The organism is Bacteroidota bacterium, from assembly GCA_020161395.1.
In the GTDB taxonomy this organism is placed as follows: Bacteria; Bacteroidota; Ignavibacteria; order Ignavibacteriales; family Ignavibacteriaceae; genus UTCHB3.
This window is the reverse complement of record JAIUOE010000003.1, coordinates 230,687-288,357: the sequence shown is the minus strand read 5'-3', so window position 1 is coordinate 288,357 and position 57,671 is coordinate 230,687. Positions and strand designations below refer to the sequence as shown.

Genomic DNA, 57,671 nt, shown 5'->3' with positions numbered 1-57,671 from the left:
ATTCCTCCGAGGATCACGAGTGCAGTAAACAACGCCATCACAACACCTGCGATGTGTGGATTGATTCCAAGTGTGTCACTGCTTAGATGGGCTATTGAGTTTGCCTGAACCATGTTTCCGATACCAAATGCTGCAATTGCTGTCAGGGCTGCGAAGATTACTCCGAGCCACTTCATCTTCAAACCTCTCTCGAGAACATACATCGGTCCACCGGCATATCCCGATTCGGTGTGCACACGGTATTTTACAGAAAGAAGCGCTTCTGAATATTTCGTTGCAATTCCAAAAATACCCGTCAACCACATCCAAAGGACAGCTCCGGGACCGCCTGCAACAATGGCAGTGGAAACGCCGACGATATTACCCGTTCCGATGGTGGCTGCAAGAGCTGTAGCAAGGGCACCGAACTGACTGACATCACCAGCAGCTCCTTCATCTTTCTGAAAGGAGATTTTGATCGCCTTAAAGATGTATTTTTGGATAAATCCCGTTCTTACGGTCAGATACAAGTGAGTGCCAAACAGCAAAATGATAAGGGGCCATCCCCAGACGAATCCGGCTGCTGCCTTAACAGAGGATTCAATAGTGTTCAGGATTTCCATAAAACTCCGCGATAAAAGAGGTATAAAGAAGTGATGATTTACAATGCAACAAAATTATAACCTTTTTGTTTAAGGTACAATATTAATTCGTCTAATTTGAAATAAAACTTGTCAGTTCTTTCAGGATGTGTGCCAAAATGCGTCAAAAGCAGAAATCCATTAAGTCCGGAAGGGGATTTACTCTCGAAATTATTAATTGAATTGTAAAGTGAATCGGAGGAATAATAGTAGGAACCGGATGGAATCGTCCAGTCCTGATTCGATTTTGTGCCTGGAGTGAAATTGATAAGTTTCAGTCCCATACCCTCTGTCCAAGCAGCTATCTCCCGATTATACCATTCAAAGGGAGGCAGAAAAAATGGAGCATCATCTTTTGATATGCCAAATTTTGCCATCTCTTTGTAATTGTCGATCACATCTGTATCGAATTGCAGCCGGGTAACGAGAGTGGAATCCCGTTTCTCCCACGAATTGTAGAGAAGATGTTTATCCGAGTGGGCACCGAGATAGTGACCGGAGTTTTTAAGGTCTTTTATGATTTCTGCAAATTCAGGATTTCTATAAAAATCCCCCGTAAAGAAAAAGTTCGCTTTGATGTTGTGTTGCTTTAATGTTTCCGTTATTGTTTTGTATCCATCCGCAAATTCATGGCCTGTGAAAACCAAAGCAATGTTTTCCTTCGTACTGTCCAATCGGGTTAGTGCACCCAGAAAATAAGTCGAATTGAACACGGAACAGGAATAGAACACGGATGAGACGGATTGATCGGATTCCACGGATTTTTCCTTTGCGTTCTCTGCGGTTTCATTTAAATCCTCCTCTGTGCTCTCTGTGTGCTCTGTGGTTCCTTCTAAACCTTTATATAACGACGACAGATAAATCGCAAGACCCGCCGTTCCATCCATTGTAGGTTCATTGGTTGAATAATCGCCCCAGTCATCATGATAGACAGCTCTGCCGGGCTGAAACCTTGCATACTCATCAGGTTCGGCAAGATGGATTCCGATAAGCTTACCGAAAATGGTTGAATAGATTGGTCCATCGACAAGCCCGCCATCAACGGGGTAGTTGTAAACATGAGTGAAAGCGGAATGGGGATCGACGGGGTAGTCGCCCCACTTCGGAAGTCCGACAATCATGCTTGTACCCCAGGGGTTGCATCCGAAAAGCCAGTCCCGAAGTGCTGCCTCCATTTCGAGATATTTTTGGTCTTTAGTGAGCTCATGATACAATTTTGCCTGAGTCATCGCTGCCGAGACGAGATTGTTTGAGCACCAGATATATGGTACACCGATATAGAACGGGTCTATTACCCCGCGGTTATACAGTTTTTCGAGTCCGAGACGGTAGAACTCCGCAAATCGATCTGAAGAATCCGTTTTACTGCCTGCAAGAAGCCAGTGCCCAAGATTGATAAAGGGAAACCACTGGTAATGTGATGCTGTATCCGCACCTATCCACGGGGTTACCTCTTCCATTTTACCAAACCTGATGGCATCATCGAGATAGTTTTTAGATGCAGTTACCGAATACAGCTGTGCTGCTGCCAGTTCCATGTCATCCGTCCAGTTATCTTCCTCATAAAAATAAGGTGCTTTGCAAGGGGCTGTTTGAGAGACTCCCGGATATTTTTTCCCGAACTCATACGCTTCAAGGGCTTTTTTATGAAGTGTGGCTGCAAATTCAGGGTCATACTTTTGCAGCAGTTCAGACCCGAGTGCCATTGTTGAAGCAAATTTTCCTGCAATAGAAGCAACGCCGGTCGATCTGTTTTTGTATTTCATCAGACCTTGAGGTTTGCCTGTCACACGATAGACTGGTCTCTCGAGTCCCTTACCGTAATTCACAGAATCCTCGGTCGGGAGCCGGAACATCTGATGATCGCGGTCGTCCGCTATCTGCTGATACATCTCCTCACCACCTGGGTACATCCTGTTCAACCAGTCGAGGCCCCACTTCGCTTCATCGAGAACATCCGGAATTCCATTCGCTCCCGGGTCTCCGTTTTTATCAAACCGGTCGCCAAACGCCTGCGGATTTCTTTTGTAAGCCAGCATGAGTTGATATGCAGCAGTAGCGGAAGTGGTTACATACTGAAGGTAGTCGGAAGCATCGTGCCAGCCACCCAAAACAGGTATCAGGTATGAGGTATCAGGTATTATATTTGAAGTATGAGGTTTGAGGTTTGAAGTTTGAGGCGAATCAGGGTTGGGTGCATCTTCGGAATAGACGGGGAAGCCATCATGTGTGTGGCAGGAATCTTTTAGATATGGATTGTAGCCGCATCTTTGCTGCCGCATGTAATAGAGCAGGTAATCGGCAGTGGAATTGTAGATCGTGTCAGAAATTCTGAAATTCGGGGATATTGCATCGCCCGTGATGATTCGGTATGTACCTTCTTTAGTCAGTTTTGAAAAATCGAGACGGGCAGTTTCCTTAAAATTTCCGAGGGAGCCAGTCGGTTTTATCGCTTTTGATGTGAAAACGGTTTTCCCTGTGAAGATATCCTCTATTGTGAATTCATTCGGTATAAGTGCATTTTCAGACATCAGTACAGCAACCTTGATCGCATGAGGCTGGTACCCAAGCTGGTTTATCCGGATTGCGGATTGCGGGAAGAGGGGAATGGAGAGAATCAGGGAGACGAGAAGCGATAAATATTTCAGGCGCATTTCAAACCAGAATTAAAGAATCAAAAATACCCCTCAAATATAAGATTTTTCGATGAGCGGGGCATAATTCAGGTACCTGTCCAGCTAAAAATAAAAAAGGCTGCCCGTCTCCGAACAGCCATAGAAAATAATAACTAATAAATCAAAACTAAAAACTAATCAGCTTTTTTCATCAGTTTGAGGAATTCTTCACCGTTTACGAAGCCGGTGAGGCGATAGACCTCTTCACCTTTTTCGTTGAAGATCAGGATGGTTGGAACGCCTTTGATGTTAAAATCTTTTACGAGTTTTTTGACTTTTTCGTCACCCGATTTGGTAAGGTCGGCTTTGAAGGAGACAAAACTTTTACCGGCTTCGACCACTTTGGGATCGACGAAAGTGATAGCATCGAGCTCTTTGCAGGGGATGCACCAGTCGGCATAGAAATCGATGATGATTTTCTTTTGACCTTTGGCTGCGGTGAATGAACTGTCGGTATAGGTCTCAAATTTCAGTTTTGCACCTTCACTTCCCGACGCATTTGCAGGGAACCACCAGACAGCGAGTCCGATGAAAACGACTGAAAGTGCATATTTGAAAATTCTGAATGCCTTCATTTTTTCATCGAGCGGATCGAAGATTGCAAGGTATGGAACCGAGATGATGATATAAACGGGCAACAGGTAACCCGACCACTCTTTTGGAAGGAGAGGAAGTATAAACCAGATCGCCATACCGATCATTATCACGCCGAATATGTGTTTGATGCCTTCCATCCACATTCCTGCTCTCGGAAGGCTTTTAATTTTTCCAGAGAAGAGTGCAAGGATGAAATAGGGGGTACCGAGACCCACCGCAAGGAAGAAGAAAAGGAGGAAACCGGTGAGGACATTTCCGATTTTTGCGACATAGGTTACGAGTCCGAGAACAAATGGTCCAATACATGGTGCGGCTACAATTCCGAGGGTAAGACCCATGAAGAATGCACCGAAAAGTCCCGATTTCGCACCGCCTGCCATGTTCATCAGGGAGTCGGGGAGCTTAAATTCATAAAATCCGAACTGTGAGAGGGCAAGTCCGACAAAAATCAAAGATATTATGACGAGGACATACCACTCCTGCAGGAGCGAGCCGAGAATACCGCCCGTTAGAGCTGTTATCACACCGATGATTGAATATGTAATCGCAATTCCCATCACATAAAGGAAACCCATCAGAGCGAGACGGGAGGTTTTCCCTTCAGCCTGTCCGCCAAAATATCCGATGGTGATCGGTATCAGGGGATAAACACAGGGAGTCAGGTTAAGGGCAAGCCCACCGAGAAACACAAAAAGGAGGGAGAAGAAGAGTCCGCTTTTCTCGAGAGTAGAGGAGACATCATCATCTTTTGATTCATTTACGGTGGCGGAATCCTTAGAGCCATAGGAATCGAGAGCGACAGAATCTTTCCCTTCGAGAGCTTTCAGGCTGTCGATTTTTGCGAGGGAATCTCTTTCAGCCTCAGCTTTTTTAATGGAATCCTTTTTTGCGGCTTCCTCATCGGCTGACTTATCCAGGTATGCCAGGCCTGAAGCGGCAAAAGCTGCAGCGTTGGTCTCGGTAACAACAGATTCCTTTTTCCCGACGCGAATTGTAACCGTGGCAGCCGCTGAGTTTGGGGCGAGACAGGAATGGTCATTACAAGCCTGATATTCCACATTTAATGACAGCTTGTAGTTGCCCGGTTTAAGTTTTTCCGGAATTCTGACTTTTGCAAAGATGTAAAAATTGCCTTCGTAAACAGAAACAGGTTTATCGGAGAACTCAAAGGTGTAGTCTTTGGCTTTCGGGTACACCGTGGCAGTGGTTTTGATTCCTTCGGCGGAAGTAATCGAAAGAACTGTAGCGATCAGATTCGGTTCTTTGGGCTTGTTTGAATTAACATGATAGCCGGCATCGACCGAAGCAGGTACAGCAATCTTTATCTCGTCGCCCGGTCTCACAATATCGCGTGAGAGAAGGGGAGTGCCCAGCGAGAGTTTGTCACCACCTCCGAATTGAGCTGAAGTTGTGAAAGACAATATGGTTGATAAAAAGAGGACAATTGCCGTCAATTTTTTCATTATCTGCTCCATCTTTGAACTATTGGAAATCTTCTTCCGTAACCAAAAGCCTTGTTTGAGACACGGAGAACAGGTGCGCCCTGTTTCCGTTTAAATTCGTTTCTGTCGACGAGGTTCAGCATTTTTACTACAAGTGCCCTGTCGCCGGTGACAGGAGCAATCTCATCCACTTCCTTGTTCTCCTCGAGATACATGCCAAGTATCCTGTCAAGCACGGGATACGGGGGAAGTGAGTCCTGATCGGTCTGGTTCGGTTTCAATTCAGCCGAGGGAACCTTGTCGATTATTTCGCGGGGGATTATCTCCTCATCACGATTTATATACTCACACAATCTGTAAACATCGGTTTTATAAACATCACCAATGACAGCGAGTCCGCCACACATGTCGCCATAAAGCGTCGCATACCCTGTGGCGAGTTCCGATTTGTTACCAGTAGTAACAAGTAAATGGTTAAATTTGTTGCTTATTGCCATCATATAGAGTCCGCGGATACGGGACTGCATATTTTCCTCGGTTACATCTTCGGGACGGTCACCAAAAACAGGGTTCAACATCAGTTTTATTTGTTCAAAAACGGGTTGAATTGGAACCGTATTGTGTGAGATGCCAAGATTATCGATCAGTTTCAAAGAATCGTCAATACTTCCTTTGCTCGAAAATTCCGAGGGCATCATTAAAACAAAGACATTTTCCGCTCCGAGAGCTTTTACCGCGAAGTATGCAACGATTGCCGAATCGATACCACCGCTTAAACCGAGGCAGATCGATTTGAAATTAAGCTTTCTGCAGTAATCTTTAAGTCCAAAAATGAGTGCGTTGTGTACTTCCTCTTCAAATGATGACTCGACCGATTTGATTTCATCATATTCGAGGGAGGTATCATAGATAAAATAATCCTCTTCGAAAGTTTTCCCGAGTTTTACGAGTTCGCCTTTTTCATTGAAACACATGCTCGCGCCGTCGAATATAAGTTCAGTCTGCGCGGCGGCACAGCAGTTGTAAACGAGCTTTACTCTGTCTTTTTTAGCGATGGTTTGCAACATTTTATAACGGGCTTTTCGTTTCCCGAAGGAGTAGGGACTTGCGGAAATATTAATCAGAAGTGTAGCCCCTTTTTCAATTTGCTGTTTAACGGGATCAACTGGGTATAATCTCTTCTTCCAGTAGTCCTCGTCATTCCAGATATCTTCACAGACTGAAAGACCGATGGTCTCACCCTTGAATTCAAAAACCTTCACTTCATCTGCGGCTTCAAAATAGCGAACCTCATCAAATACATCGTAATTCGGTATCAGGGATTTGTTCTGAACAACCTTTATTTCACCATCGAAGCAAAAGAGGGCACTGTTTTCAATGTTCGTGCCGATGTTGTCTTCAAACTCGGTAATTGATCCGAAGACGAGTGCGGTTTTACCGTTGGTCTCAGATGCAATCTCTGCTGCTGCATTTACAACTCTTTTGCGAAATGCTTTTTTTTCGACGAAATCGAGAGGCGGATAACCTGTCAGCGACAATTCGGGGAACACGGCTATATCAGCACCGTCAGTAACAGCCCTTCTGTATCCATCAATAATTTTCCCTTTGTTCCCGTCAATATCTCCAATTACCGGGTTTATCTGGCAAACAGCAATTTTCATTGTCTCAAATTTTTATTAATCAAACCCCAAATATACGGAATAGAGCGTTAGAACTGAGATGCACTTCTTCATGAGCTCCGGTGACGGGTATTCAGTATTAACGATAGCTTAACCTTCGCTTAACATTAGCTTAACATTTGAACCCGTTATTTGGAGCGTCGAAGAAAAAAAATAGAGGAAACAAATGATTCGCACAAATGAGAACAATTTAATGAAGTTTATACTTCTCCTGTTTTTATCAACAACGGCAATTTTTGCCCAAACAGGAAGCATCACCGGAAAAATAAAAGATAAATCGAACGGTGATCTTTTAACGGGTGCAAATGTCGTCGTGGAAGGAACCAGACTTGGTGCAACTGCCGATCTGGACGGTAACTACACAATTGCCAAAGTTCCAGAGGGTATTTATACCATTAAAGTTTCTTTCATCTCTTACAACGCTGTGAAAATTGAAAAAGTGGTTGTAAAAGAGGGACAGACTACGAAAATTGATGTGTCGCTTGAGGCTGCCACTGCAACAATGAAAGAAGTGGTTGTAACCGCAGACGCTCTTCAAAACACAGAAACATCGATGGTAAAGAATTCGAAGAACTCTCTTGAAATTGTCGAAGGCTTCTCCGGTGAAATGATAGGTAAAACGAGCAGTTCAGACGGTGCCGATGTGCTAAAGAAGATGACGGGAGTAACCATTACAGATGGAAAATACGCCTACATTCGCGGAGTTGGTGACAGATATAACAATACAATGCTCAACGGAGCAAACCTGCCCAGCACTGACCCCGAGAAGAAGTCATTTTCATACGATATTTTCCCTGCGAACCTGATTGAGAGCATTGTAACTTCAAAAACCTTTACTCCCGACAAGCCGGCAGACTTTTCCGGCGGTCTGGTACACATCAAGACCATTGAATTCCCCGACAGATTTTTCATAAATCTCAGTCTTTCATCCAGCTACAACACATTCGGAACGGGAAAAGACGCACTAACCTACCAGGGTGGCAGAAGATGGCTTGGGAATGATGACGGTACCAGAGCCCTTCCTTCGTCAGTACCCTCAGGCAGACTGAGCAGTGCAGACCCTGTTGCTTTGCAGACAATCGGTCGATCATTCTCCAACAAATGGGCTACCTCGAACACCTCTCTTCCGATGAATACAGGTTTTAACATCTCTCTCGGAAACAGATTTTCGTTTCTTGAAGACCATCTTTTGGGAGTTATTGCCTCAGTCACATATTCAAACTCGAATGAAGCTGAATCACTCGAAAGAAACAACTATACTTTCTCAGGTCCGAGATTTGAATACAAAGGCAACAACTACAGAAATTCGGTAATGATGGGAGGATTGTTAAATCTCTCCTACAGAATCGGAGCAAACAATAAGGTAAGCTGGAAAAATGTATTCAGCCAGAACTCCGATGACGAAGTGACGAAATACAAAGGTGACTACTACACCAATCCTGATTACAGAGAGCAGACAACCTTAAGATATGTAACCAGAAATCTTCTTTCCACACAGCTTCTTGGTGAACACTACCTCGATGTTTTACAGGGATTGAGAGTAATGTGGAATGCAAATTATGCGATATCAAAAAGAGATGAACCCGACGCAAGAAGATTTGTCTACTCCAGACTTCTTGATGAGACAGACCAGCCGTTAAGATTCCAGATGGATCAGTCGGTTGCAACCAGATATTTTGCCGGACTTACAGACATCAATCGTGGTGCAAATGTCGATTTCAATCTTAAGCCTTTTGAAGATCCGAATCTCCCTTCAATAAAAGCAGGTTTCGCTTTTGACTTCAAAAACCGTGAATTTGGTGCAAGGAGTTTCGGTTACAAAAATGTACCCGGCGGCAATTTCGCAAAAGAGGACAGCATTCTTCAGCTTTCAGTTGATCAGATATTCAAGGATGAAAACATTGTTCCAAATTTCATCCAGATAACAGAGATGACGAAACCGTCTGATTCATATCAGTCGAACCAGACAATTCTGGCATCATACTTTGCACTCGATTTCTCTCTTTTTGAGATAGTAAAACTTATCACCGGCTTCAGATATGAAAAATCGGAACTGGAACTCTCATCGAAAACCCTTACCGGTGAGAATGTGAAGAGCAAACCTGAATATAACGACATTCTTCCAAGTGTCAATCTTACCATTCAGCCAACGGAACAGATGAATGTAAGACTTGCTTATACCAAAACACTGGCAAGACCTGAATTCAGAGAGACTGCACCATTCAGCTATTTTGATTTTCTTGAAAATGAAATTGTACAGGGAAATCCTGATCTGAAACGAACACTCGTAACAAATTATGACCTCAGATTCGAGTATTATCCTGCAAGAGCTGCGGACATGTTTGCAGTCGGACTCTTCTATAAAAATTTCGCTGACCCGATCGAGCAGGTTTTTCTTCCTTCCTCATCATTCGAACCAATCAGAGGATTCAAAAATGCTAAAAGCGCAAACAATTTTGGACTTGAACTCGAAGTGAGAAAATCACTTGATTTCATAAGTCCGACACTTTTTGGTCTGGCTTTCGTAGGAAATGCAACCTGGATCAAGTCAGAGGTTGAATTTGAAACCGGCAATACACAGTCCACATATCAGGAAGCAACAAGACCTATGCAAGGTCAGGCAGAATATGTATTGAATGCCGGTCTGTACTATGACAATTTTGAAGGCGGGTTCTCTGCATCACTGGTTTACAACAAAGTTGGACAGAAAATTTTGAAAGTCGGCTTTGCCGGTCTTGGAGATATCGTTGAGCTTCCGAGAGATCAGGTCGACATTTCGGTTTCTCAAAGAATCATGGAATCACTTACACTTAAGTTTACAGTAAAGAATCTGCTCGCACAGGATTACATAGCAATGCAAAAATCACCATTGGGTGACAGAGCTTCGAGCAGAATAAAAAGAGGAAGCGACATGTCTCTGGGCGTTTCCTGGAAGTTTTGATAAACAATCATCAACAATATAATGAGGCAACATGTCTAAATCATTAACTTTCGTTTTCACACTTTTACTGGCGGTTTCAGCTTTCGCTCAAACGGTTTTGGAAGGTGATATCACAACCACAGTCAATCTGACTTCAAACAACACCTATCTGTTAAGAGGTTTTGTGAGAGTACAGTCGGGTGGTATCCTGAATATTCAAGCCGGAACAAAGATCTACGGTGAGAATTCAACTCAGGGTTCACTGGTTGTGAAACCCGGCGGTAAAATCTATGCGGAAGGAACTGTCAGCCAGCCAATCGTTTTCACTTCCGAGTTTACCAAACCCGGCGCAAGCAGACCTCCAACATACGGCGACTGGGGTGGTGTGATCATTCTCGGAAATGCACCCATAAATGTACCCGGTGGCACCACTTCAATAGAAGGACCCGGAGATTCCTATGGCGGTAACAATCCTGATGACAACAGTGGCGTGCTTAGATATGTAAGAATCGAATACCCCGGTATCGCTTTCTCACTGAATAACGAAATAAATGGTCTCACACTTGGTGGAGTAGGGAGAGGGACTGTACTCGAGTATATTCAGGTTTCCTACAGCGGTGACGACTCCTTTGAATTTTTCGGTGGAACTGTGAACGCAAAATATCTCATTGCTTTCAGAGGATGGGATGACGATTTCGATACCGATTTTGGTTATACCGGAAAACTTCAGTTCCTTTTTGGATTAAGAGACCCTGAAATAGCTGATCAGTCAGGTTCGAACGGGTTTGAATCGGACAACGACGGAACAGGCTCAACAAATCAGCCTCTTACTTCACCCGAATGGTGGAATGTAACCCTGATTGGACCGATTTCAACGACAGGGCAGCAGATAAACAGCCTCTACAGAAGAGGGATGCACCTGCGCAGAAATTCACAGAACAGAATTGCCAATGCGGTAATAGTGGGATGGCCCACAGGAATTCTCCTCGACAGCAAAGGTACTATCAATGGTGCCGCCAACTCTACCATGTATGTAAAAAATTCTGTCATTGCCCAGTGCAACAAGCTTCTCGATACAGCGAGTTCCAATGGTACTTTTAATATTGCAAACTGGTTCAACACAACTATGAGCGGCAGAACATTCTCAGCAGCAGCCGATCTTCAGATGGTGAATCCTTTTAATCTTGCCTCACCAAACGCCACTCTTGTTTCCGGCTCACCACTTCTTACAGGAGGTTTGACTCCTCCAACCGATGCCTTCTTTGATCCAACTGCCACTTTCGTTGGTGCTTTTGGAAGTACAGACTGGACAGCAGGCTGGGCAAACTTTAATCCGTCAGGTGCAACAAGTGTGAAGGAAGACCTTCTTTCAGGCACTCCTGCTGATTTTGAATTGTCGCAGAATTATCCGAATCCATTCAACCCATCCACTAAAATCAGATTTGCCCTTCCTGAAGCCGGCAATGTAAAACTTTCAGTTTACGATGTACTTGGCAGACAGGTAGCTGAGCTGGTAAATGAATTCAGAGCAGCCGGCACTTATGAAGTTGATTGGCAGGCAGACAATCTTTCCAGCGGTGTTTATGTTTACAGACTCGAGTCAGGAACAAAAAACATTAACCGCACAATGAACTTGTTGAAATAGTACCTCTACTCAACATACTTCGACACCGGGGCTCCTTCGCAAGAGGGAGTCTTTTTTTTTTAATGCAGTAATGCAGTAATGCAATAATCCAATAATGCAATAATCCAATAATGCAATAATGCAGTAATGGGCGGATTTTCCAACATCAAACATCAAACATCAAATTTCAAACTTCAAACATCAGACTTCAAACATCAAACATCAAACATCAAACATCAAACATCAAACATCAGACTTCAAACTTCAAACTTCAAACATCAGACTTCGTCTTTCATTTTATTTTTGGTAGTGATCCATGGAACTGAGTGATTAGCCACCGGGAGCCGTGCTTTTCGAGGACACCGGTGTAGCGGATATTGTTGTTTTCGAATACGCCGGCAGAAGTCTGGTATTGCTGGTCGGCAATGATGGCAAACCAGGCGGTGGTTTTTGATTGGGACAGTCTGATTTCTTTACATTTTATGGTAAAATGTGCTGCCTGCATCGTTTTGGCAGCCTGCACGAGGTGTTTGCGTGTTTCGTCCCAACCGAAAAATTCTGATTTGTCGTAGAGTCCGAAGACTACCAGTTCGGGCGATTTGAACCAGAGTGTGTCATGGGAGAGGGTATCTCTTGTTTCGAAGGCTTTGAAAAGTTTGTCGATGGTATTAAAGACATGGAAATTCTCCTGCGGTTGTTTGTTTTCTCTCACACAACCCGGGAGGAAAAGAGACAGAAGAGTGATGGCGAAAAAAATCTTTTTCATAGGAACCGTATTTTTTTTAATATGCAATATAGATTTTTTAATAAAAGGAAGTGAGAAAAAGATGACGCTTAATGAAATTAAAGAGTGGCTCGAGGAAAATAAGGATGAGAGGGGGATAAAATCATGGAGCAAAGCAGGATTAAATGAGATGTCAACCTACGGTATCGGACTGACCAAACTGAAAACCTTTGCGAAAAATATCAAGAAGGATCCCAAGCTGGCGAGGGAGTTGTGGGAGGAGCCCGTCTATGATTGCAGGATTTTATCAGTTCTTACAGATGATCCAAAACTTCTGACACGCGAGAGAGTCGAAGAGCAGATAAAGCATACACAATTCTGGATGATGTCTTACGCGTATGTTTCGAATCTCTTGAAGGACGCTCCATTCAAAAGGGAACTGGTGCTCGAGTGGATCAATGAAAAAGACAATCTGAAGCGCAGGATGGGGTTTGCAATGCTTTCGGGTGTAATAAGTGCCGAAAAACCGGTGAATGTCGGGTTCGCCACTGCCATCATCGACCGGATTGAAATGGAAATAAATTCCGAGGAAAATTTTGTAAAAGACGCAATGAATAATTGTCTTCTCGGTTTAGGTCAGATCAACAAGGAACTGAATGAAAAAGCAGTCGCAGTTGCCAAAAGAATAGGAAAAGTGGTGGTTGATTACGGCGACAACTCATGTGAGGCACCTGACTGCGTGAAACATCTTACTTCCCCAAGATTGCAGGCAAAACTGGGTTAGCCGACTCCATAAAAGTTGTCACCGGAAGCAATTTGTGCTTCAAGCGTCTCTCCGATGATTTGATGTTCAGGCAGCTTAAGTCCGGGGTCGTTCTGAATGATATTTTGGGCGAGGTCTTTGGCTTTTAACATAATTGCAGAATCATTCGCGAGGTCACAGTATTTAAATTCAGGGATACCACTCTGTTTTTTGCCAAAGATATCGCCGGGACCCCGCATTTTCAGATCAATTTCGGACAGCTTAAAACCGTCACTGCTTTCTTCCATTGCCTTTAAGCGGGTAATCGACCTGAGTCTCTCCATCACAGCCTGTGGGAGGTATTCTGCTTTTTGTTTGATTCTTGCTGCAGAGGCTACAATTTCATTTTTAGTAACGAGAATACAGTATGATTGGGAAGCACCTCTCCCGATTCTTCCCCTGAGCTGATGTAGCTGTGAAAGACCAAAACGATGGGCTTCATTAATTACCATCACTGTAGCATTTGGGATATCAACACCCACTTCAATAATTGTCGTGGAGACGAGAATATCGTATTCACCGGCGGCGAACCTGTTCATTATCTCCTCTTTTTCGTTCCATTTCATTCTACCGTGCAGGAGAACGATTTTTAGATCGGGGAGCCAATGCGTGCAGATTTCGGTGAATCCCTGTTCAGCGGCTTTTAAGTCCAGTTTTTCCGATTCCTCAACAAGGGGAAAGACTATAAACGCCTGACGACCCTCCCGCACTCGTGACCTGATAAAATCATAGATTCCGGATAAAGCTGATTCTCCGCGGATGGCTGTTCTAACCGGAATTCTGTTTGCAGGCAACTCATCAATAATGGAGACATCCAGTTCGCCAAAGACTGTCAGAGACAGAGTTCTCGGAATTGGAGTGGCGGTCATAACAAGAACATCGGGAGTTGCTGATTTTCTCATCAGTCTTGCCCTTTGTTCCACACCGAATCTGTGCTGTTCATCTATTACAAGAAAACCAAGATTTTTGAATTCAATGTTTTCCTCGAACAGGGCGTGCGTACCGACAATGATGTCGATTTCACCACCTGCCAAAGCCTCGAGAATTCTCTTTTTTTCTTTTGTTTTTGTGCTTCCGGTCAAAATTTCAATCACAGGGGAAGTGGTGGCTTCGGAGGATTTAATGTTACTCAGAAGTTTTGAAATCGACTTAAAATGTTGCGATGCAAGCACTTCCGTTGGGACCATCAAAGCAGACTGAAAACCTGAATCGACCGCAATCAACATCGAGATGAGGGAAACAACCGTTTTGCCACTTCCCACATCCCCCTGAAGTAGTCTCATCATAGGCTGAGGGGAGAGCATGTCAAGCTTAATTTCGTGCAGTACTTTAAGCTGTGCCTTGGTTAAGGAAAAGGGGAGTGAGTTCAGGAAATCTTTGATAAACGAGGTTCTTGGTTTAAATTCAATACCATTCGATTCCTTTTTATAGCGTTCTTTTTTTGAGAAGGCATTCAACTGATAGTAGAAGAATTCCTCAAATTTCAGACGGTGACGGGCTTTAGTGATAATATCCATCGATTCGGGCAGGTGCAGCGCTTTTATTGTAGACTGTAGCGGCAGCAGCTCGATTTTTTCGAGGATATATTTGGGAAGAGTTTCGTGGACAACGGGGAGGTACCTGTCAAGCGCTCCCTCGATTATTTTTCTGATTCCTGTTTCGCCGAGATTGGCTTCTTTGAAAAACTGATTTACTGAATAAACAGGGATTATTTTTCCCGTGTTGAAGAAGTTTTCACTCTCTTCGTTTGTCAGCTTGTCAAAAGCAGGGTGCATTATCTGGAAATCACCTCTTTTGGAGAGGGATGGTTTCCCTGAGATGGCAAGGGTTTGTCCGGTCTGAAAAGTTTTGGCGAAATACTCAATTCCCTGAAACCAGATGCAATCAAGTTCTGCAGTGTTTTCGATTACCCTCACAGCGAGCACTTTTTTATTGCCGAAGTGCATCACTTTTGATTCCTGCACCTTTCCAATCAGTGTGATTTCGCCCGTATACCCCTTTTTTACATGTTCATAAGCTTTCCCGATTGTCAGGATTGTGGTCCGGTCGATATGTCTGAAAGGGAAGTAGAACAGTATATCCCTTACCGTATTCAAGCCTGCACTCTTGAATGCCTTTGCTCTCGCAGGACCGATCAGAGGTAGGATACTTACGGGTTGGGAGAGCCTGTCCATGTTAAGTTGATATCAGTCTTCTTTTTTTGTTTTCAAACGGACAGCGATTCTGTCGTACTCTGCCTCAATCAGTTCGGGAGAGTATTTTCTTTCCAGTCTTCTGATGGTGAAATGGGCAGTGGCTATCTGCTGATAAAACTCGGTAAAGAGGTAGTTTATCGATGCTCCGCCGGCAGCTCCAATGATGGGTGTCGCCTGACCCACAAATTTAATAAGTACATTCTGACTGAATCTTTCAGTTATCTTCCCAAGAAATTTGCCGAGAATACCCGATGCCAGTTCACCTGCGAAATGGGCTTCCAGTCTGCCTGCTAGCGCCGCAATTTCCCGGGAAAGAAGAATTCTGATTGCATAGTATGAGGAATTCATTGCATCATCAGCCTTGTTTTTTGAACCGAATGCGAAGACCTGAACACAGTTCAAACGGGTCTCGAGGGATGACATATCCTCACCGTTCATTTTAGCAATTTCGGCTATTGAGCGAAGCATCACAGTCGTAGTGAGAGGAAGTTCGATGGCGAGAGCTGTAAAGCCGAAGAGACCGGCGCCACCTCCGAGGACACTCGCAACGAGTTTGTGTATCTTTTTACTGTCGTGTTCGGTATTCGACTCGACATATTCGAGAGTTTTAACGGCGAGGTTGGTACCTTTTAGCAGGGCATCGTTTGTTATATCTGTAATCTTGTTTCTGCTGCCTTCAGGAAGTTTTTCAACCAGTTTTTCAATTGGTGAGCCGATAAAGTTGGAAACCTTGATGAAAAATGAAGGTTTCTCGATTATTTCCACGCATTTTTCGAGTTCGAGAAAATCGTCATAGCTCATTTCTGCCGAAAAAAGTTTTGGATCGTTGCTCATTTAATATCTCCCAGGAAACTAGTTAAAAGTCTTACACCAAAACCGGTCATCCATGTCTTGGAGTAACTTGTTGTGCTGTTGTGAATTGCAGGTGCTGCGATATCAAGGTGCGCCCATGATATATCATCTTTGACAAAATTCTCGAGGAATTTAGCCGCAGTTATTGCACCGCCATATCTTCCACCGGTATTTTTTACATCAGCCACATCACTTTTGTTGTAGCGGTTGTAGTGGTCCCACATCGGCAGTCTCCAGAGGAATTCGGATGTTTCCAAGCCTGAAGTGTAGAGTTTGTCAGCGAGTTCATCATCTTTTGTAAAGAGTCCTGCCGCCACCTCGGCGAGAGCCACGGCACAGGCACCGGTCAGAGTGGCAAGATCGATCAGGATTTCAGGTTTTTGTTCAGAGGCGTAAGTAAGGGCGTCTGCAAGAATTATTCTTCCTTCCGCATCGGTATTATCAACCTCCACAGTCTTTCCAGAGTATGTGGTGACAATGTCTCCGGGTCTGTATGCCGAACCGCTCAACATGTTTTCAGCGAGGGGAATTGCAGCAAAAACCCTAAGAGGCATTCCCATATTGATCACATTAAGCATTGTTCCTGCAACTGCGGCAGCTCCGCCCATATCGGCTTTCATCCAGCCCATGTTTTGAGCCGGCTTTATTGAAATGCCGCCTGAATCGAAAGTTACTCCTTTGCCAACCAGGGCGATGCTTTTTATTGCTTCAGGGTGTTCATATTTTATTATTGCAAGTCTTGGGGGGACTGCACTTCCGCCACCTACAGCCAGAATTCCACCCATCCCCATGGCTTCAAGTTTTTCTGCATCAAAGATTTCGACTGTCGTATGGGGCAGTTTGGAAAAAATTTCGGTTACTTTAAAAGAGAATGTAACGGGATTAATCACACTTGCGGGTTCATTTGCCAGTTCGCGAGCGAGAAAAACGCCCTCCATCACCTGATTTGCAGCTTTGGTGGTTCTTTCTCTCTCATCTAGAGTTCCGCCGATCAGGTTTATTCTAATTTCACCCTCCTTTTTGTCGGAGAGATAACGGTCAAATTTATAGCAACCCAGCCAGACACCTTCGATAAGTGTCTGATAAAGATAGTCGGAAGACTTGAAAATTTTGTCGTATTCAAGGTGACATGGAAGAATTATGTTTACAACCTCAACGGATGATGAGAGTGAAATAAAAAAATCTGCGGTTCTGTCGCGGAACATGTCGGCTGACAGGTCTTTCTTCTTCATTCTCTGAATCGAGAAATTTGTAACTTCGTTGTGACAGTTCAGACGGTGATTTTTCCCGAGAAATGCTTCCCTGTTTAGGGGTGTCAATTTAATCGAATGTTCCTCACAGAATTTATCGAGATTCCCTTCGAGGTTATCATCGTCATTGATAAAGAAGAGTGTTAAGCTTTTTGGTGATACTTCTATTGAATCTGTAAAATTAAAAACCGGTTTAAGCATTCTGACTGACCTCTGTAGTGTTATCCAATATGTAGTTGATTATTTCCTGTTGTTTTTCAGTAAGGTGGTGATTCCTGATTCTGATGCCCGATGCCTGACGGTGACCTCCACCGCCAAAGTGAGCAGCGAGATCTCTGACATTATAATCTCTTTTACCTCTGAGGGAAACCTTAAAACCTTCTCTAAGTTCAATGAACATCGCTCCAAGTTTGACACCCTTTATGGTCATGCAATAATTAATGAAACCCTCGGTATCCGACTCAACTGCTCCGGTTTCGTTGAAATCGGCTTGAGAAAGCGTCATTACCGCGAATCTATTGTCATCACCATAAATCTTCAAAGAATTTAACGCCTTGCCGAGGAGTGCAAATTTGCAAAGGTCATCCTGGCCGTAGATCAGGTCATTTATCTCGATTGGCACTACTCCTTTTTCGAGAAGTGTAGCTGCAATCCTGTGAAGTTCGGGAGTGGTTCTGTCATACTTGAAATTTCCTGTGTCTGTGGCGATTCCCGAGTAGACGGGGACTGAAATCTCATAGTCGAGTTCTGTAATATTTGTTTTTGTAATCAAATCATAGATTATGTGACATGTAGCTGCATAACCGGGGTCATCGAAGATATTGTCAAAAATTTCCTCCGGTTCGAGGTGGTGATCGATACAGATTTTCAATTTTTCTCTTTGGTAGAAAAGGGGAGACATTTTTACTGTCCTGTCTGCTCGATTGAAGTCCAATGCAACAACGACATCACAACACAGGAAATATTCTGAGTGAATCTCAGGAGCAAAATTCTCGATCACACCTTCTTTGTCAAGAAACTCGAGGAAGGGGGGTGTTTTGCTGAAATTTACCACTTTTATCTCTTTCCCCAGTCTCTTGAGAAGAGTATATACTGCCATTTCCGATCCGATTGCATCAGCATCGGGATTAACATGGGTAGTTATCAGGAATGAATTGTTCCCCTTAAGTATTTCAGCTATTTTGTTAAAGTCGATCATTCAATATTTTTCAGTAAGTTATAAAATCAGGTTGTAACAGTTTTGTCAGTCAGAAATTTCAGAGTTTCATCGAGAGAGCCGAAAAGATTGTCCTCTCCTATTTTGTCGATGATACCGCTTCTTGTCAATTCAAAAAGGGGCTGTTTATGAATTCCGGAGATAACAAGTGAAGTGCCGTCCTTTTTCAAAACATCCACAAGGTCTTCGATGGCTTTAAGTCCCGACCCGTCAATCACAAGAAGTTTGCTTACTTCAAGAACAAGAACTTCCGGTTTTTTGTTCATCCCGCGGATAGTATCTCTGAACTGATCGACAGCACCGAAGAAAAGGGTGCCATACACTTCAAAAATCTCGACACCTTTTGGAACAGGTACCGAGGTTTTCGTCATTTTGTCTTCTCCTTCATCAGGGAGGTACAAACTTTGTGTTATGAGCTGGGTTTGGGTAACATCCGACATTTTTTTGATGAAAGTGAGTGCTGCAAGAACAAGCCCCACTTCAATTGCGACGGTTAAATCGATAAAAAGTGTCAGGAGAAATGTGTTTAACAAAATAAGCTTGTCGGCACCCGTCCCCTTTAAAGTTCTAAAAAATGCATGCATCTCACTCATATTCCAGGCTACATATATCAGGATGGCAGCAAGAACAGGAAGCGGAATCAGTGAAGCAAGATCGGCGAAAAGGAGCATCGTTACAAGAATTACTACACCGTGGATCACTGCTGCAACCGGCGTTTTTGCACCGCTTTTGATATTTGTTGCAGTTCTTGCAATGGCACCTGTAACAGGAATACCAAAGAATATCGGCGATATAATGTTACCCACACCTTGAGAAACCAGTTCCATGTTCGATCTGTGCCGGGAACCCATCATTCCATCGGCAACTACTGCAGACAGAAGTGACTCTATTGCCGCAAGCATCGCTATAGTAAATGCCGGCGAGAACATTTGAGTGAACACTTGCCACGAAATCTGTGGCAACCTCGGTTCAGGAAGTGAGTTGGGAACTGTACCAAACTTTGATCCGATTGTATCCACAGGCAGGTTAAAATAGTAAACTGCGAGAGTTCCCACTATGATTGCGATCAAAGAACCGGGAATTTTGAAATTATATCTTCCCCATACAAATATAAAGAGTAGAGAAACCGCTCCAATTCCTAAAGCATAGTAATTTATTTTCTGAATATTTTCCGAAAAGACTATCCATTTGTCCACAAAGTCAGCAGGTACTTTTGCAATTCCCAGTCCCAGAAAATCATTTATCTGGCTTGTAAAGATGATAATTGCGATACCTGTGGTAAATCCAATGGTGAGAGAGTAAGGGATAAACCTGAGAAGTATCCCGAACTTCAACAGTCCGAGCACGACAAGAAAAATTCCGGCAAGAAGTGTGGCAACTGCGAGTCCATCGTAGCCGTACTGTTGCACGATTCCGTAAATGATTACGATAAAAGCCCCGGTTGGACCCGAAACCTGTGATCTTGATCCGCTTAAAAGAGAGACAAACAGACCTGCAACAATTGCCGCGTAGAGCCCCTGCTCCGGTTTTACACCTGAAGCGATGGCAAATGCAATTGCGAGGGGAAGCGCTACAATTCCGACTATAACGCCGGCACTTAAATCAGAAAAGAATGTTTCTTTTGAATAGCCTCTTGAAAGGAGGGAGTAAATTTTGGGTACGAACTCTTTAGGCCAGGAAAACTTGATTTTCATTGTGGTTCTTACAAAAATCTAAAAATTAAACCTTAAATATACCAATAATCGAGGGAAGAAAGGTTGCGGAGGTGCGACTCCATCACAGGATCAAAGGTGATTGTACGCTAAAAACGAGGAGGAGAAACAGATAAAACAAAAAAAAGGAGCCGGAAAATTAATTCCGACTCCTCAAAAATCATCCAATTATTACTGCATTATTGGATTACTGCATTATTGGATTACTGCATTATTGGATTACTGCATTATTGGATTACTGCATTCACCTATTCCACTGTCCAGACATTGCCCTGACCAATCAACTGCTCGAAGGAAGTGACTTTTTTCACTTCTTTCACATGATCAATCTGTTCGACAACGAGGTCTTCGTAGGTTGGTTTCTCGAATCTTCTGAAGCAACCAATCGGAACAGGAAGATCAGGGTTTTCGATAAATTCAGCCAAAATGAAGGCTCTCACCGGTGAAGGATCGACTTCCTTGTGTACCCAAACATCGTTGATCGAGTGAACACCATCGTTCAGATCGATAACCACGGGGATATCACCGTCAAGTTTGATACCTTTGTCACGGTTTTTGCCGAAAATCATCGGTTGACCATCTTCGAGAACGAGTACATGATCAGCTTTTGTTTCTTTGTCTGTAAGGTGTGCATAAGCACCATCGTTGAAGATGTTGCAATTCTGGTACACCTCTATCAGGGTGGTTCCATGATGAGCTGCAGCCTTCTGCATCATCTCCTGCATGTGTTTGGCTTCGCGGTCAATAGTTCTTGCATAAAAACCGATTCCGGCGCCAAGGGCAACCATTGCAGGTTTGAATGGATAATCGACACTTCCAAAAGGTGTGGATTTGGTTTTCTTCCCTTGCTCGGAAGTCGGGGAATACTGACCCTTTGTCAGACCGTAGATGCGGTTGTTAAAGAGTACCATTTTTATTCCGATGTTTCTTCTGCAGGTATGGATGAAGTGATTACCGCCTATGGAAAGGAGGTCACCATCACCTGTTGCCATCCAGACAGCGAGTTCGGGACGGGCAATTTTCACACCACTTGCAATTGAAGGTGCTCTACCGTGAATTCCATGCATACCGAAAGTATCCATGTAATAGGGAAAACGGGAAGAACATCCGATACCGGAAATCCAAACGAAATCTTCCTTCTTTACACCAAGAGAAGGGGATACTCTTTGCATCTGAGCAAGAATCGAATAATCGCCGCAACCGGGACACCATTTAACATCCTGATTTGACGCAAAATCTTTTGCAGTCAGTTGAACTGTTGGGATCTGATTTTCATTACTCATTTTCGACTCCGAGCAGATTTAGTATCTTTTCTTCAATTTCAGATGCTTTAAAAGGCAAGCCCTGAACTTTGTTGTATTGAATGATATCTATAAGATATTCACTCCTAAGAATCATCGCCAACTGTCCGAGATTGATTTCAGGAACAAGAATTCTCTTGAATCTCTTCAGAACATCACCGAGGTTCCTGGGAAGGGGATTGATATATTTAAGGTGGGCTTGGGAAATTTTAATATCCCGTGCCTGAATTCTGTTCATCGCTTCATTGATAGCTCCGTAGGTTGAACCCCATCCGAGAACGAGAAGGTCACCTTCCTGTTCACCGCGGACTTCAAGTTCAGGAATATCATTTGCGATGTTTTTAATTTTTTGATCCCTGAGGTTGATCATGAATTCATGATTTTCAGGTACATAGCTTACATTTCCGTAGATATGTGATTTCTCGAGACCGCCGATTCTGTGTTCCAGACCGGGAGTTCCGGGAATAGCCCACGGGCGTGAAAGATTCTCATCTCTCAAGTAAGGATAAAATTCTTCCTTATCGGTTCTGAATTCAATTTTCAACTCCGGAAGTTCATCCTCTGGTGGAATTCTGAAAGGTTCAGAACCCTGTGAGAGATATCCGTCAGAAAGCAGAATTACAGGGGTCATATACTTGGTCGCAATTCTTGCAGCTTCGTAAGCCATATGGAAACAGTCGGCGGGAGTAGATGCAGCAAGCACACAAACAGGAGCTTCACCGTTTCTTCCGTACATCGCCTGAAACAGGTCGGACTGCTCTGTTTTTGTCGGCAAACCTGTGCTTGGTCCACCGCGCTGAACATCCACAATCACGATCGGAAGTTCTGTCATAACGCCAAGTCCGATGGCTTCCATTTTAAGGGCAAGACCGGGACCTGAGGTAGAAGTCAGGGCTATATTTCCTGCAAAAGCAGCACCGATGCAAGCACAGATGGCCGCAATTTCGTCTTCTGCCTGATATGTTTTTACACCAAAGTGTTTAAAGTTGCTTAGCTCATGCAAAATTTCCGATGCCGGGGTAATAGGATACGAACCGAGGAAAAGGGGAACTCCGCTCTTCCATGATGCGGCAACCATACCGAGTGCAACTGCTTCGTTGCCGGTAACATTTTTGTATTTTCCGGGAGGAAGCTTTACGGGCTCAAGAAAATATCTGGTAGTAAAGAGCTCGGTCATTTCACTGTAGTGATAACCTGCCATCAAAGCTTTTTTGTTTGCTTCGAGGATGTCGGGTTTCACTCTGAACTTGTTTTCAATCCATTTGATTGTGGGTTCGACAGGGCGACTGAACATCCAGAACATTATTCCGAGTGCAAAGAAGTTCTTGCATCTCTCTTTTTCCTTTATCGAAATATTAACACCGTCGAGAGCGTTCATGACCGCTTTGGTCATGGGGACACGGAGAACATTGTAGCCTTTTAATGTTTCATCTTCAAGGGGGTTGTTCTCATATTTTGCCAGTGACAGGTTCTTTGAATCGAATGACGACTCATTAACAATGATCGTGGCAGTAGGTTTTAAATCTTTTAGGTTCACTTTTAACGCAGCGGGATTCATCGCAACTAGCACATCAGGATGATCGCCGTGAGTTGTGCTTTCTCCGCTGGAAAAGTGTATTTGGAAACCTGAAACGCCATTCAGGGAACCGGCGGGGGCGCGAATCTCTGCAGGGTAGTCAGGAAGTGTGTTTAAATCATTACCGGCGATTGCGGAGGAAGTGGAAAACTGCAACCCCGTTAACTGCATACCGTCGCCCGAATCTCCCGCGAACCTGACGGTAACATCTTCAACCTTTACAAGTTGTTTTTCAGCCATTTTTTCATCTCTTAGTTAAAAAATGTATCCCCGTTTTGGAAATTTCTCCAAAATGGTAAAGAAATTTAATAAATGTTGTTATTAAAAACTAATGATTTACCGTTACCTGAAAAAATATTTTACAGTGTGAAAGAATTAATTTTAAAATTGAATAAAAATAACTGATATTTACCATCCATTTGTTCATTATTTAATCGGAGTATTATTATGGCTAAGTGCCGTATACATTTAATCTTTTCTTTAATCATCTTTGGCAGTATTTCACTTTTCGCACAAGTCCCGGCTGATCAGGCAATAAATTTACTTGTTGCCGGAAACAATCGCTTTGTCACGGGCGAATTAATGCAAAAAGATTATGCAACTGAAGTCCAAAAATTGAAAGACGGGCAAAAACCCTATGCGGTAATTCTCTCCTGTTCTGATTCTAGAGTCGCCCCTGAAATAGTTTTTGACGAATCTCTGGGAAAATTGTTTATAGTCAGGCTGGCAGGAAATGTTGCCACCCCGGAAGCGATCGGGAGTATTGAATATGCCGTGGAGCATCTCGGCGCAAATCTTATTCTTGTCCTGGGTCATGCCAAATGCGGAGCTGTGTCGGCTACTGTCAGCGGTGGGGAAGCAACTCCAAACATTGAAAAACTGATCAGCTATATCGAACCCGCAGTTGCGAGTGCGAGAAATGAAGATGGTGAGGCTGATCTTTTAAGCAGAGCAATTCACTTCAATGTTGATCTGCAGGTTAAAAATCTGACCAAGAACAGCCAGACACTTGAACATAAACATCACTCCGGCTCTCTGCAAATAATCGGAGCATATTATGATCTGGCAACCGGTCAGGTTATAATGCATTAAAAACAAAAGTTTTCCATTTTGATTTCGAGGGGTTGATCCGGGAGATGTTTCGGGCAGCCTCTTTTTTTGTTTTTACTGTTTTTGTGGGAAATTAGATCATAATTGATTAGTTTAGGTGATCAAATTTTTGATTGTTGAGACAAGGGAATCAACAAAAGGAAACCGTAAAACGAAAGGTTATTGTGATCATGAAAACGACCGTTTTTCTGATTTTGATCGCAGCCGGAATTTTCACCCGGACACATGGACAGGGTCTGAGTGAGGATGAAAAAGTGTTCTCTGCATATTTTGCGAACTTTGCAGGAACAATATCCACAGTAAACAGTGAAGATGGTGCAACGGACAGCACTTATTTAAATGCTGTCTCCGCCCTGAAAAGAATAATCGAAAAAGACCCCTCCCGGGACCTCCTCAAATTGATATACCTGAACCTTACATTTAGCAAAGGTATTAAACCCGCACTTCTCGAATATGCAAGGACAACCTCTCCCGAAAAAGGTGATCTTGTGATGCTCGCTCTTTATGAATATATAATAACGGAAAAAGAGTTTTATCCTGAAGTGACAGCACTCTTTTCGAAATTGAAGGGGAAAATTCCTTTTCAGATATCACCTTCATATCTCTATTTTATTGAATGCTGGTCTTCACTCCCTGCAAAAGAGGATGATGCCACGCCAAAATCAGGTGACATTTCACTCCTAAAAGACAGGACAGAGCGGAATAAAAACATATTTCCCGATGAAAAGGAATTTTTCAGGGACAACTACCATAAAGGGCTTGCATGGTTCGACACACTTGAAATCGTAAATGATACTCAATTTCCTTTGAGTCTCTTCATGAAATATGAACCTGCGATTGCTGAAGAACTTATCCGGCTTAAAGGAGAGGCAAAGTGGGTTGAGCCGGCTTATGCAAGTGATGAATCCGAACTGATTTCCGCATACAATGGCTATTTTGTCCCTCTTTTTGCGGGGATATTTGATGAAGAATACCTCCTTAAGACCGCATCGATGGCTGATGATGGAACAGAAGCTTCACTGCCAATTGTCGAGACAGTTTTCTGCTACCTGGCTGCTAACAACTGTAATTCACCACTTCTAAAAGCGCAAAATGAGCAGTTGACCGGCTCTGTCGAAAACATTCAGGAGTCAACTTTTCCATGGCTCGCAGCTTACAATCTGAAGAACAATCCAAAAAAATTGTTGTCTGTCATCGAGGGCTTTCAGCGTAAGAATCCTAAATCGCTTACAGCACTTGAGTGGAAAAAATATTTTTTCGCCGAAGTGGTGCCTGACAAAATCAAACTTTCGGAAGTCGAAAAGCAGATAGAGGAAATTACACCAAAGGATTGGTCTTATAAAATCGCCATGGGACGGATAGCTTTAATGATCGATTCTCTCCGGTTTAAGCCTGCTGAAGACTACCTCCTGATGCTTAAATCGCGGCTTGAAAATGATTTCCTTTTTCTCTCTACCGACTATTTTGACCTCACTGAAATGCTGAGAGACCTCTACATCAAGACAGGGGAGTATTCGAAATCACTTGAGGTGCAAAAGCAAAAATACAGTCTTCTGAAACAGTATTTCATGCCGGGGAATGAACTCCGAATGCACAATGAAAATCAGCTTGCGGAAAACTACCGGTACCTCGGGAAATTTATCGAATCAAGGGAGATTCTGACAGAGTTGCTCCGTGTTATCGATTTTTTGGATATTAAAAAGAGCAACAGTTATACAGATGCTTTGCTTGGGATGGCTTTCACGATGCAGCAGGCGGGTGAGATCGAAAAATGTGATCACTTCATTGACTCGGTTTATAACCTCATCATATCCGGTAAAGTGGAACAGGAACAACAGAAAAGGAAACTGATTCCCCAGTTGATCGATTACTACAACCAAAAAGGGAACCCGGAAAAATCGGAAAAACTTCTTGATATTTTCGAAAAACCGGTTTCAGGCGGGGATTCGGGTAACAGATTCCGGGTCATCAGAATGCGTTCAGAGCTTGCCATGATTTTGTTCAAGAAGGGTGAAAAGGAAAGATCGGGAGTTTTGCTCGGTGATCTTTCGAAATCATTTATCGAACTTCCCGTAGCTTCAGATAACGACTGGATGAAAGCATTCGGGAACCTTGCCTTTTTGCACAACAACATGCCATACAACAAGGGACACCGCAATTTTTATAAATTCCTGAAGAAAAATTCCGAACTTATCCTTCAGGTAAGAGACCCCTATTTTGTGAATGCTCTTACCAACATAGTGGAATTTTATCATCGTGAGGGAGATTTCAATCCCGCTCAGGATTTTCTTCTTGAAGTAATCAAAAAACAAAAACAGAATTTCAGTGAGCTGAATCCCGACTATCTTCTTATGACTGTAAAGCTGATCGAACTCATGGGACGAAGAGGAAAAGGGGATGAGTTCTTCAAACTTTATAAAGAACTGATCGATGTACAGGCAAAATATTTGAGGGAGACACTTCCGCTTCTGACGGAAAACGAACGGGAAGTGATGATGCGAAAATTCATTCAGATTAATGAATTGTGCATGTCAGTTTCAATGAAATATTTTGAATTTGACCTTGCTGCATACGGACTTTATTACGATAACCTGTTACGAATAAAAGGATTAAAGCTTGCTGCCCTGAAGAATGAGCGGCAAAGGATGAGAAAAATAAGCGATCCGGGAAAAATTGAAAAAATCAGAAAGCTCGATGATTTGAAGAATCTGATCGGGAAACTGTATAATTTCTCAAAGGATGAAAGAGCAAAAACAGGCTATGACCTTGAATCACTTGAGACCGAAGCAAAAATGATTCAAAATGAACTGAACACTTCCACTCTGACAGGAGACTCCCTGATCGATCTTTCAATTACATGGCAGGAGATAAGGGCAAACCTGAAGGAAGGGGAAGCCGCGATAGAGGTTTTCAGGTTTAAGCCGTATGATGCGGCTGCTCCCGACTCGGTTCACTATCTTTATTTAATAGTCACACCTCAAATCACCGACCATCCTGAAATCGGCTTTCAGTATCTCGGAAAGCAACTTGAAGGGGAGGCATTCCGGGCTTTGCAGGACGCATCAAGGACGGTAGATACCGATTATTTCACAGAAAACGAGATAAAAACCCTCAAAACTTCCTACAACTATTTTTGGCTCCCGATCGAATACCATCTTCAGGGGGTAAAAAAGATATATTTTTCGGCTGACGGGGTGTACCATAAAATAAATCCGGCTGTTTTAATTAATCCCGCAACGGGCAAATATCTGTATGAAGAATATGAGATAGAATATGTAACGAGCACAAGGGTTTTGGCAGGGAAGGAAAAAAAGCGCGGTGAAGGAAAAGGAAACTGGCTGTTTGGATATCCCGATCTGTACAATTTCGAATTTGATCGGACCAAATCTGTAAACCAGGAAAGCGACCGGAGTATGATACCGGTCGAAGCGGGAAATGACATAAAAAGATACTGGCTTTCTGACATCCCAGGAACAAAAAGGGAAGTGGAGACCATCGATTCATTAATCAAGGTTCGCGGTTTGGAATCTCATCTTTTTACAGGTGCAGATGCAAACGAGTCAAAAATCAAACAAATAAAACTTCCCCGGGTGCTGCACATAGCCTCCCACGGATATTTCATTAAAGACGAGGATGTGGCTGATGACAAAGTCTACGGATTCGACAGGGGAGTAGTTGCCCAAAATCCTCTACTGAGGTCAGGTCTGTTTCTTGCCGGTGCTGGAGTGTTTTTAGACAGCGATCCGTTTCAGTGGAAAAGCCCTGAAAACGGTATCCTTACCGCACAGGAATGTCTGAATCTGGATCTCGCCACAACTAATCTTGTGGTACTCTCGGCGTGCGAGACAGGTCTGGGAACCGTTCAAAACGCGGAGGGGGTTTACGGTCTTCAAAGAGCTCTTATGGTCGCGGGTGCTGAAAGTGTCATTATGAGTCTCTGGAGGGTGCACGATACCGCAACTATGGAGTTTATGGTGAGCTTTTATTCAAACTGGGTGACGACAGGTGACAAGTTGCGTGCATTCGACATGGCAAGAACTGAAATCAGAAACAAATACAAACTCCCGTATTATTGGGGTGCATTTGTCTTAATTCAGGATTAATTCAGAAAATTTGGCGGTCAATATTCCCGCAACCCCAATTAGATTTGATGAACAGCTAATTTCTGTTTAAATTTGCATATTAATTAATCAAAAAAACGAGACTTATGGGCAGGATATTTGAGACGCGTAAACATACAATGTTTGCTCGCTATGCCAAAATGTCGGTTGCATTTAATCGTGCAAGAAAAGAAATAGAAATTGCGGTGAAAGCCGGTGGTCCCGATCCTTCCACCAATTCGAAACTCAGACTGGCAATGCAAAACGCCAAAAGCGTCAACATGCCTAAGGACAGAGTTGAAGCTGCCATCAAAAGAGCTTCGAACAAGGACACAACAGGGTATCAGGAAATTACCTACGAGGGAATCGGACCTCACGGTATCTATGTAATTGTTGCATGTGCCACCGACAACACCACCAGAACAGTTGCAAATGTGCGGCACCACTTCAAAAAAGGGAACGGCACTCTTGGAAATTCAGGAAGTGTTGCATTCAATTTTGAGCACAAGGCATTCTTCAAGTTGAAGAGAGCTTCCGTGGCTGATGTCGATGAACTCGAGCTTGAACTTATCGATTTCGGTTTGGATGAACTGGACAGTGACGATGATTTCGTTTACATCTATTGTCCTTATGAGGAATTCGGCAAAATGCAGAAAGCCCTCGAAGACAAGGGTGTTGAAGTGGAGAGCGCCGAGCTTCAGTACATCCCAAACATGTATAAGGAACTCGATGAAGAGCAGAGAAAAGAGATGACCGAACTCATCGATCTCCTCGAAGATGACGAAGATGTGGTGGCTGTTTACCATAACATGCAAACATAATTTCGGCTAAAACTTTATAAAAGAGGCTGTCTGATTTCAGGCAGCCTTTTTTTTTATGTTTGAGGTATTTTAAGGGGATACATTGAGACGCAGAGCAAGCAATAAACCACAGAGCGCACAGAGACCACAGAGTTATCCCTTGCGGCGACATATTGAGAGGGTACGCAGATACACGCGGATTAAACAGATTTACGCTGAGCAGGATTTTAAATAGTTCCACGGATATCACGGATTGGACACAGATTCCACGGATAGGATTTTTAGACCTTGTTGCGACATGTGTGTAGGGTACGCAGATACACGCAGATTAAACAGATTTACGCAGAGCAGGATTTTAAATAGTTCCACGGATATCACGGATTGGACACGGATTCCACATATAAAAGGTTGAAAGTCAAGAGATAAAATTCTCCTGCTCAACCTTTTTGCGAAAAAGGTCTCCAAAAAATGCGAAGTTGTTCTACAGTTATCTTCGACTTTCCTATGTCCAGTTGGGTCGAACGCTTTATTTCTTTATCATCGGTTATGCCAGAACGATCCGAAAACTCTTACGGATCAGTTCGAAGCACCAAACACATATTATGAGTCCAGCCGGGAACATCCCGGGTTAGCCTTAACATAGAAGGCCCTCAGAAATTAAACAGTGCCCGTTGACTGTTCCATTCACAGTAAAAAGAGGGTTAGTGAAGTGTTTAATTCTTCACACCAGTAATCCGTGGGTTACAGCCCGGGGGCTCGAACTAAAAAGAACAAGGTCGAAAAATAAACAAAAACAGAGAGACGACAAACCTCCAATCACGGATGAGGGTTAAATAAGCCACTAATCCGACGGGTTTGGTTCAGCGTCCCTCAACAAAATTAAAATCTTACAGATCTCGTAAACGATATAATATCAAAAGGTGTTTTATTCTTTAGCATTTGAAAGACAGCAACTGCAAGTTTGTGTGCGAGAGTGGCTCTTGCAACAGGTGCCCCTTTCTTCTTTGTAAGTTTCTTATAATAGGCACTGATTTGGGGGGAGTGTCTAATAGCCAAGCAGGCACCTTGTGAGTATGCCCACTTTAAGAAAGTATTACCTGACTTCTGATTCTTGCCATCCACTGTTTTACCAGAGGAACTTCTTTGAGTGTGAACCACTCTACAGTAGGAGGAGTAATTCTGTATCGATTTGAATCGTTTGATGTCCCCGGTCTCACAGAGGATGGTCATTCCGAGAACGAATCCTATTCCGGGAATTGAGGTAACCAATTTTAACTGTGAAGACATATTCAGTCGAATGATTTCGAGAGAAGTATTCTCCAGTTTATTAATTGATGATTCCATGAAAAGTATGTCGTCGTGTAATTGCTGAAAGACGAGTTTGAGAGCCGGATCAGAGGCAGAACGAATATATTCTTCTCTTAGAGATGAATTATGAGCCGGGTTGATTGCAATAGCGGGAGACCAGCCAAAGTGTTGGAGAAGTTTGATGTAGAATCTGGTGTAAAGAGAACCTCTGAGTCTGGCAGCTTTAAGTCTTTCTCTAAATAAATCCCTTAGTCCCCTGAGTTGAGGAGGAAATGCGTATGCGAAGGGGAAGGTACCATTTCTCATCAATTGAGCAATGTGATAGGAGTCGAGCTTGTCATCTTTCTTCTTATGAACACCGACTCTCATATAGAGTGCATGTCCAAGACAGAATTGTATATTATCATTTTCACAGGCATCTTGAAGCCAGTAGTAGTTAAAGGTTGATTCAACACCTACCGCGACATCAGGGAAGAAGGGGCTGATCTCTTGACGGAGGTCTTGATAAGTAGCAGGTATTCTTTTGTGAACATGAATTTTATTCATAATATCAACAAGGCAGATAAACATATTATCTTTGTGAAGGTCAATTCCGCAAAAATATTTTGCATTGATTGTTTGACTATACATTTTGGGTTCTCCATTTCTTGTTAGTTTACAGTGGTATGGTAACTTACAAAATTTCGGAGAACCTTGTTGTTAATATCACGGATTGGATTTTGAGCCCTTGTGGCGACATGTGTGTAGGGGACGCAAATACACGCAGATTAAACATGCCAAAGGCATCCCTTCGGGAGGTTTACGCAGAGGATTTCTTTACATATGCTTCAGCCTTCATTGCGGCAACTGCTACCAAAACGGATCCTGTGGCAATTATGACACCGATAAAAACTCCGCCGGCAGGATCATCGCTGTTGCTTGAAAGGATGAAGACTTCTCCGATAGTGACAAAAGCGATGGTTAGTATCGCACAAATTTTTATTACTCGAAGTGATTTTAGTACCGCTTCCGATTGTTTTATGTTTTGTCCGTAAAGCCTTGAGAGTTTAAAACCCTGATAAAGTGCAGTGAAAAAAGGGATTGAAGCCAAATATGCAAACGCAAGAAACGGATCGTTGAAGTAAATTTGGAAGAGGGTGGAGTGAGCGTTTCTCCCCTCGAGGTGGGGTTCCCAAAGCATAAAAACAAAAGCGGCGAGCCCGGTAATGATGATGGCAGCTTGAAGGGAGATTGAGATTTTTTTCATTTTGCGATATCTCAGAAAATTTATCGGCAAAATAAAGCCATCTTTGGTCGATAAATCAGGGTGGAATTTAAAAAAGTCAAAACCCTCATCTTCAGAAGAAAATGAGGGTTTTTTTGTGACCCCAAGGGGATTCGAACCCCTATTACCGCCGTGAAAGGGCGATGTCCTAACCTTTAGACGATGGGGCCATCTAAAGTAACAACAAAACAAGTTTATTCAAAAGTTCCGGAACAAAATTCTTGTGAGCCCGAGTGGACTCGAACCACTAACCCTCAGCTTAGAAGGCTGATGCTCTATCCGATTGAGCTACGGGCCCATAGAAAATCATCAGATAACTGGATTTGTCGGGGTAGCAGGATTCGAACCTGCGACCTCCTGGTCCCAAACCAGGCGCGCTAGCCGGGCTACGCTATACCCCGATATAAGATTTTGGTATCTATGGGCAGTATTTTCTGCCGCAAACATTATGTTACAGAACTAAAAATAAACAGACTACAAATATAGGGTTCCCGGCAAATTTATCCAAACATTTTTTGAATTTTTCTTAAAATTTGTTTCAATATTTTTTGAGGCATCAGGTACAGGCAAAAAAATTGCACGAAACTATTACTCCTTCATTTCGTATAAATAGGTAAATTTAGAGTTTGATTTTTGAAATTCTTATTATGAGGAAATAATGTCGCGACTTTTAAGTGGCCTGTTGTGTTTAATTTTGCTTCAATTCGGTTTAATGGCTCAAAACGGGTATAAGGAACTGCTTTTGGAGGGGGATAAGTTGCTGAACAAACGCCCGCCCGATGTATTGAATGCCCGCATGAAATATCTTGAAGCTCTCAATCTGGAGAAAAACGACCCTGAAGTTTACATAAAAATTGCGATTACTTTCATTTATGCAAAAGATGAAAGAAGTGCAAATATGAATCTGGATCAGGGACTTAAGTTGTTCAAAGAGGGAAAATCGAACATGAAAGCCATCCTGACCTACTACAAGGGGATGGTAAAAGAGTTTGTCCCGCCCGATACAAAAGACACAAACAAGATAAAGAAGCACTTCTCCGAGGCGATTAAGTATTATCTTGAATCGCTTGATTACCTCGAAGTACCCGTTTTCAGATGGAATGATTTTGACTTTTCGAAAGTAAACATTTACAACGATGTCGGCAGGGTATCGATGATGATAAATGATGCCGCAAACGGGAAAAAATACTTCCAGTTGTGTCTTGATGCAATCGGACCTGACAAGGAAAACAAATATTACACCATTTCCCATTTCGGGCTGGCGCAAATTTATAAATTCGTCGGGATTCTCGACAGTTCCGTGCACCACTTCAACAAGGTTTTGGAAGTGGATCCGAAAAACATCAACGCTTTGAGCGAACTTTACGGGATGTATTTTGATGCAGGTGACTACGACAAGGGGTTTACTGTTGTGAACAGAATCGATTCGATGATGACGGTCACTTATGATGGCTTGATGAAGAGGAAAGATGCTCCGAAAGATTCCATCCAGTACATAGCGAATATCATTTACAATACGAAGATGGAGAAGGGGCACCTCAAGTTCAATTCCAAGTCGTACGAGGAGTCGCTGAATTTTTATGCGGAGGCATATAAGTACAAAAAGAACAAAAAACTGATTGAACTGTTGAAAAAGATGACAATTCTGAACGAGATGGCAAAAAGCGGGTGGATGCCTGTCGTGAAGGATGCACAGTTTATCAAACACGGAAATGAATATTTCTTTTATTCACCCAATGAACTTAAGACCAACGCCGATTCAAGCATCACAGCCACTATCAAATCAGTTGTGACAGCGGATGTCGACTTGAACATGTTGAATGTTTTCCAGTCAGAGTTTGATCAGACCGCTCCCGACAATATCGACAAGGTATTAAAGAGTATGTATGGACAGAACGAGTATAACTGGACTATCGTCTGCGGGAAAAACGATTTTGTTCAAAATTTCGAAAAGAAATTTGATCCAACAGGAAAGGATGTGTCGAAACCGGGTTCATCCAAACCTGTAAACAAGACAGCAACTTCGGACAGTTTTGAACTCGACATACTGAAATTTCTTTGCAGAGCTTCAGGAAAATAACTTGAGTGCCTCATTATTTCTGCTTAAAAGGTATCTGAAGCCCGGCAACAAGTCGAAGACCTATACATTTTTCTCGCTGGCTGCACTTGCCGGTATTGCCCTTGGTGTGACAACACTCGTTGTTGCCTTGAGTGTGCTTGAAGGATATGAGAAAGTGATCAGCGAAAAACTTGTTACTTTCGATTCCGACATACAGGTTTACGGATATGGCAATCAGGATTTACCCGAGCCGGAAAAGGCAGAAAAAACAATTAGAACGATAACCGGTTCCGGTCTTCAATCGATAGAATTCGGTGCACAGAAAATATGTATTCTGGGGAAAAGCAGAATAAATGAAGGTGTCACTCTGAAGGGGATAACCGACGGTTACCTCGAGAAGAGAGAAGGATTAAAGCTGGTAGCCGGCAGTTTCGATTTGGGGCTTGATGACGATTCACTGAACCGGGTGGTAATCGGAAAGACTCTCGCGACAAAACTCAGGGTAAAACCGGGTGATGTTGTAAATTTCTTCGCAATCAATGCTGTAGATCTAAAGAGTATGACTGCACTTCCTGCTGTTGAAAATTTCTTTGTTTCGGGAATCTATCAGACCGGAATGGGGAAGTATGACGATGCTTTTGCTTATACAGCCATTTCACAGTTGCAAAGATTGTATGAGATGGACGACAAGATCAATCTGATTGAAGTGAAGTTGAAGCGGGGGATACCTGCAGATTCTTTGAAAAATGAACTGCAACAGGCGCTGGGGCATCCGTTTTTCGCTGTCACTTTTGTTGATGCCAACAGGCAAATGTTCAACTGGATAGAATTGCAGCGGAAACCGATTCCGATTGTGCTGGGTCTGATTATTGTGGTTGCGGCATTTAACATAATCAGTGCACTTTTGATGCTTGTTCTCGACAAGACGAACACCATCGGTACACTGAAAGCAATCGGAGCCTCACCCGGATTTATTACGAGGATATTCCTTGTCAGAGGTCTGCTCCTTGGAATTGGAGGTGCAATAGCCGGCGTAATATTTGGTTACATCCTCTGTTATATTCAGATGGAATTTGGACTTGTGCAACTGAATCCGACGATTTATTTTGTCGATAAAGTACCGATATCGATAAACGGCACATATTTTCTGACCGTCTTTGGAGTTTCGGTTGGGCTAAGCATCCTGTCGTCTCTCATTCCCGCATTTGCTGCATCAAGGATTGATCCTGTGAAAGCTTTGAGGTTCAATTGAAAACAGGATCACTGTCACTTTTCTTTGCTTTGCGATACCTTCTGAGCAAGCGACATATCAATTTTATTTCGATCATTTCATTCCTGTCGATTGGCGGAATTACGCTCGGTGTTGCGGCTTTAATCATAGTGCTTGCAATTTTCAACGGATTTGCCGGGATGGTACGGTCATTCCTGGTAAGCTTTGAGCCTCATCTCCGTATTGAGTCAATAGCTGAGGACCCGGGAGCATCACTCGATTCTGTAAAGCGCTACATCGAACAAAGTCCCTACAAAGACAGCTTTTCCGGATTTGTAGAAGGGAAGACCGCAGTAATTTCTAAGGATTACAACAGAATTGCCAGGCTAAAAGGAATTGATCCGGGAAAAGGGAAAGATGTTTACGGGATAAAAGAGGCACTTTGGTCGGGAGAGTATAATTTTTCAGGCGAGTCAGGTGCTGCATTTATCGGAATAAATCTTTCGGAAAAATTAGGTTTGGGAATTGGTGATACTCTTACAGTTTTATCACCTGCAGGTATCGAGAACCTTGTTTCAGGTGCGGGGAATGTCCAGAATATTCAGTTGATTGTGAGAGGCATTTACCAGTCGAAAAACAACGAGTATGATGGAGAATATATTTTTACCGATCTTGAGCACGCCGGGTTTGTCCTCGGTTACGGTGAGGAAGTACAGGGATATGAAATCAGGTTTGATGACTACAGAAAAGCCGACGGGCTAAAGGAGATTCTGAGTGAAAAGTTCGGCACAAAGGATCTGGTTTTTTCCACATGGTACGACCTCCACAGCGATATTTACAATGTGATGATGCTGGAAAGACTTGTTGCCTGGTTTCTGTTGTCGCTGATTATTCTGGTTGCAGTGTTTAATATTCTTGCATCTCTTACCATGTCGGTAATGGAGAAAAAGAGGGATATCGGTGTCTTGACTGCCATGGGAATGGACAAATCGACGATTATACGAATTTTTGTCATTCAGGGTTTTCTTACCGGTGTGATTGGTACGCTTGCAGGCGGGCTCATTGGATTTGGACTTTACTACCTGCAAATCAACTATCATATAATTGCTCTCGATCCGTTGCGTTTCAAAATGGCATACATGCCGATGGAGCTCAATTTAATTGATTATTTCCTCATTTTGTCAGCTTCAATCGGGCTGTCACTTCTGGCTTCCATATATCCCGCTAAAAAAGCAGCAGAAATTGATCCGATTGATGCAATAAGGTGGGAGTGATTTTTTTCAGGAATTTATTTTTAGTGCAAAATCAAGAACTGCTATGGCAGAACAGATCAGAAATTAAATTTGAACAGTATGAACAAAATAATTAACGGCAGCGGACTTGTGAAGTCCTACAGAGTCTCAAAACAAAACACACTTGAAGTTTTGAAAGGTGTTGACATTTCGATTCCGGAGAACAAAATTTCCGTAATCGTTGGTGCTTCAGGTGCGGGAAAAAGCACACTGCTCCATATTATCAGCGGACTTGATAAACCCGATGCCGGAAGCGTGAACATAATGGGGACGGATATTTTTTCGTTGAGTCAGAAGAAGCTCTCGAAATTCAGGAACGAAAACATAGGATTTGTTTTTCAGTTTCATCACCTGTTACCCGAGTTTACTGCACTTGAAAATGTTGCGATTCCAATGTTGATTGCCGGAAAAGGGAAGAAGGAAGCCTTCGAAAAAGCTCTTCAACTCATTTCCATTACAGGTCTAGAATCGCGAAAAAACCACAAACCGGCAGAAATGTCGGGCGGCGAACAGCAGAGGGCAGCCCTCGCAAGAGCTCTGAGCAACGATCCAAAAGTCATTCTCGCCGATGAGCCCACCGGAAACCTCGATTCCAACAACGCGAACGCAATAAATGACCTGTTCCTCAAGCTCAGAGATGAATTCGGAAAAACCTTCGTAATCGTCACGCACAATAAAGACCTCATGGCTATCGGCGACAACCTCATCGAAATGGCGGATGGAAGAGTGGTTATTTATTAGTTATTAGTTTTGAGTTATTAATTGGATTGGACGCAGATACCCGCAGATTAGACGGAGTTTCGCAGAGAGGGGAATTGGAACACGGATGAAACGGATTAAACACGGATTTCGAGGATGTAAAATTCGAAATCCGAAATTTTATTCTTCTGAAAAGGAGCGACAATCGTCTCGATTGTCCAACCGACAAACCTTATGTTATGACTACAAATAGAACCTGACATCTCAACCTAAAAACTCGCCCAGGCGAGTTGAACAGACATGGGATGGGGGGTTTTCTACGAACATGTCACTCGCCCAAGCGAGTTGAACAGACATGGGATGGCTGGTTTTCTACGAACATGTCACTCGCCCAGGCGAGTTGAACAGAAGGGGAATGGCTGGTTTTCTACGAACATGTCACTCGCCCAGGCGAGTTGATCAGAAAGGGGATGGGTGGTTTTCTACGAACATGTCACTCGCCCAGGCGAATTGAACAGAAGGGGAATGGCTGGTTTTCTACGAACATGTCACTCGCCCAGGCGAATTGAACAGACAGGGGATGGGTGGTTTTCTACGAACATGTCACCTGCCCAGGCAGGTTTTTTAGATGTTGTCCGGAGGTTTTTTCAAACTTCATACCTCAAACTTCAAACATAAAAAAAGGCTGCCCCTTGCGAGACAGCCTTTTGTTTTAATTAATCGGCAAACCGCTTAGTAATCGATATCATTTCCGAAGATACGAAGTTTACCATCGACATGTACTCTGGTTGAATCGACAGTCCAGGTATTTGTTGTGGCATTGTATTTCGTGGAGTTATGACATCCTGTGCAATTGTTTGCAAATGAGCCCTGAATGTGGGTTCCTTTTGGTAAAGGATTTCCTGTTGCAGGATCTCCATGGCAACTGCCGCATTTCTTTCCATTTACTCCATCTGTCCATTTAACCGCATTTGTAAGATTACCGTTTTTGAAGTAACCATGGCAGTAGGTGTTTGCACAACCTGTTGCAGTTGAATATGTTGGCGCAGGAGTATAAGTTGGCAGGGAAGCTGCATAATTGGGTGTACCCGGCTTATTCGACTGGGTTTTGGTGAAAGTACCAAATACAATTTCCGCAGGATCATCGGGATTGTCAATATGACCGGCAGCATAATATGTTGCAGGAACAGTATGACACTCGACGCAGGCAACTTTTTTACCCTGGACATTTACATAGAGATGTGGATTATGTGCACCGTTTGCAGTAGGAGCAATAACTGACGGGTCTCTGTAACTTCCATGGCATGTATTGCATGCTTCAGGTCCCTTTGGCTGAGTGTGGCATTTTAAGCATGAAGCACTTGCTCCCATGATTCCGCCGGCATAATTACTGCCATGACATGCTGTACACGGCTTCATATTATACTTCTGATTTTTGATCAGAACGGAGTGATGGTCGGGTGCACCTCTTTTAACAATTCCTTCGGTATGAGCATTGACAGCGGGAGCTGCAGGAATGTCTTCCTTCAACTTACTGCAACCTGCAAAGAGGAACGCTAATGATACGGACAACAAAACAGAATAAAAATATAACTTTTTCATTTACTTAACCTCGGCGATTATTTATGGCAATAACCGCAGAATCCTATACCGGTTATTCCGTTAGGTTTTGCGTTTGCATCAGTGTGACAATTGTAGCAGACTGAATTCATGTCTTTATGCCAGTCTCCATTTTCGCTTCTCATGAATCCGGAAAGGTGAGTTTTCGGATTGGTTCCTTTGATACCGTCAGCATCGTTATGACACTGTACACAGACAGGATCAGCACCTGATGCATCGTGGCAGGAAGCACATGAACCAAGGTCTCTTTTAGCCAGCAGTGCATGTTCACCACCACCCGAGCCAACACCAATCATAACAAAATTGGTTTTTGTATGGGAGTAGGGGACGAACCCTGCCTGAGCAAAATCGCCGCCTTTTTGGTTGTGGCAGGTAGAGCAGAAAGTTTCAGTCTGGTGGCAGGTCTGACAATCAGAGGCTTTTCCCTTAAAATCGATTCCATGGGAGAATCTGTAGTTAAGATCGTGCACTCTGGAAAGTTTTTGAACCTTTGCTCCATCGGTGAAATTGCTTCCTTCGCTTGGTTTGTAGAAACTTTCGCCTGTATTGCCTTCCGTCATAACTGAATTGGCAAGATGGCAATCCTGGCATGTTGAATTATCGTGGCACATCATGCAGTTGGCTCCAGGAGCCATGGCAGCAAATTTGTGTCTGGTCGAGAATTCAGCAAGCTTGTGGGTCTGAGGAATCAGACTTGCAGTGGAGATGTGGCAGGCTTCACATGCATTGGTAGCAAGTTTGGTTTCTGCGTGACATGTCCAGCAGGCTTCCATTGTCGGATTGTATTTCCCTCTTATTTCGACGCCTGTTGAAAGGTTCACATCTTTATGACATCCGAGACACTTCTCTCCATTTTTTGCAAGAGGAGCATTTTTAAGATGAAAAGCGTGGTTGAAAATAAGGCCTGATGTTTTTTGTTTAAGAGGTTCGTAAACATCTTCGTAGTGGCATGTGCCGCATTTGTCGGAATTTTCGACATCGTGGCAGCTTGCGCAGACTGATTTCTCGGGCAGCATTCTTTGGTTAAGAGAAGTAGCGGTTGTTATTCCGGTATGGCAATCCGCACATTCCATTACTGATGAATGGAGCTCGTGTGAAAATTTGATGACCTTTGATGTTGAATCTGAAGTCAGGTGGCTTCTTGAAGTAAAAGCCGAAAAGAGCAGAAACGCAACAGCAAGGATCGTCAGACTTGAGTAAATATATTTTGTTTTCATAGCCATCTATCTAAAAAATTGTGTTAAACCAGTAATTAGCTTTGAAGAACATTCTGAGATCGTTCTTGTATATTTTGTTGTTCAGGTATTGAGCCTGAAGGTCGAAAGACAACCATCTGATGGCTCTGATATTCAGACCCCCCATAATTGTTGTCAGACTGTTTGTTTCTGCGTCAGGAGAGAGTTTATAACTCGTATAAGCAATTCCTGCTGAAGGGGTAATAAGCCCGTCGAAAAGCGACTTGGCGAGATACAACGAAATTGCATCCTGTTCACCGGCATAACCCATACTTTTTCTGTAGCTCAATGAGCCAAAGTTTGTGTTTGCAGAGATTGTGAACCTGCTTGCATTATCGCCCTGATAGCTTACAACTCCAACTCTACCGTTGAGTGTGATGCTTTTCGTCAGGTCGTATCCGGCACCGATTTCAAGTTCTGTGGTGTTGGCAAAATCGAACACAGAGAAGATTGAATTGTATCTGATCCTTGGTGCGAGGTAGTTATAATAGACATTGAAATGCCAGTTTTTCACAGGACTTGAGACACCATCGAACTCAATTCTGGATGTTTTCTGATAATTCATGTCATATTCATATCTTGCGTTGAACTGAAAGCCTTCGCCCTGATCATACGAGATTCTTCCCTGGAGGAATTTATACTGGTTCGATTTTTCCTGAATCAGCACCGAGATGGGGTTGAAAGCGTCATCAAGACGGGTAGCCGTATATGAATAAGGCTTAAAGTTCTTGACGAATCCACCAACACCAATGAGCAGTTGTGGGATAATCTGAGCCTTCAATTCTCCACCGAGTAAATAGTCGTCTTTCCAACTGTCGGTGATCTCAAGTTTCTGGTAAGCAGGGACATTTCCGCCATACCATGCATCGAGTCCGAACATTTTGTAAGCTGCATTTACCGAAACACCATCGAAAACCCCGCCGGCAATTGTTGAAAAGACAGGTTGTCTTCCAATCTTCACAGTTGCTATGTCAAAAAGTTTTCTGGCTTCAAAATAGAGGTTATAGACCCTCAATCTTGAATCGGCGCTTGTATTGAAGTAATTCTCGTAATTTAAATGAGTCCTTAAAGAGAATTTTTCGTAATTCAGATTAAGGATCGCAGAATGGTAACCTCTGGCTTGGAAGTCGGAGGTGGCAGGGGCATCATATCTCTCAAACATGTAGACAGATGAACTGATCCTGCCGTTTATACTCTGGCCAAACACAGGTGCTGCCAGGATGAGGAGGACAAAAAGTGTGGAAATTGTTCGCATAAAATAGAACCGATATAATTATAACAATTTTGAGATACTAAAAATTAAGGTATTTTTCTGACTCCTGCAAATTAAATCTTTGAAAACTCAAAAATATTTTTTTTAAGGAGGGAAAAATCTAAATTTTCATTGTTTTAATATACTAAATTATTATAATTTAACACTACGAATTCATTTTTTTATTTAAGAAACTTAAAATGAAAAAGATTACCGGAAGCTTAAGCTTCAAACTGGTCTTCATCACTTCTGCGGTTTTGGTGATTATGCTTGTTACACAGACACTTCTAACTACGGCAAAACTGCGTGAAGACATGATCGAATCACTCTCCACAAATGCCTACAATCTTAGCGAATTGATAAAAAATTCAACACGGTACAGCATGATTCTTAATTCCAAAGAACATGTGAATGAAATATTTAAAAATCTTGAGAAAAAGGATGGAATCCTCTCCATTAAGCTTTATGACAAAGAAGGATTTGTGAGATTTGCAGGTGACAAGAAATATCTGAAGCAGAGTGTCAGCATAAAGTCGGACATTTGCTCGCCATGCCATTCAACGGATCAGAGACCACTTGAGAAACTGTCGCTGATTGACCGCAGAAGGATAGTGAATGACGGAACGAACAAATATATGCTTTTGCTGAATCCGATTGAAAACGAAAAAGACTGTTCCACTTCCGGTTGTCACTCCGATGCACACAGCTCGAAAATTCTCGGAATTCTTGAAGTAAAGATGTCGCTTGAGAATATCGATGACATAGTTGAGGCGAATATCGAGACGGTAATCACAAACTCGCTGGTCGGGATGACGGTGATTTCGATACTGACAGCTCTACTTGTTACATTTCTCGTGGTAAGACCGATTAAAAAAATAACCAAAGGTATCGGACAGATTGCGGGTGGCAATCTTAATTACAGGATCAAATTAAACAGCAACGATGAGTTTGGTGAAATGGCATCCCAGTTTAACGACATGTCAATGAAGCTTGACTCTGCATACAAAGAGATAAAAGAGTGGAACGATACACTTAATACAAAGATCGAAGAAAAAACCGACGAGCTCAAAAATGTATATGCCGGCATAATTCAGGTTGAAAAACTTGCATCACTCGGAAAGCTGTCTGCAACGGTGGCGCACGAGTTAAACAATCCTCTCGCCGGGATATTAAACTATTCGAGACTGATAATAAAGAAATTGAACAAACTCGAAAACAAAACTGAATTCGAAGACATTATAAAATTCCTGATGCTGATTGCCGAAGAATCAGAAAGATGCGGGGGTATTGTTAAAGATCTTCTCCTCTTCTCGCACCGGGGTGACGAGCAGTATCTTTATTCCAATCTTGCTGAGATTATCACCCGGTCAGAGATGCTGATCAACCACCACCTCGAGATAAACAGGATAAAACTTGTAAAAGAAATTCCCACAGAACCCGTAATTGTGAACGGTAATCCTCAGAAAATTCAACAGGTAATTCTATCACTTCTGATTAATGCCATCGAGGCAATGAGCGGTGGAGGCACAATTACAATTAAAGTGGATGATGCAGGGGAACATATTGATCTTAGAATTATTGACCAGGGATGTGGTATCGCAGAGAAAGATTTACCCCACATCTTTGAACCATTTTACTCGACAAAAGAAGCAGTCAGAGGTACAGGACTCGGATTGTCGGTTGTGTATGGAATCATTCATGCACACGAAGGAAATGTCGAGGTTGAGAAGACCTCGAACAGCGGAACAACAATTTTGATAACATTGCCGAAAGTTAAATAATGGGAAAGAAAATTCTTGTAGTTGACGATGAAAAAATATTCAGGGAATCGCTTTTTCACTGGTTTGAAGAGGAAGGATTCGAAGTAACCCCTGTGGACAGCGGGGAAGAGGCTCTAAAAGTATATGATGTGGACAAATTTGACATTGTGTTGCTCGATATTAAAATGCCCGGAATGAGCGGTCTTGAACTTCTTGCAAAAATAAAACAGATTGACATTCATGCAACAGTGATAATGATAACGGCTTTTGCTTCTGTCACAACAGCCATTCAGGCATTGAAAGAGGGTGCATACGATTATGTAACAAAACCTGTGGATCCCGATGAACTTACTCATCTGATTCATAAGGCTTTGAAAGACAGGGAACTGGTTAATGAAAACAGAAAGTTGAAGGAGCGGATTGAAGACCTTATAAAGCCTGACAATCTTATCGGCGAATCTCCCGAAATGCGGAAGATTTATGAACTGATCAATACTGTTGCAGGTGCGGACACCACTGTGCTTATTTACGGTGAGAGCGGGACGGGAAAGGAACTCGTCGCAAAGGCGATTCACATAAATTCTCCCAGAAAATATTTCCCTATGATAACAGTTAATTGCGGTGCACTTCCCGAATCACTTCTCGAAAGTGAACTGTTTGGTCATGAAAGAGGTGCATTTACAGGTGCACAGTATAAGAGAAAAGGGAAGTTTGAACTTGCCGACAACGGCACAATTTTTCTGGATGAAATCGGACTCGTTTCGCCAAAAACACAAATCGACCTTCTGCGGGTTATTGAATCGAAACAGTTCACCCGTGTAGGTGGAAATGATTTGATTTCGAGTAATTTCAGGGTGATCTGTGCTACGAATGAATCTCTTGAGGAGATGGTAAAAGATGGCAGGTTCAGGGAAGACCTTTATTACCGGCTTAATGTTTTCAGCATTACAATACCACCACTCCGGGAGAGGAAAGAGGATATTCCCCATCTGGCTGAGCATTTTCTGACCAAATTTGCATCGGGAATGAACCGGAACATTAAAGGGATTTCAAAAGATGCAATGGAGTTCCTGCAGTCATATCCCTGGCCCGGAAATGTGAGGGAACTGGAGAATGCCATCGAAAGAGCCGTTGTAATGAGAAGGAGCGGTGAGATAAAGCCCGATGACCTTCCTTTCAATATTCATGCTCAAAAATCGGATGAGGAAGAGGCTTTGGAAATAGTCGAGAAGAAACACATCATCAGGATGCTGGAGAAGTACGGGTTTAATATCTCAAAAGTTGCCAAGGTACTCGGAATTGACAGAGTTACCTTATACAACAAGATGAGTAAATACAACATCGAACGCTGATTCCTGCAGGGATGCAAGATTGTTAAAAAACTTCTTCTCAAAAAAGAACAACAGGAAGATTTTCGAGATCGAGTTTCTCGGCTTTACGGATTCAATTCTCTTTAAGAAAATCAAAGCTGACATTGAAATGAGACTTCCTCTGGAGGTACATCAATATGAATCACTGTTCGATTTGGAATCAGCTCTGAATGAGGAGAGGAATCAGTATTATACACCTGACATCCTGCAGCACCTTGTGATCACTCATAACGGAAACACTGCCTTCCGAATGGCGCTGCTGAATGTGGATCTCTTTAATCCGGTGTTCAAATATGTTTATGGTGAGGCACAACTGAGGGGCAAACTCTCAGTTGTTTCCCTCTTCAGACTTCATGAGGAACTCTACACAGGTGAAGCTGACTTCGACCTGCTCTTTACCCGCACTCTGAAAGAGATATATCATGAACTGGGGCATAACATGGGTTTGGTTCACTGCCTCGAGTGGGATTGTGTTATGCACACATCAACTTCGGTGGAAGAAATAGATATTAAAGGGGGATTTTACTGTCCCGAATGCTTCAAAAAAATAAATATTTCGTAAATTTAAGTTCATATTTTTTACATACGGACATTACCAATGAATTTACGATTCCTGACTACAACATCTTCAAATATTCCCGCCGGATTTCGAATTATTTTTTCGCTTTTTCTATTACTTCCTCTGTTTACTTTGCTGACAGGTTGTTCAAAAGAGGAAAAACCTGCTGAGACACAGACCGTGGAACAACCGGCAATCAAGGGATTCCGCTCGGCGCAATGGGGGATGACGGCGGATGAGGTGAAAAAAGTCGAAAAGCTGAAGGTAACCAAAGATGATTCCACTGCACTCGTGTTTTCCGGCGAAGTTTACGGTTACAAGGCTGAAGTATTCTACTTTTTTGATGAGTCGGGAAGCCTGTTCTCAGGAACAGTCAAATTTGTGGTTGATGAAAAAAATCCTGACGGGGCAGTTTCCATCTACAAGGCAGTAAAATCGGAACTTGAAAAACAACTCGGAAAACCTTCAGTGGATGAAGTGCTGCTCAACGATTCATCGAAGACGGAAGACTTAAAATCCCCCGGTGCGGGTTTAATGACTGAGAATAAAATCTACACTACTGACTGGAACGACAATCCCGGAACTCAAATTGGGATGATTCTTTCAAAATTGGAGAAATCGCCACTTTCGCTCGGGATTGTGTACCAGAGAAAATAATTACCGGTATTTAGTCACCGAAGGTAATTCATGACACCGGTTCAAGCTCGACTCCGCTTACCACAGGGTGTCCGCTTTGAATCCAGGCATTGATACCACCTGTGAGGTTGGCAACATTTTCAAAACCCATTGACATCAGCAGGCTTGCAGCTATTGCAGACCTGTCACCACCGGCGCAGTGAACTACAATTGTTTTATCTGCGGGTAATCTGTCGACATGTTCAGTCAGCCAGCCCGCGAAGACATGATGAGAGCCTTCGATTCTTGCCGCAATTCTTTCAGTCTCATTGCGAACATCGAGAATAAAAATTTCATCTCTGTTATCCTCCAGGTCCTTACATGTAAACTGCTGCAGCGTTTCCAGTTCAAGTCCTGAGTCAGCAAGTTCTTCCACATCCTCCAGATAGCCGTAAATGTTATCGAGTCCGATCCTGATCAATGCTTTTGTGAGGGCTTCAATCCGGTGAGAAGGTGCAACCAGAATAAATGGATCCTGATAATTGAGTATCCATCCTGCCCATGTACTGAAAGCCGAATTATCCTGTATGTTGATGCTTCCAGGGATGTGCCCGCCTGAGAATGACAGTTTATTCCTTGTATCAATTATACGGATACCTGATTTTAGAGCATCAAGCATTCCTTCGGTATGTAATCTGCGGGGTTCAGGTACGCGGGTAAGCAAAGGTCTTGTCGCTTTATTCAATTTCTTCATCATTGCGAAATACTTTGGAGGCTCCGGTTGTCCTTCAAGCAGCGCTTCGACAAATTTCTCTTCATCATCGATCTTAAATGCCCAGTTTACGAGCTTTTCGTAGCCTACTGTCGAAGAAGGAACGGCTCCGAGAGCCTTGCCACATGCGGAGCCTGCCCCATGGGCGGGCCAAACCTGAAGATGGTCGGGGAGGGCTCTGAACTTTTTCAGAGATTGGAACATCTGGCGGGCACCTGCTTCTTTTGTGCCTGCAATTCCGGCAGCTTTTTCGAGGAGGTCAGGTCTTCCTACATCTCCGACAAAAACAAAATCACCGGTAAAGATCATTACAGGATGTGGTGAGGCAGGAGTGTCGGTCAGAATGAATGAAATATGTTCAGGTGTGTGACCGGGTGAGTGCATCACCTCGATTTTAAGATTTCCGACCATAAAGGAATCACCGTCTTTTAATCCAACATGGGGAAATGAATACTGCCAGTCGGCACCACCCTCATCCGACAAGTAAAGTTTTGCTCCAGTGACTTCAGCAAGTTCCTGTGAACCGGCGAGAAAATCAGCATGTATGTGGGTCTCGGCAATATGTGTTATTCTTAATTTTTCCTGTTCCGCAATTTTGATATAGTCTTCGATATCCCTCTTGGCATCGATAACGAGAGCTTCACCTGTTTTTTGGCAACCAACAATGTAGCTGGCATGAGCAAGTCCGGGTTCATAAATATGTTTAAAGAACATTTTTCATCTCCTTATCTTTTAGTTTCGAATTTCCAGCTCATGATGCCGCCCGAGAGGTTGAACACCTTTTCGAATCCGGCTTTTGACATCATTAAGCCTGCCTGGTAACTTCTGTTTCCGCTTCTGCAATAGATGTAGTAACTTTTGTTTTTATCCAGTTTTTCGACCTGACCTGCAAATCCTGCAGACATCAAATCGATGTGTTTTGCACCCGGTATGTATCCGGAAGCCACTTCACCTGAAGTTCTCACATCGATGACAACAGCATCGGGATCACTCTTGAACCCGTCATGAAATTCCTTCGCAGAAAGGTTTTTAACCTTGCTGTTTCCAAAAAAAAGATTTCTTAACATTTCGTTTCCTTTAGTTTTTAATAAAATCCATTCAGATACCCGGTGAGATGCATGAGTTATTCTGCCGGGTTAATTAGAGGATAAACTCCTTCAAAATCATGTAGAGGGCTACGAGCAGGATAAAGTAGCCGAACCCCTTTTTTAATGTAACCGTATCAATTTTTGGTGTAAAATATCCGCCAGTCAGTATACCTGCAATCATCAGAAGTGAAAATTTGATCAGCAGTACCCAGTCGATATGTTGTATCGTTAAAAATCCGGCAAAGAAACCGCTCAATGCATTTATCGAAATTATAAGCAGGGAAGTGCCGATTGCCTTTTTCATTTCCATGCCTGCAAAAAGAACAAGCACCGGCACGATCATGAATCCGCCTCCGGCACCAAGAAGTCCCATAACCACCCCAAGAATTGCACCCTGAGTGAAAAGACGCTTGTTGTTTTGCTCAACCACCATCTCAGAATCTCTTTTTCTTAGCATGGAGATTCCTGCATAAACAATCATGACGGCAAAAAGCCCCAAAAGAAAATTCTGCCTGGTTACCTGAAAACCGGAGTCAGAAAGCAACAGATCAGGAATGAGAGGAACAATTATTGCTCGGGTTACGACCACCATTATGAGTGAAGGCACTGCAAAATAGAGCGCCGGTTTAATGTCGATGTTCCTTGATACCATGTTCTTCGTCGCGCCAACGAGAGAAGTAGTCCCTACAACAAAGAGGGAATATGTCGTTGCTGTCAAGACATCAAGTTTGAGCAGGTATGCAAAGACAGGAACAGTGAGGATCGAACCTCCGGCACCGGTCAAACCCATAACGACTCCAACGATGAACGCAATCAGGAGGGTGATAATTTCCATTAATAATTATTTCCTTTCAGTATTAATCCGATGCATTAAGTATGGAAAAGGATTCAAACATTGGGGTGGAGAGATGTAATTTTTCAAATTCATTTAAAATAAAAAGAGGCTGTCACGGAGACAACCTCAAAATTCCGGAAATTGCAACAAGGAAAAGGGAATCAGTTCGCCACTTCAGGCTGCATATCATCGGGTCTGGTGGTAAATCTTACCTTCAGCGGGTTCTGTCCATCCTGCCCCATCACTTTTAGCTTCGATGTGGCAATCAGTTTTATTTCACCCGGAGTAACCGATTCTATGCTGAAAATACAATTCTGTGTCTCCTTCATTTGAGCGGGGATCTGGTAACCAACAAAAGAGTTGCCACCGCCACCGTTTGCCTTATCTTTTTTATAAAATGCCTGAGCATCCGTCACCACTTCGTAAAGTTCGGACGCCATGATATTATAGTATTCGAAAAGTTTTTGTTCAGAAAGGGCATTGAGATCGACCTCGATGCGGGGATAACCAAATTCAGCCACTTTCGAGTAAACCTCGGGTTGGTCTGTAAATCCAAAAATTACTTCCTTTTTTCCGCCTCTGGTATCCAAGAGGGCTGTGACTGTAAGCGGGGTTTTTGCTCCAGTCCCTGTTACATCAGCCTTGTATTGTGCCTTTCTGAAGCTTAATCCCGGTTCAGCGTTCACAATCTTTAATTCCTGAAAGAGGGTTCCCAGAAACTGCTGCAAATTTTGAAACGATTTGTCATTCACAAAATTCAGTTTAATTAGATAAATCTCCTGTTTATCGAAATAATAAAATTTCAGACCAGCAACCCCTTGAACCGAAGTCTCGAAGATTTTGAAGTCCATTTTAGAAGTGTCGAGGCTCAAAACCTTGTCGTTAACCACAGGTTTGGAAATTTTTTTTACTTTTTGAATGGATCCGGGACTGTCGAACGGGGCAAAAGGATTGACCGTTTCACCGTAAACAAGGAATTGAAGTTCTCCATCGGAGGTTTTTACAAGGAAATTGTTTAATTGTGGAAGGGCTGCCTGGCTCATCATAAGAGCCAACAGTAAAAACATCTTTACACTCGTCATGCAGAAGTCTCTTTTCTCTATTAGTCGAATAAGTTTTAAAAAAGGATTAATCAGAAAAAATCAATCCGTAATTTACGAAAACTCCTTAACTTTAAAAGTCAAACAAAAAGAAAAAAGAGAATGTTACTTTCAGCAATCGAAGTCAGAATTCTTGGTGCACTTATCGAGAAAAAGCATACAACTCCGGAATATTATCCGATGAGTTTGAACGCAATATCCAATGCATGTAATCAGAAAAGCAACCGGGATCCCGTAACTGAGTATTCGGAGGATCAAATCGAAAAATGTATCGAGCAGCTTCGAGAAAAAAGACTTGTAATTCGGGTTACAGGAGCAGGGATCAAAGTGCCCAAGTACAGGGAACTGCTGACAGAGCAACTTTCAGTGTCGCTTCCCGAAGAAGCTGTCCTTTGTATCCTGATGTTGCGGGGGGCACAAACCTCCGGAGAGATAAAAAACAGATGCGAAAGAATATATGACTTCATTGATCTGACGGCAGTGGAAGAGACAGTGGCAAAACTATCTTCGAGGGAGGATCCTCTTTGCTCTGTGGTCCCCGGAACGCGGGGAAGAGGATTGAAATACCTGCATCTTTTCTACGGGCAGCCTGAAATTCAGAAAAATGAAGATTCGATGGGCATCGGGTTCAGACCCCTGATCGAAGATGAGGTGAGATTGTTAAGGCTGGAAGTGGAGACACTCAAAGAGGAGATAGCCAGAATCAAACAGGAACTCGGGATGGAATAATTACCGGCATTTAAAACAAAAAGAGGCTGCTTGATATTGCTATCGAAACAGCCTCACAAAATTCAGATTAAGATGCTGCTAAAGCTTTGAGACCTGACTATTTTTTCTCGAGAATTTTTGCTTCTTCGATAATCACATCATATTTGTAGCCGGCGCCAAAATCCTTATCTACAGAAACCTTTCCTTCGATAAGGACAGTTTGTCCAACTTCAGGAACTTCACCGGAGGTGATGGTAAGATCGTATTCTTTTCCGGCGGCGGTTCCATCCTGAATATGAATCCAGTTGGTGTTCATAATTCCGGCGTTTACTTTCATTACTTTTCCTCTCAACTTGACTGATTTATTTTTCAGTTCATTCTTTTTGGAAAAGACTTCGGCAACGGTAACGCCACCGGGAGCTTTTTCAACTTTTACAGCTTCCTGTGGAGCGGTTTCTTTTTCAGGGTGTTTGAAGTCAGCCGGCAGTTCAGTTGCATTTCCGACTTGACCGCCGAAGGATGCTTTGTCTTTGGCAGGATCATTTACGAAAAGGATGCTTTCAAAAGTTTTTCCGGCTTCCTTGCCTTCGAAATTTTTCATTTCCATTGACTGTGTAAAATAAAGGTTTTCGCCGACTTTTGCGTCCACTTTCTGGACAGCGATCCAAATTTCGCCTGATTCCTCTTTTACTCTCATATAAGTGTAGGCTGAGGTCTGGATGATTTCGAGGATTTCTCCGCCTCTAACTGCAACAGGCACAGCTTCTTTGCTGTTAGCAGGGGTTTTTGGTGTTTCTTTGCCGCCACAGCCAGCGAAAATGAAGGCTATGGTAACTAATGCCAGGATTGTTTTTTTCATTGTACTTCCGGTTCTCTTTTTGGTTATGATATTTAAAAAATTATAAGTTATTTTAGATGCTAAATTAAAAAAATAATTTAAGAAAATGTCCACAAATTTAATAAATGACAGTATAAGAACAAACCCAAATAAAAGGTTTTTTTCGTATATTTGTCAGTACAAATAAATATTTTTTAAGCCCGGCAAACATACAATGCTTGAGACCATTCACCTGCTAAATTATTCTCTTCCGCTCCTATATGCTGTGATATTTTTTGTTTATCTTGTCGATTTTTTCAAAGATAAACCCGTATTGCACAATGTGAAGAGGATATTTTTATTCGTAACTCTGATCATTCACACTGTATATCTTCTTTTATGGACCATTCATTTTGACCATCCGCCGATAACAACAAAGTTTGAAATATTCACGGTTCTGGCCTGTTCGGTCGCCTTTTCCTATTTTTTGATAGAACTTTCCTCAGATATCAGAGCGACAGGTTCTTTTATTATACTGTTTTCGCTCGTTTTTCAAACCATATCGTCACTGTTCATACAGGATCTGATTGATGTTCCGGCGGTTTTGAAGAACAGACTGCTTGGGCTTCATGTGATATCGGCACTTTTTGGATATGCAGCCATAACCATTTCGGCTGTGTATGCAATTTTATTTACGGTGCAGTACAAAAAGATCAAGTTAAATCAGTTCGGGTTGATATTCAACCGTCTCCCGAGTCTTGAAATGCTCGAAAAACTTGCGGTAAATTCAGTTTTTGTCGGATTTGCCCTGCTTACCATCGCCATACTGATTGGAACAATCTGGTTACCTGTGGCGTTCCCGAATTTTAGCCTGCTGGATCCAAAACTCCTCTCTACGGGAGCAGTTTGGCTCATCTATGGCATCGGAATTGTAACCCGTTTTACGACCGGACTTTATGGTAAAAAATTCATGATCTACTCGATCACCGGTTTTGTAGCGGCAATCATAGCACTTGGGATCACCGGTATTCTGGGTTCAAGTTTCCATCAATTTAACAAATAAAAATTTTATTCCCGGTTTGACCGGAGATTCAATATGAACCTGATTGGTACTTCAATAAATCATCATACAGCATCCATCGAACAGAGAGAGGCACTACACCTTTCGAAGAACGAGATAACCGAGTTCATGGATGTCCTCAGAAGAGAATATCTTACTGACGGATTTGTAATATCCACCTGTAACCGTACTGAGATATTCGGTTTACCCGTCGAGAACGACCTGAATATAGCAAAAATTCAGGATGCTCTTCTTGACTTCAAAAAAGTGGACGGGCTCTCGAACAAGAATTTCCTCAATTTTTTCTCATGCGGCGCAGTCAAACATCTGTTTAGTGTCACATCGGGTATCGATTCTTTGATCCTTGGTGACAGTCAGATACACGGCCAGATGAAAGAGGCTTTCCAACTCGCAATTGACATGAATTTTGCGGGAACGGTAATGCGGAGAATTTTTGATACCGCTGTTAAAGTAGGGAAGAGAAGCATATCCGAAACCGCAATTGGTGAAGGTGCGGTATCAGTGAGTTATGCAGCGATTCAGGTTGTCGAAAAGATTTTTTCCTCGTTCGAAAACAAATCAGCCATTGTAATAGGTGCAGGCGAAACCGGGGAGCTGGCTGCAGTTCACTTGAAAGACAAAGGGATTGGGAAAATAGCAATTGCCAACAGAACCCTTTCCCGTGCCGAGGAACTCGCAAGAAAAGTCTATGGTGAAATAGTTCCGTTCGAAAACCTCAAGGAGAATCTTCACAATTTCGATATAATTGTTTCTGCTACCTCCGCTCCCGGAATAATAATAAATCTTGACGAGGTTAAAGCGATTGTCAAGAAAAGAAGGGGAACTCCCGTCTGTCTGATGGACCTGGCACTGCCGAGAGACATTGACCCTTCAGTTGCAAAACTTGACGGTGTGTTTTATAATGATATCGATTCCCTTGGGAAGATAATCGACCAGAACATCAAGAGGCGGGAAAAAGAGATTCCTGCCGTCGAGAATATTATAATTGAAGAGATGCAGAATCTTTTTAGCTGGTACAACACCCTTGAAGTAATACCGACAATCAAAAAAATCCGTGACTTCTTCGAGGATATCAGACAGGAAGAGATTGAAAAAATACGGCACAAAATTCATGAAGATGACCTCAAGAAACTTGATGACATGACAAAGAGACTCGTCGGGCGACTGCTTCATAATCCGACAATCAGGCTGAGACAGGTGGCGGAAAGCGGTCTGAACTATCAGGAAGTGGCGAACTACACTTCGGTTATCTCAAGTCTGTTTGAACCGCAGGGCATTAACGAAGAAATCAAAAAAGATTAATAAATAGAGATACTGTTTTTTTATGAAAATTAGAATTGGAACAAGACAAAGCAAGCTTGCCTTATGGCAGACTGAACATGTAAAATCAGAGTTGATGAGACATCACCCGGGTATTGAAGTGGAGGTTATCCACATAAACACCAAGGGAGACAAAATTCTCGATGTTGCCCTCTCAAAAATTGGTGACAAGGGACTTTTTACGAAGGAACTTGAAACAGCTCTTCTCGAAGGACAGGTCGACCTCGCCGTACACTCTCTGAAGGATCTGGAAACAAACATGCCGAAGGGACTCGCCCTCGCTGCTGTTTCAAAAAGACATGATGTAAACGATGTGTTGATTGCCCGGAAAAAAGGGACGACAATAGATTCACTTCCTGAAAACGGAACTGTAGCTACAGGATCACTTAGAAGAAGGAGTCAGCTTCTTAATTTAAGACCCGATCTTAAAGTTGCCGAGCTAAGAGGGAATGTACCAACCAGAATTCAAAAGTTTCTGGACAGTGACTGGGATGCAATTATTCTTGCAAGAGCAGGAGTTGAGAGACTCGGACTTGAAGAACATATCTCATCGATCATTCCGATTGATTTGATGCTACCCGCAGTCGGTCAGGGTGCACTCGGGCTTCAGACCCGTGAAGATGATGTAGAATCGATGAAAATAGTCGATTGCCTGCACGATAATAATATCTTTGCCGCGGTTTCTGCCGAAAGAGCGTTCCTCCGTCAGCTTGAAGGAGGATGTCAGGTGCCGATCGCTGCCCATGCCATCACAAAACCTAACGGACTTTTCCTTAAGGCGTATATCGGAACGATTGATGGTACTCAGGCGATGAGAGGATATGTAAGAGGCAGCAAATATGAAGCTGAGGAACTCGGTATCGGACTTGCCAAAGACATGTTTGATGATGGTGGAAAAGAAATAATTGCCACAATCGACAGGATCTCCTGAAATTGGCTTTCAATATGGGTGAGAGAAAACCATTCGTTATTTCCTTCAGGGCTGAATCAGAGTCTGATGAAACACTCGAGCTTTTTCTAAAGCACGGGTTTGATGGAAGAAACATCCCGTTGATTAGAATGACTCCCGTGATCAATGAAACATCTCTCGACGCTATTTCCCGAACGGGGGAGTTTGAGATAATAATCTTCACTTCGGTGCATGCACTTTATTCCACAATTCAGATAATGGATAAACTTGGAATAAGCCTGTCAGATTTTAAGTCTCTTTCCATCGCTTGTGTTGGAGAAAAAACTGCAAAAAAGGTCTTGGAATATTTTCCCGAAAATGAAGTGATAATCCCAGCAACATTCACGGCGGACGGACTGGTGGAATTTTTTGGCAAGGCGAGCATCGGGAATAAAAAGATCCTTTTGCCCGTCGGTAATCTTTCGAAGGAATCACTTGCAGACAATCTGGAAGAGATGGGAGCGGAAGTGGAAAGAGTGATTGTTTATAAAAACGATCCCCCGTTTCAACACGAATATCAGTCAATCAGGGAATATTTGACACATTTTGCGCCCGACTACCTGATCTTTACCAGCCCTTCAACCTTTAAGAATTTTGTGAAGGTGTTAGGTGTATTCGCCGATCAGGCACTGAAACTGTACCCTGCCTGTGCAATAGGGGATGTGACTGCCGAAGTAATAGAAAAGAGCGGATATACGGTTTTTCTTGTTCCCTCCGTCTATACCATGGAAACTTTACTGATAGAATTGAAAAATAAAATTTTGGAGAATAAATTTGAAAATATTTAAGAATGATCTCTTTCTTCGCACCCTTAAAGGTGAAAAAACCGAAAGAACTCCCATATGGGTTATGAGGCAGGCAGGAAGATACCTTCCCGAGTATCGCGCTGTTCGTGAAAAAGCCGATTTCATAACCATGTGTAAAACTCCTGAACTTGCTGCAGAAGTGACGATTCAGCCTGTTGACATAATCGGGGTTGATGTTGCAATTATTTTTTCAGACATTCTTGTAATTCCTGAAGCGATGGGGCTTGAATTTATTATGAATGAAGGGACGGGACCCGTTTTTCCGAGCCCGATAAGAAATTCTGCCGACCTTGCACGCATTTCTGAATTCGACCCGATCGACAAACTGAAATATGTTATGGATGCTGTTTCCCTCACAGTAAAAGAACTTGACGGCAGAGTACCCCTTATCGGATTTTCCGGCGCACCCTGGACACTCCTTACATACATGGTTGAAGGGAAAGGATCCAAGAACTTCAGTAAAATCAAAGAATTTGTTTACAATGAGAGAAAATCAGCCCACAAGATACTCGACATGCTGACAAATGTAATCATTGGATATCTTAAAGCAAAAGTTGCCGCGGGAGCCGATGCTGTCCAGGTTTTTGACACCTGGGGAAGCATTCTCTCACCATCGCAGTTTGAAGAATTCTCGAAGCCATACATCAAAAGAATTGTCGATGAGTTGAAACCTCATGCTCCCGTAATTGTATTTGCCAAGGGAGTGAATTATAATTTTTCAAAACTGGCAGAACTCGGTGCTGATGGTTACAGTTTCGACTGGACGGTTGATCTCGCAGCAGTAAAAAGAGAAATCGGTGACCGTGCAGTTGTTCAGGGAAACATGGACCCGACAATTCTTTACGCACCCAAACAAACCATCAGGGATGAAGCTGATAAAATTCTGGCATCCCTTGATTCAGGTCACCGTCACATCTTCAATCTGGGGCATGGAATTCTTCCGGATGTAAAACCTGAAAATCTTAAGACTCTTGTTGATTTTATTAAGAGCGACAGCCATAAATATCATAACTGATTGGACTTACAATGTTTGAACTCGATTTTGACATAGACCTTATAAAAAAATATGACCAGCCGGGACCACGCTATACCAGCTACCCGACTGCTCCTCACTTTCATGAGGGATTCACTGCAGACAATTACCTCGATGAGATAGTAAAGACAAATACTGCGGCGGTAAAGCCACCACTTTCTCTCTACTATCACCTCCCGTTCTGCGATACTCTCTGCTATTTCTGCGGTTGTAACATGATTATCACACGGAACAGAGACAGGATAAAAGAGTACATAAAATATGTCAAGAACGAGATCGACCTCCTGAGAACTTATCTCGATGTGGACAGACCTGTGACCCAGTTGCACTGGGGCGGTGGGACACCAACACATCTGGATCCCGATGAAATATTTGACCTCGTTTCCTACATTAATACTTCTTTCAAGATTGATCCTTCAATCGAAGCCGGATGTGAGATTGACCCGAGAGGACTTGAGAGAGCCCACCTCGAGGCGTTAAGAAGCGGTGGTTTCAACAGGATTTCAATGGGGGTACAGGATTTCACTCCCGAAGTACAGAAAGCCGTTAACAGGATTCAACCTGAAAGCATGACGCGGCAGGTAGTTGACTGGGTGAGAGAGCTTGGATTTTCAAGCATCAACCTTGATCTGATTTACGGTCTCCCGTTTCAGACCAAAGAAGATTTTCTCAAGACTGTCAGGGCGGTCATAGACATTTCTCCCGACAGAATCGCCGTTTTCAACTATGCACATGTCCCCTGGATGAAAAAACACATGGGTCTCATAAAGCAGGAAGATCTCCCGAAACCGGAAGTAAAACTTGAGATACTACAACAGACCATTGAAGAACTTGTGAAAGCCGGTTATGTGTTTATTGGAATGGATCACTTTGCCAAGCCAACAGACGAGATGGTAGTTGCACTGAGAGACAAAAAGCTTCACAGAAATTTCCAGGGATACAGTACCAATGCCGGTGCCGATCTTTATGCATTTGGAATTACAAGCATCAGTCAGATCGGAAGGGTGTATGCCCAGAACCTCAAGAAGGAAAAAGAATATTTTGATGCTTTGAATGATGAAAAACTGCCTGTTCACAAAGGCATCTATCTGACAGACGACGACCTCCTGAGAAGGGAAGTCATTACAAAAGTGATGTGTGACTTTGAACTGCAGTTTTCAAACTTTGAAAAGGAATTCAAAATAAATTTCAAAGAGTATTTTGCCTCCTCACTTCAAAACCTGAAAGGGATGGAAGAGGATGGTCTCCTCACAATTAATGATGACGGACTTCAGGTTTCGAACAAAGGCAGACTCCTTATTAGAAACATTGCCATGAAATTTGACGGTTTCATCGAACGAAAAGAAGACCAGGGAAGATATTCAAGGACGGTATAAGCAAATACATTGATGAAAGTGATCAGGAACTGAAAAATATGAACAAGATAGCTGTTGTAATAATGAATCTGGGTGGTCCCGACTCCATGGATGCGATAGAACCGTTTCTTCGCAATCTGTTTAGCGATCCCGATATATTCAATCTTCCTTTTGGGCAGAAGCTTTTCGCAAAGATTATTTCGAAGAGGAGAGCCCCAAAGGTTGCGGAAGAGTACCATTTGATCGGTGGAAAGTCACCTATAAACGAGTGGACAGAACTTCAAAGATCGATGCTCGAAGCGAGGCTGAGGGAACTTCATTCTACTAAAGAAGGAGAATTATCTTTTTCGATAGATGTGTTCACTGCAA

General features: G+C 42.9%; 44 protein-coding genes and 3 tRNA genes (2 of these 47 running past the window's edge). 22 read left to right on the top strand and 25 right to left on the bottom strand.

Annotation, left to right across the window (positions count from 1 at the left end; all coding sequences use genetic code 11):
• The 4 genes from LCH52_06545 to LCH52_06530 all read right to left on the bottom strand — a co-directional run.
• Nucleotides 1-602, bottom strand: the start of a protein-coding gene (locus tag LCH52_06545; protein ID MCA0388137.1) for a sodium:alanine symporter family protein. 733 nt of this gene lie to the left of the window's left edge; only the first 602 of its 1,335 coding nucleotides appear in the window; its start codon is at nucleotides 600-602; its stop codon lies off the left edge, out of view.
• Nucleotides 603-640: 38 nt separating this feature from the next.
• Nucleotides 641-3,274, bottom strand: a complete 2,634-nt coding sequence (locus LCH52_06540) for a glycoside hydrolase family 9 protein (GenBank protein MCA0388136.1) — start codon at nucleotides 3,272-3,274, stop codon at nucleotides 641-643.
• A 155-nt stretch (nucleotides 3,275-3,429) separates the two neighbouring features.
• Nucleotides 3,430-5,355, bottom strand: a complete 1,926-nt coding sequence (locus LCH52_06535; protein ID MCA0388135.1) for a thioredoxin fold domain-containing protein — start codon at nucleotides 5,353-5,355, stop codon at nucleotides 3,430-3,432.
• Complete coding sequence (locus LCH52_06530) at nucleotides 5,355-6,995, bottom strand: NAD+ synthase (protein MCA0388134.1); 1,641 nt, start codon at nucleotides 6,993-6,995, stop codon at nucleotides 5,355-5,357. The genes LCH52_06535 and LCH52_06530 overlap by 1 nt, the downstream gene beginning before the upstream one ends.
• 211 nt (nucleotides 6,996-7,206) lie before the next feature.
• Between LCH52_06530 and LCH52_06525 the strand changes: the two genes are divergently transcribed.
• The gene (locus LCH52_06525) at nucleotides 7,207-9,954 is read left to right on the top strand and encodes a carboxypeptidase-like regulatory domain-containing protein (GenBank protein MCA0388133.1); all 2,748 of its coding nucleotides are present in this window, start codon (nucleotides 7,207-7,209) and stop codon (nucleotides 9,952-9,954) included.
• Nucleotides 9,955-9,985: 31 nt separating this feature from the next.
• Nucleotides 9,986-11,578 carry a T9SS type A sorting domain-containing protein gene (locus tag LCH52_06520; GenBank protein MCA0388132.1) on the top strand — a complete coding sequence of 531 codons (1,593 nt, stop codon included), beginning with the start codon at nucleotides 9,986-9,988 and terminating at the stop codon, nucleotides 11,576-11,578.
• Between the two features lie 271 nt (nucleotides 11,579-11,849).
• Here LCH52_06520 and LCH52_06515 read toward each other — a convergent pair whose 3' ends face one another.
• On the bottom strand, nucleotides 11,850-12,323 hold the full coding sequence (locus LCH52_06515; GenBank protein MCA0388131.1) for a nuclear transport factor 2 family protein: 474 nt from the start codon (nucleotides 12,321-12,323) through the stop codon (nucleotides 11,850-11,852).
• Between the two features lie 61 nt (nucleotides 12,324-12,384).
• On the opposite strand from LCH52_06515, the gene LCH52_06510 reads away from it, so the two are divergent.
• Nucleotides 12,385-13,065: a DNA alkylation repair protein gene (locus tag LCH52_06510; protein MCA0388130.1), complete on the top strand. Its 681-nt coding sequence runs from the start codon at nucleotides 12,385-12,387 to the stop codon at nucleotides 13,063-13,065.
• Here LCH52_06510 and recG read toward each other — a convergent pair.
• The 7 genes from recG to LCH52_06475 form a co-directional block, all read right to left on the bottom strand.
• On the bottom strand, nucleotides 13,062-15,257 hold the full coding sequence (gene recG, locus LCH52_06505; protein MCA0388129.1) for an ATP-dependent DNA helicase RecG: 2,196 nt from the start codon (nucleotides 15,255-15,257) through the stop codon (nucleotides 13,062-13,064). The genes LCH52_06510 and recG overlap by 4 nt on opposite strands.
• A gap of 12 nt (nucleotides 15,258-15,269) precedes the next feature.
• A complete protein-coding gene (locus LCH52_06500) occupies nucleotides 15,270-16,112 on the bottom strand; it encodes an EcsC family protein (GenBank protein MCA0388128.1) in 843 nt (280 codons plus the stop codon).
• On the bottom strand, nucleotides 16,109-17,581 hold the full coding sequence (locus tag LCH52_06495) for a leucyl aminopeptidase (protein ID MCA0388127.1): 1,473 nt from the start codon (nucleotides 17,579-17,581) through the stop codon (nucleotides 16,109-16,111). The genes LCH52_06500 and LCH52_06495 overlap by 4 nt, the downstream gene beginning before the upstream one ends.
• Nucleotides 17,574-18,578: a bifunctional oligoribonuclease/PAP phosphatase NrnA gene (locus tag LCH52_06490; protein ID MCA0388126.1), complete on the bottom strand. Its 1,005-nt coding sequence runs from the start codon at nucleotides 18,576-18,578 to the stop codon at nucleotides 17,574-17,576. Before LCH52_06490 ends, LCH52_06495 begins: the two co-directional genes overlap by 8 nt.
• 26 nt (nucleotides 18,579-18,604) lie before the next feature.
• Nucleotides 18,605-20,290, bottom strand: coding sequence for an STAS domain-containing protein (locus LCH52_06485; protein ID MCA0388125.1), 1,686 nt, complete (start codon nucleotides 20,288-20,290; stop codon nucleotides 18,605-18,607).
• Between the two features lie 266 nt (nucleotides 20,291-20,556).
• Nucleotides 20,557-21,591 carry a 2-oxoacid:ferredoxin oxidoreductase subunit beta gene (locus tag LCH52_06480; GenBank protein ID MCA0388124.1) on the bottom strand — a complete coding sequence of 345 codons (1,035 nt, stop codon included), beginning with the start codon at nucleotides 21,589-21,591 and terminating at the stop codon, nucleotides 20,557-20,559.
• Nucleotides 21,584-23,425, bottom strand: a complete 1,842-nt coding sequence (locus tag LCH52_06475; protein MCA0388123.1) for a 2-oxoacid:acceptor oxidoreductase subunit alpha — start codon at nucleotides 23,423-23,425, stop codon at nucleotides 21,584-21,586. The genes LCH52_06480 and LCH52_06475 overlap by 8 nt, the downstream gene beginning before the upstream one ends.
• Nucleotides 23,426-23,632: 207 nt before the next feature.
• Between LCH52_06475 and LCH52_06470 the strand changes: the two genes are divergently transcribed.
• The 3 genes from LCH52_06470 (at nucleotide 23,633) to LCH52_06460 (ending at nucleotide 29,216) form a co-directional block, all read left to right on the top strand.
• Nucleotides 23,633-24,277 (top strand): carbonic anhydrase, encoded by a 645-nt coding sequence (locus tag LCH52_06470; GenBank protein MCA0388122.1) that lies wholly within the window; start codon nucleotides 23,633-23,635, stop codon nucleotides 24,275-24,277.
• A gap of 188 nt (nucleotides 24,278-24,465) precedes the next feature.
• The gene (locus LCH52_06465) at nucleotides 24,466-28,398 is read left to right on the top strand and encodes a CHAT domain-containing protein (protein MCA0388121.1); all 3,933 of its coding nucleotides are present in this window, start codon (nucleotides 24,466-24,468) and stop codon (nucleotides 28,396-28,398) included.
• A 104-nt stretch (nucleotides 28,399-28,502) separates the two neighbouring features.
• The gene (locus LCH52_06460; GenBank protein MCA0388120.1) at nucleotides 28,503-29,216 is read left to right on the top strand and encodes a YebC/PmpR family DNA-binding transcriptional regulator; all 714 of its coding nucleotides are present in this window, start codon (nucleotides 28,503-28,505) and stop codon (nucleotides 29,214-29,216) included.
• An 858-nt stretch (nucleotides 29,217-30,074) separates the two neighbouring features.
• Here the strand turns inward: LCH52_06460 and LCH52_06455 are convergent.
• The 5 genes from LCH52_06455 to LCH52_06435 form a co-directional block, all read right to left on the bottom strand.
• The gene (locus tag LCH52_06455) at nucleotides 30,075-31,133 is read right to left on the bottom strand and encodes an IS110 family transposase (GenBank protein MCA0388119.1); all 1,059 of its coding nucleotides are present in this window, start codon (nucleotides 31,131-31,133) and stop codon (nucleotides 30,075-30,077) included.
• A 169-nt stretch (nucleotides 31,134-31,302) separates the two neighbouring features.
• Complete coding sequence (locus LCH52_06450) at nucleotides 31,303-31,749, bottom strand: DUF2975 domain-containing protein (GenBank protein MCA0388118.1); 447 nt, start codon at nucleotides 31,747-31,749, stop codon at nucleotides 31,303-31,305.
• A gap of 116 nt (nucleotides 31,750-31,865) precedes the next feature.
• Nucleotides 31,866-31,937 (bottom strand) — tRNA-Glu (locus tag LCH52_06445).
• Nucleotides 31,938-31,991: 54 nt separating this feature from the next.
• A tRNA-Arg gene (locus LCH52_06440) sits at nucleotides 31,992-32,065 on the bottom strand.
• Nucleotides 32,066-32,093: 28 nt separating this feature from the next.
• A tRNA-Pro gene (locus tag LCH52_06435) sits at nucleotides 32,094-32,168 on the bottom strand.
• Between the two features lie 257 nt (nucleotides 32,169-32,425).
• Between LCH52_06435 and LCH52_06430 the strand changes: the two genes are divergently transcribed.
• The 4 genes from LCH52_06430 to LCH52_06415 all read left to right on the top strand — a co-directional run bounded on the left by LCH52_06430 (nucleotide 32,426) and on the right by LCH52_06415 (nucleotide 37,069).
• Nucleotides 32,426-33,847, top strand: coding sequence for a hypothetical protein (locus tag LCH52_06430; protein MCA0388117.1), 1,422 nt, complete (start codon nucleotides 32,426-32,428; stop codon nucleotides 33,845-33,847).
• Between the two features lies 1 nt (nucleotide 33,848).
• Nucleotides 33,849-35,078, top strand: a complete 1,230-nt coding sequence (locus LCH52_06425) for an ABC transporter permease (GenBank protein MCA0388116.1) — start codon at nucleotides 33,849-33,851, stop codon at nucleotides 35,076-35,078.
• Nucleotides 35,075-36,310: an ABC transporter permease gene (locus LCH52_06420; protein MCA0388115.1), complete on the top strand. Its 1,236-nt coding sequence runs from the start codon at nucleotides 35,075-35,077 to the stop codon at nucleotides 36,308-36,310. Before LCH52_06425 ends, LCH52_06420 begins: the two co-directional genes overlap by 4 nt.
• Before the next feature lie 78 nt (nucleotides 36,311-36,388).
• Nucleotides 36,389-37,069: an ABC transporter ATP-binding protein gene (locus LCH52_06415; GenBank protein ID MCA0388114.1), complete on the top strand. Its 681-nt coding sequence runs from the start codon at nucleotides 36,389-36,391 to the stop codon at nucleotides 37,067-37,069.
• Nucleotides 37,070-37,759: 690 nt separating this feature from the next.
• Here LCH52_06415 and LCH52_06410 read toward each other — a convergent pair.
• Genes LCH52_06410 through LCH52_06400 form a run of 3 tightly spaced genes read right to left on the bottom strand, consistent with a single transcriptional unit; the run spans nucleotide 37,760 to nucleotide 41,137 of the window.
• Complete coding sequence (locus LCH52_06410; GenBank protein ID MCA0388113.1) at nucleotides 37,760-38,629, bottom strand: CxxxxCH/CxxCH domain-containing protein; 870 nt, start codon at nucleotides 38,627-38,629, stop codon at nucleotides 37,760-37,762.
• A 17-nt stretch (nucleotides 38,630-38,646) separates the two neighbouring features.
• Nucleotides 38,647-39,864, bottom strand: a complete 1,218-nt coding sequence (locus LCH52_06405) for a cytochrome C (GenBank protein MCA0388112.1) — start codon at nucleotides 39,862-39,864, stop codon at nucleotides 38,647-38,649.
• A 10-nt stretch (nucleotides 39,865-39,874) separates the two neighbouring features.
• Nucleotides 39,875-41,137, bottom strand: coding sequence for a hypothetical protein (locus LCH52_06400; protein ID MCA0388111.1), 1,263 nt, complete (start codon nucleotides 41,135-41,137; stop codon nucleotides 39,875-39,877).
• Between the two features lie 197 nt (nucleotides 41,138-41,334).
• Between LCH52_06400 and LCH52_06395 the strand changes: the two genes are divergently transcribed.
• The 4 genes from LCH52_06395 to LCH52_06380 are packed head-to-tail and all read left to right on the top strand — an operon-like array spanning nucleotide 41,335 to nucleotide 45,480.
• Nucleotides 41,335-42,915, top strand: a complete 1,581-nt coding sequence (locus LCH52_06395) for a HAMP domain-containing histidine kinase (GenBank protein ID MCA0388110.1) — start codon at nucleotides 41,335-41,337, stop codon at nucleotides 42,913-42,915.
• Nucleotides 42,915-44,246 (top strand): sigma-54 dependent transcriptional regulator, encoded by a 1,332-nt coding sequence (locus LCH52_06390; protein ID MCA0388109.1) that lies wholly within the window; start codon nucleotides 42,915-42,917, stop codon nucleotides 44,244-44,246. Before LCH52_06395 ends, LCH52_06390 begins: the two co-directional genes overlap by 1 nt.
• A gap of 19 nt (nucleotides 44,247-44,265) precedes the next feature.
• On the top strand, nucleotides 44,266-44,826 hold the full coding sequence (locus LCH52_06385) for an archemetzincin (GenBank protein MCA0388108.1): 561 nt from the start codon (nucleotides 44,266-44,268) through the stop codon (nucleotides 44,824-44,826).
• A 36-nt stretch (nucleotides 44,827-44,862) separates the two neighbouring features.
• A complete protein-coding gene (locus LCH52_06380) occupies nucleotides 44,863-45,480 on the top strand; it encodes a hypothetical protein (GenBank protein MCA0388107.1) in 618 nt (205 codons plus the stop codon).
• A 28-nt stretch (nucleotides 45,481-45,508) separates the two neighbouring features.
• Here the strand turns inward: LCH52_06380 and LCH52_06375 are convergent, their stop codons facing one another.
• The 4 genes from LCH52_06375 to LCH52_06360 form a co-directional block, all read right to left on the bottom strand.
• Nucleotides 45,509-46,924 carry an MBL fold metallo-hydrolase gene (locus tag LCH52_06375; protein ID MCA0388106.1) on the bottom strand — a complete coding sequence of 472 codons (1,416 nt, stop codon included), beginning with the start codon at nucleotides 46,922-46,924 and terminating at the stop codon, nucleotides 45,509-45,511.
• Nucleotides 46,925-46,935: 11 nt separating this feature from the next.
• Nucleotides 46,936-47,277, bottom strand: a complete 342-nt coding sequence (locus tag LCH52_06370) for a rhodanese-like domain-containing protein (GenBank protein MCA0388105.1) — start codon at nucleotides 47,275-47,277, stop codon at nucleotides 46,936-46,938.
• 73 nt (nucleotides 47,278-47,350) lie between these two features.
• Nucleotides 47,351-48,133: a sulfite exporter TauE/SafE family protein gene (locus LCH52_06365; GenBank protein ID MCA0388104.1), complete on the bottom strand. Its 783-nt coding sequence runs from the start codon at nucleotides 48,131-48,133 to the stop codon at nucleotides 47,351-47,353.
• A gap of 161 nt (nucleotides 48,134-48,294) precedes the next feature.
• Complete coding sequence (locus LCH52_06360; protein ID MCA0388103.1) at nucleotides 48,295-49,215, bottom strand: hypothetical protein; 921 nt, start codon at nucleotides 49,213-49,215, stop codon at nucleotides 48,295-48,297.
• A 120-nt stretch (nucleotides 49,216-49,335) separates the two neighbouring features.
• Here LCH52_06360 and LCH52_06355 point away from each other — a divergent pair, with 120 nt between their 5' ends.
• Nucleotides 49,336-49,962, top strand: a complete 627-nt coding sequence (locus tag LCH52_06355) for a YceH family protein (GenBank protein MCA0388102.1) — start codon at nucleotides 49,336-49,338, stop codon at nucleotides 49,960-49,962.
• Between the two features lie 97 nt (nucleotides 49,963-50,059).
• Here the strand turns inward: LCH52_06355 and LCH52_06350 are convergent, their stop codons facing one another.
• Nucleotides 50,060-50,800 carry a DNA-binding protein gene (locus LCH52_06350; protein ID MCA0388101.1) on the bottom strand — a complete coding sequence of 247 codons (741 nt, stop codon included), beginning with the start codon at nucleotides 50,798-50,800 and terminating at the stop codon, nucleotides 50,060-50,062.
• Nucleotides 50,801-50,993: 193 nt separating this feature from the next.
• Between LCH52_06350 and LCH52_06345 the strand changes: the two genes are divergently transcribed.
• The 7 genes in view from LCH52_06345 to hemH are tightly spaced (at most 38 nt apart) and all read left to right on the top strand, a layout consistent with a single transcriptional unit that may run on beyond the window.
• Entirely contained in the window at nucleotides 50,994-51,821 is an 828-nt protein-coding gene (locus LCH52_06345) for a cytochrome c biogenesis protein (protein ID MCA0388100.1), read from the top strand.
• 33 nt (nucleotides 51,822-51,854) lie between these two features.
• The gene (hemA, locus tag LCH52_06340) at nucleotides 51,855-53,141 is read left to right on the top strand and encodes a glutamyl-tRNA reductase (protein MCA0388099.1); all 1,287 of its coding nucleotides are present in this window, start codon (nucleotides 51,855-51,857) and stop codon (nucleotides 53,139-53,141) included.
• Between the two features lie 22 nt (nucleotides 53,142-53,163).
• Nucleotides 53,164-54,090 (top strand): hydroxymethylbilane synthase, encoded by a 927-nt coding sequence (hemC, locus tag LCH52_06335; protein ID MCA0388098.1) that lies wholly within the window; start codon nucleotides 53,164-53,166, stop codon nucleotides 54,088-54,090.
• A gap of 2 nt (nucleotides 54,091-54,092) precedes the next feature.
• Nucleotides 54,093-54,896: a uroporphyrinogen-III synthase gene (locus LCH52_06330; protein ID MCA0388097.1), complete on the top strand. Its 804-nt coding sequence runs from the start codon at nucleotides 54,093-54,095 to the stop codon at nucleotides 54,894-54,896.
• Complete coding sequence (gene hemE / locus LCH52_06325; protein MCA0388096.1) at nucleotides 54,889-55,929, top strand: uroporphyrinogen decarboxylase; 1,041 nt, start codon at nucleotides 54,889-54,891, stop codon at nucleotides 55,927-55,929. Before LCH52_06330 ends, hemE begins: the two co-directional genes overlap by 8 nt.
• Nucleotides 55,930-55,940: 11 nt before the next feature.
• Nucleotides 55,941-57,323 carry an oxygen-independent coproporphyrinogen III oxidase gene (hemN, locus tag LCH52_06320; GenBank protein MCA0388095.1) on the top strand — a complete coding sequence of 461 codons (1,383 nt, stop codon included), beginning with the start codon at nucleotides 55,941-55,943 and terminating at the stop codon, nucleotides 57,321-57,323.
• A 38-nt stretch (nucleotides 57,324-57,361) separates the two neighbouring features.
• A protein-coding gene (hemH, locus tag LCH52_06315) for a ferrochelatase (GenBank protein MCA0388094.1) crosses the window boundary here: on the top strand, nucleotides 57,362-57,671 show its start. It continues 695 nt past the right edge of the window; the window shows 310 of its 1,005 coding nt (coding positions 1-310); its start codon is at nucleotides 57,362-57,364; the stop codon falls past the right edge of the window.

Bases quoted from the DNA above. Each gene is read 5' to 3' on its own strand.
- LCH52_06540 (MCA0388136.1), bottom strand. From the start codon at position 3,274: ATGCGCCTGAAATATTTATCGCTTCTCGTCTCCCTGATTCTCTCCATT.
- LCH52_06535 (MCA0388135.1), bottom strand. From the start codon at position 5,355: ATGAAAAAATTGACGGCAATTGTCCTCTTTTTATCAACCATATTGTCT.
- LCH52_06530 (MCA0388134.1), bottom strand. From the start codon at position 6,995: ATGAAAATTGCTGTTTGCCAGATAAACCCGGTAATTGGAGATATTGAC.
- LCH52_06525 (MCA0388133.1), top strand. From the start codon at position 7,207: ATGAAGTTTATACTTCTCCTGTTTTTATCAACAACGGCAATTTTTGCC.
- LCH52_06520 (MCA0388132.1), top strand. From the start codon at position 9,986: ATGTCTAAATCATTAACTTTCGTTTTCACACTTTTACTGGCGGTTTCA.
- LCH52_06515 (MCA0388131.1), bottom strand. From the start codon at position 12,323: ATGAAAAAGATTTTTTTCGCCATCACTCTTCTGTCTCTTTTCCTCCCG.
- LCH52_06510 (MCA0388130.1), top strand. From the start codon at position 12,385: ATGACGCTTAATGAAATTAAAGAGTGGCTCGAGGAAAATAAGGATGAG.
- recG (MCA0388129.1), bottom strand. From the start codon at position 15,257: ATGGACAGGCTCTCCCAACCCGTAAGTATCCTACCTCTGATCGGTCCT.
- LCH52_06500 (MCA0388128.1), bottom strand. From the start codon at position 16,112: ATGAGCAACGATCCAAAACTTTTTTCGGCAGAAATGAGCTATGACGAT.
- LCH52_06495 (MCA0388127.1), bottom strand. From the start codon at position 17,581: ATGCTTAAACCGGTTTTTAATTTTACAGATTCAATAGAAGTATCACCA.
- LCH52_06490 (MCA0388126.1), bottom strand. From the start codon at position 18,578: ATGATCGACTTTAACAAAATAGCTGAAATACTTAAGGGGAACAATTCA.
- LCH52_06485 (MCA0388125.1), bottom strand. From the start codon at position 20,290: ATGAAAATCAAGTTTTCCTGGCCTAAAGAGTTCGTACCCAAAATTTAC.
- LCH52_06480 (MCA0388124.1), bottom strand. From the start codon at position 21,591: ATGAGTAATGAAAATCAGATCCCAACAGTTCAACTGACTGCAAAAGAT.
- LCH52_06475 (MCA0388123.1), bottom strand. From the start codon at position 23,425: ATGGCTGAAAAACAACTTGTAAAGGTTGAAGATGTTACCGTCAGGTTC.
- LCH52_06470 (MCA0388122.1), top strand. From the start codon at position 23,633: ATGGCTAAGTGCCGTATACATTTAATCTTTTCTTTAATCATCTTTGGC.
- LCH52_06465 (MCA0388121.1), top strand. From the start codon at position 24,466: ATGAAAACGACCGTTTTTCTGATTTTGATCGCAGCCGGAATTTTCACC.
- LCH52_06460 (MCA0388120.1), top strand. From the start codon at position 28,503: ATGGGCAGGATATTTGAGACGCGTAAACATACAATGTTTGCTCGCTAT.
- LCH52_06455 (MCA0388119.1), bottom strand. From the start codon at position 31,133: ATGTATAGTCAAACAATCAATGCAAAATATTTTTGCGGAATTGACCTT.
- LCH52_06450 (MCA0388118.1), bottom strand. From the start codon at position 31,749: ATGAAAAAAATCTCAATCTCCCTTCAAGCTGCCATCATCATTACCGGG.
- LCH52_06430 (MCA0388117.1), top strand. From the start codon at position 32,426: ATGTCGCGACTTTTAAGTGGCCTGTTGTGTTTAATTTTGCTTCAATTC.
- LCH52_06415 (MCA0388114.1), top strand. From the start codon at position 36,389: ATGAACAAAATAATTAACGGCAGCGGACTTGTGAAGTCCTACAGAGTC.
- LCH52_06410 (MCA0388113.1), bottom strand. From the start codon at position 38,629: ATGAAAAAGTTATATTTTTATTCTGTTTTGTTGTCCGTATCATTAGCG.
- LCH52_06405 (MCA0388112.1), bottom strand. From the start codon at position 39,864: ATGAAAACAAAATATATTTACTCAAGTCTGACGATCCTTGCTGTTGCG.
- LCH52_06400 (MCA0388111.1), bottom strand. From the start codon at position 41,137: ATGCGAACAATTTCCACACTTTTTGTCCTCCTCATCCTGGCAGCACCT.
- LCH52_06395 (MCA0388110.1), top strand. From the start codon at position 41,335: ATGAAAAAGATTACCGGAAGCTTAAGCTTCAAACTGGTCTTCATCACT.
- LCH52_06390 (MCA0388109.1), top strand. From the start codon at position 42,915: ATGGGAAAGAAAATTCTTGTAGTTGACGATGAAAAAATATTCAGGGAA.
- LCH52_06380 (MCA0388107.1), top strand. From the start codon at position 44,863: ATGAATTTACGATTCCTGACTACAACATCTTCAAATATTCCCGCCGGA.
- LCH52_06375 (MCA0388106.1), bottom strand. From the start codon at position 46,924: ATGTTCTTTAAACATATTTATGAACCCGGACTTGCTCATGCCAGCTAC.
- LCH52_06370 (MCA0388105.1), bottom strand. From the start codon at position 47,277: ATGTTAAGAAATCTTTTTTTTGGAAACAGCAAGGTTAAAAACCTTTCT.
- LCH52_06365 (MCA0388104.1), bottom strand. From the start codon at position 48,133: ATGGAAATTATCACCCTCCTGATTGCGTTCATCGTTGGAGTCGTTATG.
- LCH52_06360 (MCA0388103.1), bottom strand. From the start codon at position 49,215: ATGACGAGTGTAAAGATGTTTTTACTGTTGGCTCTTATGATGAGCCAG.
- LCH52_06355 (MCA0388102.1), top strand. From the start codon at position 49,336: ATGTTACTTTCAGCAATCGAAGTCAGAATTCTTGGTGCACTTATCGAG.
- LCH52_06350 (MCA0388101.1), bottom strand. From the start codon at position 50,800: ATGAAAAAAACAATCCTGGCATTAGTTACCATAGCCTTCATTTTCGCT.
- LCH52_06345 (MCA0388100.1), top strand. From the start codon at position 50,994: ATGCTTGAGACCATTCACCTGCTAAATTATTCTCTTCCGCTCCTATAT.
- hemA (MCA0388099.1), top strand. From the start codon at position 51,855: ATGAACCTGATTGGTACTTCAATAAATCATCATACAGCATCCATCGAA.
- hemC (MCA0388098.1), top strand. From the start codon at position 53,164: ATGAAAATTAGAATTGGAACAAGACAAAGCAAGCTTGCCTTATGGCAG.
- hemN (MCA0388095.1), top strand. From the start codon at position 55,941: ATGTTTGAACTCGATTTTGACATAGACCTTATAAAAAAATATGACCAG.